55 protein-coding genes, 4 tRNA genes and 1 pseudogene are annotated in these 55,801 nt (G+C 40.8%); 25 read left to right on the top strand and 35 right to left on the bottom strand.

The annotated features are described in order from the left end of the window. Nucleotides 1–135: 135 nt before the first annotated feature. From moaCB to ACFSR6_RS19010, 11 genes are all read right to left on the bottom strand, one after another. A complete protein-coding gene (gene moaCB, locus ACFSR6_RS19060; RefSeq protein WP_379081827.1) occupies nucleotides 136–1,044 on the bottom strand; it encodes a bifunctional molybdenum cofactor biosynthesis protein MoaC/MoaB in 909 nt (302 codons plus the stop codon). A gap of 2 nt (nucleotides 1,045–1,046) precedes the next feature. After that, nucleotides 1,047–1,490 carry a molybdenum cofactor biosynthesis protein MoaE gene (locus ACFSR6_RS19055; protein WP_379081825.1) on the bottom strand — a complete coding sequence of 148 codons (444 nt, stop codon included), beginning with the start codon at nucleotides 1,488–1,490 and terminating at the stop codon, nucleotides 1,047–1,049. Between the two features lies 1 nt (nucleotide 1,491). After that, nucleotides 1,492–2,604 carry a ThiF family adenylyltransferase gene (locus ACFSR6_RS19050; protein WP_379081823.1) on the bottom strand — a complete coding sequence of 371 codons (1,113 nt, stop codon included), beginning with the start codon at nucleotides 2,602–2,604 and terminating at the stop codon, nucleotides 1,492–1,494. Nucleotides 2,605–2,611: 7 nt separating this feature from the next. Further along, a complete protein-coding gene (locus ACFSR6_RS19045) occupies nucleotides 2,612–2,845 on the bottom strand; it encodes a MoaD/ThiS family protein (protein ID WP_379081821.1) in 234 nt (77 codons plus the stop codon). A 4-nt stretch (nucleotides 2,846–2,849) separates the two neighbouring features. Continuing rightward, entirely contained in the window at nucleotides 2,850–3,356 is a 507-nt protein-coding gene (locus tag ACFSR6_RS19040; protein WP_379081818.1) for a molybdopterin-binding protein, read from the bottom strand. Beyond that, on the bottom strand, nucleotides 3,349–4,089 hold the full coding sequence (locus tag ACFSR6_RS19035; RefSeq protein WP_379081816.1) for a sulfite exporter TauE/SafE family protein: 741 nt from the start codon (nucleotides 4,087–4,089) through the stop codon (nucleotides 3,349–3,351). The genes ACFSR6_RS19040 and ACFSR6_RS19035 overlap by 8 nt, the downstream gene beginning before the upstream one ends. Before the next feature lie 3 nt (nucleotides 4,090–4,092). Next, nucleotides 4,093–5,271: a molybdopterin molybdotransferase MoeA gene (locus tag ACFSR6_RS19030; RefSeq protein WP_379081814.1), complete on the bottom strand. Its 1,179-nt coding sequence runs from the start codon at nucleotides 5,269–5,271 to the stop codon at nucleotides 4,093–4,095. A 7-nt stretch (nucleotides 5,272–5,278) separates the two neighbouring features. Beyond that, a complete protein-coding gene (gene moaA, locus ACFSR6_RS19025; RefSeq protein ID WP_379081812.1) occupies nucleotides 5,279–6,259 on the bottom strand; it encodes a GTP 3',8-cyclase MoaA in 981 nt (326 codons plus the stop codon). Continuing rightward, nucleotides 6,256–6,846 (bottom strand): nucleotidyltransferase family protein, encoded by a 591-nt coding sequence (locus ACFSR6_RS19020; RefSeq protein ID WP_379081810.1) that lies wholly within the window; start codon nucleotides 6,844–6,846, stop codon nucleotides 6,256–6,258. The genes moaA and ACFSR6_RS19020 overlap by 4 nt, the downstream gene beginning before the upstream one ends. A gap of 3 nt (nucleotides 6,847–6,849) precedes the next feature. After that, entirely contained in the window at nucleotides 6,850–7,965 is a 1,116-nt protein-coding gene (locus ACFSR6_RS19015) for an XdhC family protein (protein ID WP_379081808.1), read from the bottom strand. Between the two features lie 132 nt (nucleotides 7,966–8,097). After that, nucleotides 8,098–8,328 (bottom strand): hypothetical protein, encoded by a 231-nt coding sequence (locus tag ACFSR6_RS19010; protein ID WP_343522160.1) that lies wholly within the window; start codon nucleotides 8,326–8,328, stop codon nucleotides 8,098–8,100. A 134-nt stretch (nucleotides 8,329–8,462) separates the two neighbouring features. On the opposite strand from ACFSR6_RS19010, the pseudogene ACFSR6_RS19005 reads away from it, so the two are divergent. Beyond that, nucleotides 8,463–8,601: pseudogene (locus tag ACFSR6_RS19005) on the top strand (twin-arginine translocase TatA/TatE family subunit). An 18-nt stretch (nucleotides 8,602–8,619) separates the two neighbouring features. Here the strand turns inward: ACFSR6_RS19005 and ACFSR6_RS19000 are convergent. The 3 genes from ACFSR6_RS19000 to ACFSR6_RS18990 are packed head-to-tail and all read right to left on the bottom strand — an operon-like array spanning nucleotide 8,620 to nucleotide 10,941. Beyond that, nucleotides 8,620–9,411: a molybdopterin-dependent oxidoreductase gene (locus ACFSR6_RS19000; RefSeq protein WP_379081806.1), complete on the bottom strand. Its 792-nt coding sequence runs from the start codon at nucleotides 9,409–9,411 to the stop codon at nucleotides 8,620–8,622. Further along, nucleotides 9,395–10,114 (bottom strand): cytochrome b/b6 domain-containing protein, encoded by a 720-nt coding sequence (locus tag ACFSR6_RS18995; protein ID WP_379081804.1) that lies wholly within the window; start codon nucleotides 10,112–10,114, stop codon nucleotides 9,395–9,397. The genes ACFSR6_RS19000 and ACFSR6_RS18995 overlap by 17 nt, the downstream gene beginning before the upstream one ends. A 32-nt stretch (nucleotides 10,115–10,146) precedes the next feature. Beyond that, nucleotides 10,147–10,941: a DUF1223 domain-containing protein gene (locus ACFSR6_RS18990; protein ID WP_379081802.1), complete on the bottom strand. Its 795-nt coding sequence runs from the start codon at nucleotides 10,939–10,941 to the stop codon at nucleotides 10,147–10,149. 129 nt (nucleotides 10,942–11,070) lie between these two features. Here ACFSR6_RS18990 and ACFSR6_RS18985 point away from each other — a divergent pair, with 129 nt between their 5' ends. From ACFSR6_RS18985 to ACFSR6_RS18960, 6 genes are all read left to right on the top strand, one after another. Continuing rightward, nucleotides 11,071–11,661 carry a sigma-70 family RNA polymerase sigma factor gene (locus ACFSR6_RS18985; RefSeq protein WP_379081800.1) on the top strand — a complete coding sequence of 197 codons (591 nt, stop codon included), beginning with the start codon at nucleotides 11,071–11,073 and terminating at the stop codon, nucleotides 11,659–11,661. Between the two features lies 1 nt (nucleotide 11,662). After that, nucleotides 11,663–11,929, top strand: coding sequence for a zf-HC2 domain-containing protein (locus ACFSR6_RS18980; protein ID WP_379081798.1), 267 nt, complete (start codon nucleotides 11,663–11,665; stop codon nucleotides 11,927–11,929). Between the two features lie 60 nt (nucleotides 11,930–11,989). Next, nucleotides 11,990–12,229, top strand: coding sequence for a hypothetical protein (locus ACFSR6_RS18975; protein ID WP_379081795.1), 240 nt, complete (start codon nucleotides 11,990–11,992; stop codon nucleotides 12,227–12,229). 54 nt (nucleotides 12,230–12,283) lie between these two features. After that, nucleotides 12,284–12,865, top strand: a complete 582-nt coding sequence (locus ACFSR6_RS18970; protein ID WP_379081793.1) for a peroxiredoxin family protein — start codon at nucleotides 12,284–12,286, stop codon at nucleotides 12,863–12,865. A 158-nt stretch (nucleotides 12,866–13,023) separates the two neighbouring features. Continuing rightward, nucleotides 13,024–13,605: a Crp/Fnr family transcriptional regulator gene (locus ACFSR6_RS18965; RefSeq protein WP_379081791.1), complete on the top strand. Its 582-nt coding sequence runs from the start codon at nucleotides 13,024–13,026 to the stop codon at nucleotides 13,603–13,605. 61 nt (nucleotides 13,606–13,666) lie between these two features. Next, on the top strand, nucleotides 13,667–14,638 hold the full coding sequence (locus tag ACFSR6_RS18960; protein WP_379081789.1) for a quinone oxidoreductase family protein: 972 nt from the start codon (nucleotides 13,667–13,669) through the stop codon (nucleotides 14,636–14,638). 57 nt (nucleotides 14,639–14,695) lie between these two features. On the opposite strand, the gene ACFSR6_RS18955 is transcribed toward ACFSR6_RS18960, so the two are convergent. Then, the gene (locus tag ACFSR6_RS18955) at nucleotides 14,696–15,670 is read right to left on the bottom strand and encodes a Gfo/Idh/MocA family protein (protein ID WP_379081786.1); all 975 of its coding nucleotides are present in this window, start codon (nucleotides 15,668–15,670) and stop codon (nucleotides 14,696–14,698) included. Between the two features lie 395 nt (nucleotides 15,671–16,065). Here ACFSR6_RS18955 and ACFSR6_RS18950 point away from each other — a divergent pair, with 395 nt between their 5' ends. Then, nucleotides 16,066–16,263 carry a hypothetical protein gene (locus ACFSR6_RS18950; RefSeq protein ID WP_379081784.1) on the top strand — a complete coding sequence of 66 codons (198 nt, stop codon included), beginning with the start codon at nucleotides 16,066–16,068 and terminating at the stop codon, nucleotides 16,261–16,263. Between the two features lie 128 nt (nucleotides 16,264–16,391). Here ACFSR6_RS18950 and ACFSR6_RS18945 read toward each other — a convergent pair whose 3' ends face one another. The 3 genes from ACFSR6_RS18945 to ACFSR6_RS18935 all read right to left on the bottom strand — a co-directional run bounded on the left by ACFSR6_RS18945 (nucleotide 16,392) and on the right by ACFSR6_RS18935 (nucleotide 19,683). Continuing rightward, entirely contained in the window at nucleotides 16,392–17,342 is a 951-nt protein-coding gene (locus ACFSR6_RS18945) for an alpha/beta hydrolase (RefSeq protein ID WP_379081781.1), read from the bottom strand. Between the two features lie 127 nt (nucleotides 17,343–17,469). Further along, nucleotides 17,470–18,999, bottom strand: coding sequence for an ArnT family glycosyltransferase (locus tag ACFSR6_RS18940; protein ID WP_379081779.1), 1,530 nt, complete (start codon nucleotides 18,997–18,999; stop codon nucleotides 17,470–17,472). After that, nucleotides 19,000–19,683, bottom strand: a complete 684-nt coding sequence (locus ACFSR6_RS18935) for a phosphatase PAP2 family protein (protein WP_379081777.1) — start codon at nucleotides 19,681–19,683, stop codon at nucleotides 19,000–19,002. A gap of 248 nt (nucleotides 19,684–19,931) precedes the next feature. On the opposite strand from ACFSR6_RS18935, the gene ACFSR6_RS18930 reads away from it, so the two are divergent. Then, complete coding sequence (locus tag ACFSR6_RS18930; protein ID WP_183759705.1) at nucleotides 19,932–20,162, top strand: hypothetical protein; 231 nt, start codon at nucleotides 19,932–19,934, stop codon at nucleotides 20,160–20,162. Between the two features lie 168 nt (nucleotides 20,163–20,330). Here the strand turns inward: ACFSR6_RS18930 and ACFSR6_RS18925 are convergent, their stop codons facing one another. The 5 genes from ACFSR6_RS18925 to ACFSR6_RS18905 all read right to left on the bottom strand — a co-directional run bounded on the left by ACFSR6_RS18925 (nucleotide 20,331) and on the right by ACFSR6_RS18905 (nucleotide 25,160). Further along, nucleotides 20,331–22,154: a M60 family metallopeptidase gene (locus ACFSR6_RS18925; RefSeq protein ID WP_379081775.1), complete on the bottom strand. Its 1,824-nt coding sequence runs from the start codon at nucleotides 22,152–22,154 to the stop codon at nucleotides 20,331–20,333. Between the two features lie 488 nt (nucleotides 22,155–22,642). Then, the gene (locus ACFSR6_RS18920) at nucleotides 22,643–23,713 is read right to left on the bottom strand and encodes a sensor histidine kinase (RefSeq protein ID WP_379081773.1); all 1,071 of its coding nucleotides are present in this window, start codon (nucleotides 23,711–23,713) and stop codon (nucleotides 22,643–22,645) included. Nucleotides 23,714–23,960: 247 nt separating this feature from the next. Further along, nucleotides 23,961–24,707, bottom strand: coding sequence for a LytR/AlgR family response regulator transcription factor (locus tag ACFSR6_RS18915; RefSeq protein WP_379081771.1), 747 nt, complete (start codon nucleotides 24,705–24,707; stop codon nucleotides 23,961–23,963). A gap of 228 nt (nucleotides 24,708–24,935) precedes the next feature. Beyond that, nucleotides 24,936–25,020 (bottom strand) — tRNA-Leu (locus ACFSR6_RS18910). Between the two features lie 64 nt (nucleotides 25,021–25,084). Then, a tRNA-Gly gene (locus tag ACFSR6_RS18905) sits at nucleotides 25,085–25,160 on the bottom strand. 449 nt (nucleotides 25,161–25,609) lie between these two features. On the opposite strand from ACFSR6_RS18905, the gene ACFSR6_RS18900 reads away from it, so the two are divergent. Beyond that, nucleotides 25,610–26,581 carry an ROK family protein gene (locus tag ACFSR6_RS18900; protein ID WP_379081769.1) on the top strand — a complete coding sequence of 324 codons (972 nt, stop codon included), beginning with the start codon at nucleotides 25,610–25,612 and terminating at the stop codon, nucleotides 26,579–26,581. Nucleotides 26,582–26,749: 168 nt separating this feature from the next. Here the strand turns inward: ACFSR6_RS18900 and ACFSR6_RS18895 are convergent. From ACFSR6_RS18895 to ACFSR6_RS18885, 3 genes are all read right to left on the bottom strand, one after another. Further along, a tRNA-Leu gene (locus ACFSR6_RS18895) sits at nucleotides 26,750–26,834 on the bottom strand. A 48-nt stretch (nucleotides 26,835–26,882) separates the two neighbouring features. Continuing rightward, nucleotides 26,883–26,955, bottom strand: a tRNA-Gly gene (locus ACFSR6_RS18890). A gap of 94 nt (nucleotides 26,956–27,049) precedes the next feature. Beyond that, a complete protein-coding gene (locus tag ACFSR6_RS18885; RefSeq protein WP_379081767.1) occupies nucleotides 27,050–27,538 on the bottom strand; it encodes a regulatory protein RecX in 489 nt (162 codons plus the stop codon). Between the two features lie 61 nt (nucleotides 27,539–27,599). On the opposite strand from ACFSR6_RS18885, the gene ACFSR6_RS18880 reads away from it, so the two are divergent. From ACFSR6_RS18880 to arsC, 3 genes are all read left to right on the top strand, one after another. After that, on the top strand, nucleotides 27,600–30,059 hold the full coding sequence (locus ACFSR6_RS18880; RefSeq protein WP_379081765.1) for a bifunctional UDP-N-acetylmuramoyl-tripeptide:D-alanyl-D-alanine ligase/alanine racemase: 2,460 nt from the start codon (nucleotides 27,600–27,602) through the stop codon (nucleotides 30,057–30,059). A 626-nt stretch (nucleotides 30,060–30,685) separates the two neighbouring features. Beyond that, nucleotides 30,686–31,276, top strand: a complete 591-nt coding sequence (locus tag ACFSR6_RS18875) for a DUF502 domain-containing protein (RefSeq protein WP_379081764.1) — start codon at nucleotides 30,686–30,688, stop codon at nucleotides 31,274–31,276. Nucleotides 31,277–31,289: 13 nt separating this feature from the next. Beyond that, nucleotides 31,290–31,634 (top strand): arsenate reductase (glutaredoxin), encoded by a 345-nt coding sequence (arsC, locus tag ACFSR6_RS18870; RefSeq protein ID WP_379081762.1) that lies wholly within the window; start codon nucleotides 31,290–31,292, stop codon nucleotides 31,632–31,634. A gap of 88 nt (nucleotides 31,635–31,722) precedes the next feature. Here the strand turns inward: arsC and ACFSR6_RS18865 are convergent, their stop codons facing one another. The 4 genes from ACFSR6_RS18865 to ACFSR6_RS18850 form a co-directional block, all read right to left on the bottom strand. Further along, nucleotides 31,723–32,217 (bottom strand): hypothetical protein, encoded by a 495-nt coding sequence (locus ACFSR6_RS18865; RefSeq protein ID WP_379081760.1) that lies wholly within the window; start codon nucleotides 32,215–32,217, stop codon nucleotides 31,723–31,725. 24 nt (nucleotides 32,218–32,241) lie between these two features. After that, nucleotides 32,242–32,742, bottom strand: coding sequence for a hypothetical protein (locus tag ACFSR6_RS18860; protein WP_379081758.1), 501 nt, complete (start codon nucleotides 32,740–32,742; stop codon nucleotides 32,242–32,244). A 206-nt stretch (nucleotides 32,743–32,948) separates the two neighbouring features. After that, nucleotides 32,949–33,656 carry an LOG family protein gene (locus ACFSR6_RS18855; protein ID WP_183764056.1) on the bottom strand — a complete coding sequence of 236 codons (708 nt, stop codon included), beginning with the start codon at nucleotides 33,654–33,656 and terminating at the stop codon, nucleotides 32,949–32,951. A 17-nt stretch (nucleotides 33,657–33,673) separates the two neighbouring features. Further along, entirely contained in the window at nucleotides 33,674–35,182 is a 1,509-nt protein-coding gene (locus ACFSR6_RS18850; protein ID WP_379081756.1) for a sodium:solute symporter, read from the bottom strand. A 375-nt stretch (nucleotides 35,183–35,557) separates the two neighbouring features. Here ACFSR6_RS18850 and recR point away from each other — a divergent pair, with 375 nt between their 5' ends. From recR to ACFSR6_RS18835, 3 genes are all read left to right on the top strand, one after another. Continuing rightward, nucleotides 35,558–36,175 carry a recombination mediator RecR gene (recR, locus tag ACFSR6_RS18845; protein WP_379081754.1) on the top strand — a complete coding sequence of 206 codons (618 nt, stop codon included), beginning with the start codon at nucleotides 35,558–35,560 and terminating at the stop codon, nucleotides 36,173–36,175. Between the two features lie 121 nt (nucleotides 36,176–36,296). Further along, a complete protein-coding gene (locus ACFSR6_RS18840) occupies nucleotides 36,297–37,115 on the top strand; it encodes an SDR family oxidoreductase (protein WP_379081752.1) in 819 nt (272 codons plus the stop codon). A gap of 184 nt (nucleotides 37,116–37,299) precedes the next feature. Further along, entirely contained in the window at nucleotides 37,300–38,139 is an 840-nt protein-coding gene (locus ACFSR6_RS18835; RefSeq protein ID WP_379081750.1) for an alpha/beta hydrolase, read from the top strand. 644 nt (nucleotides 38,140–38,783) lie between these two features. On the opposite strand, the gene ACFSR6_RS18830 is transcribed toward ACFSR6_RS18835, so the two are convergent. Next, nucleotides 38,784–39,725, bottom strand: coding sequence for an ion channel (locus ACFSR6_RS18830; protein WP_379081749.1), 942 nt, complete (start codon nucleotides 39,723–39,725; stop codon nucleotides 38,784–38,786). A gap of 376 nt (nucleotides 39,726–40,101) precedes the next feature. Between ACFSR6_RS18830 and trpD the strand changes: the two genes are divergently transcribed. From trpD to ACFSR6_RS18805, 5 genes are all read left to right on the top strand, one after another. Beyond that, nucleotides 40,102–41,091, top strand: coding sequence for an anthranilate phosphoribosyltransferase (trpD, locus tag ACFSR6_RS18825; RefSeq protein ID WP_379081747.1), 990 nt, complete (start codon nucleotides 40,102–40,104; stop codon nucleotides 41,089–41,091). Next, nucleotides 41,085–41,717, top strand: coding sequence for a phosphoribosylanthranilate isomerase (locus ACFSR6_RS18820; protein WP_379081745.1), 633 nt, complete (start codon nucleotides 41,085–41,087; stop codon nucleotides 41,715–41,717). Before trpD ends, ACFSR6_RS18820 begins: the two co-directional genes overlap by 7 nt. Before the next feature lie 73 nt (nucleotides 41,718–41,790). Next, nucleotides 41,791–42,972: a tryptophan synthase subunit beta gene (trpB, locus tag ACFSR6_RS18815; RefSeq protein ID WP_379081743.1), complete on the top strand. Its 1,182-nt coding sequence runs from the start codon at nucleotides 41,791–41,793 to the stop codon at nucleotides 42,970–42,972. A gap of 80 nt (nucleotides 42,973–43,052) precedes the next feature. Beyond that, entirely contained in the window at nucleotides 43,053–43,820 is a 768-nt protein-coding gene (gene trpA, locus ACFSR6_RS18810; protein ID WP_379081741.1) for a tryptophan synthase subunit alpha, read from the top strand. Nucleotides 43,821–44,231: 411 nt separating this feature from the next. Beyond that, nucleotides 44,232–44,873 (top strand): NAD(P)-dependent oxidoreductase, encoded by a 642-nt coding sequence (locus ACFSR6_RS18805; protein ID WP_379081739.1) that lies wholly within the window; start codon nucleotides 44,232–44,234, stop codon nucleotides 44,871–44,873. 222 nt (nucleotides 44,874–45,095) lie between these two features. Here the strand turns inward: ACFSR6_RS18805 and ACFSR6_RS18800 are convergent, their stop codons facing one another. From ACFSR6_RS18800 to ACFSR6_RS18790, 3 genes are all read right to left on the bottom strand, one after another. Further along, nucleotides 45,096–46,565, bottom strand: coding sequence for a rhomboid family intramembrane serine protease (locus ACFSR6_RS18800; RefSeq protein WP_379081737.1), 1,470 nt, complete (start codon nucleotides 46,563–46,565; stop codon nucleotides 45,096–45,098). 174 nt (nucleotides 46,566–46,739) lie between these two features. Beyond that, nucleotides 46,740–47,183: a GNAT family N-acetyltransferase gene (locus ACFSR6_RS18795; RefSeq protein WP_379081735.1), complete on the bottom strand. Its 444-nt coding sequence runs from the start codon at nucleotides 47,181–47,183 to the stop codon at nucleotides 46,740–46,742. Nucleotides 47,184–47,288: 105 nt separating this feature from the next. Then, nucleotides 47,289–47,447 carry a hypothetical protein gene (locus ACFSR6_RS18790; protein WP_379081733.1) on the bottom strand — a complete coding sequence of 53 codons (159 nt, stop codon included), beginning with the start codon at nucleotides 47,445–47,447 and terminating at the stop codon, nucleotides 47,289–47,291. Nucleotides 47,448–47,599: 152 nt separating this feature from the next. Between ACFSR6_RS18790 and ACFSR6_RS18785 the strand changes: the two genes are divergently transcribed. The 4 genes from ACFSR6_RS18785 (at nucleotide 47,600) to ACFSR6_RS18770 (ending at nucleotide 54,091) form a co-directional block, all read left to right on the top strand. Continuing rightward, nucleotides 47,600–48,205 (top strand): TetR/AcrR family transcriptional regulator, encoded by a 606-nt coding sequence (locus ACFSR6_RS18785; RefSeq protein WP_379081731.1) that lies wholly within the window; start codon nucleotides 47,600–47,602, stop codon nucleotides 48,203–48,205. A 71-nt stretch (nucleotides 48,206–48,276) separates the two neighbouring features. Next, on the top strand, nucleotides 48,277–49,479 hold the full coding sequence (locus ACFSR6_RS18780; RefSeq protein WP_379081729.1) for an efflux RND transporter periplasmic adaptor subunit: 1,203 nt from the start codon (nucleotides 48,277–48,279) through the stop codon (nucleotides 49,477–49,479). A gap of 21 nt (nucleotides 49,480–49,500) precedes the next feature. Further along, nucleotides 49,501–52,698, top strand: a complete 3,198-nt coding sequence (locus ACFSR6_RS18775; RefSeq protein WP_379081727.1) for an efflux RND transporter permease subunit — start codon at nucleotides 49,501–49,503, stop codon at nucleotides 52,696–52,698. Then, nucleotides 52,685–54,091: a TolC family protein gene (locus tag ACFSR6_RS18770; RefSeq protein WP_379081725.1), complete on the top strand. Its 1,407-nt coding sequence runs from the start codon at nucleotides 52,685–52,687 to the stop codon at nucleotides 54,089–54,091. Before ACFSR6_RS18775 ends, ACFSR6_RS18770 begins: the two co-directional genes overlap by 14 nt. A gap of 905 nt (nucleotides 54,092–54,996) precedes the next feature. Here ACFSR6_RS18770 and ACFSR6_RS18765 read toward each other — a convergent pair. Then, on the bottom strand, nucleotides 54,997–55,263 hold the full coding sequence (locus ACFSR6_RS18765; RefSeq protein ID WP_379081723.1) for a hypothetical protein: 267 nt from the start codon (nucleotides 55,261–55,263) through the stop codon (nucleotides 54,997–54,999). Nucleotides 55,264–55,801: the final 538 nt, after the last annotated feature.

Genomic DNA, 55,801 nt, shown 5'->3' with positions numbered 1-55,801 from the left:
TTAGGCATAAAAACCTTGACGATATATTAATGTGCCGCTACCGTTTTAGGTAATCTGATTTATAATTTAAGAAAAGTAATCGTTCTTTGCCTTAAATAAAATATCAAAACAAATCTAAAGGACGATTTATCTAAACTAATGTCTCTCCCCTTTTACCACCTTAAACAAGTGCAAAACTTGCGGAAAAAGCGCATCCAGACTTTCTTCTACACCACCTTTTGATCCCGGGAAGGTAAATACCAATGTTTCTCCGATAAAACCTGCTACACCGCGCGAAAGCATGGCATAAGGCATGCGCTCCTGGCCGTAACGACGGGCCGTTTCCATCAGCCCTTCAATCTTTCGGTCAATTAAGGGTGTAATGGCCTCAGGAGTTACATCGCGGGGTGAAAGTCCTGTACCTCCGGTAAAAATAAGTAATTGAAAACTAGCTTTATTTAATTCTATGGCCTTATTTCTAATCGTATCCACTTCATCAGGAACGATTTCATATTTCGCTGTATTAATTCCCCATTGCTCCAAACGCGAAATAATAGTCTTACCAGAAGTATCATGGGCTTTATTTTCATAGACAGAGTCTGAACAGACTACCACAGCCGCTTTTATTTCGGGAAATTTATCATTTTTGAGGTCAGATTTTCCTCCTGATTTTTTTAATAACCTGATATTTTCAATTTCAACTCCTTTGTCAATTGGTTTTAACATATCATACATGGTTAAAGCAGTAACAGATGCACCATGCATCGCTTCAACTTCAACCCCCGTTTTGTAAATGGTATGTACTTCAACATTAATGACGATGGTTAAACCCACAATTTGATAAGTAATAGCTGTATATTCAATCGGAAGCGGGTGGCAATCCGGAATTACATCACTTGTTTTTTTTACGCCAAATAAGCCTGCTGCACGGGCAAATTCGAACACATCGCCTTTCGGTATTTTGCGCTGTTCTATAGCATCAATGGTTTCCTGCTTCGATACCTTCACTGTAGCGGTAGCTATGGCAACCCTTAAAGTGTTGGATTTTTTTGTGATGTTTACCATATTTAACTATTTTCTTTCCACTGATGGGTGTTGTCTTCGAATATTTCTTTGCCCCAGATCGGTAATTCTGCCTTTAACCGGTTTACCACTTCGTTGCAGGCGGCTATTGCCGGTTTACGGTGTGCTGACGAGGTAAAAACAAAAAGGCAGATTTCACCGGTTTTAACTGTTCCTAAGCTGTGATAAATGTGCATACAATGGAGTGGGTATTTTTCAAAAATATCTTCCCTGATCTGATGCATTTTTTCGAGGGCAATTTCTTCATACGCCGTATATTCAATTGCAGCGACAAATTTGCTGTCAATTTCATCTTTCCTCACCTGGCCCATAAAAATACTATGTCCTCCAATGGCAGTTTTGCTGCTGTGCTTTGCAATGCTGTCGGCTATAAAAGCAGGCTCAATCGGCCCTTTAACGAATATGTTTTTTATCTTTTTTTCGCTCATGTTAGGATTTTAGAAAATGATCTCTCCATTTTACGATGCCACCCTTTAAGCTGTAGATCTTTTTGGCATCGCCGTATTTTTCCTGCATGGCTTCTGCTGCGGCTACACTTCTAATGCCATGCTGGCAGATTAAAACCACCTGTTTTTGATAAAAATCTTTGTTTAGGAATGCGGCAAACTCCGACATGGGTACCTGGGTATAAATCTGCTTATCCAGTACCGGAACCTCATGCCTTTCGCGTACATCGATTAAAATTGTCGACTCCAGTTGCTGGAGTTTTACCAGTTCACTGGCATCAATTTCTATGTATCCCTGTGGTGCTTCGCTGGTATCCTGATAGTCCATATTTAAAAATTCATCAATCGTTTTAGGCAGGGTATAACCTTTTCCGTGGCTAATGTTGATGATATACTGCTCTTGTGTAAGTAGGTTATAATTTAATATTTTATTGGTGAGCGGCTGCCCAATTTTAGCAATTAGTTTAATGGTTTCTGCCGCTGCCATCGTACCTAAAATGCCTGGTAGTACGCCTATAACACCATTTTCTGCGCAATTTGGAATCTCACCTTTATCCGGTGCCTCGGGAAAAAGGTCGCGGTAATTGGTGCCGGGCCTTAAAGTCGAATGATCAGGAGCGTTAAATACAGCTAACTGACCCTCAAAACCCGATACTGCAGCAAATATAAGTGGTTTATTCAGTAGCGCACAGGCATCGTTAATCAGGTACCTGGATTCGAAATTGTCTGTACCATCCAATATGTAATCATACCTGGATAAAATATCGAGGATATTATTTTTTTGCAAACGAATGGGGTGACGAATGATCCCGATCTGGGGATTCATCTCCTGCAGGCGTTTTCCGGCTACCTCTGCTTTCAGCTTCCCTATATCAGCTGTTGTAAAAAGAATTTGTCTGTGTAAATTGGATAATGAAATGGTATCATCATCAACAATACCAATGTGGCCAATGCCAGCGGCAGCCAGGTATTGCAACGCCGGACAGCCCAAGCCTCCGGCACCAATTACCAGTACTTTTGCCCTTAAAAGCTTTTGCTGTGCTTCCTCTCCAAATCCTTTAAGGATAATCTGCCTGTTGTATCGCTCTGCACTCATGAGTTGTTTAGCCGCCAGAAAACGGTGGCATGATGGCTATAGTTGCCTGGTTTGTAATTTCGGTATTCTGTTGCACAATATTTTTATTCAGGGCAAGTTTGTATTTTATGCTTTTTAAGGCCGGAAACCGGCCCTCGAGGTATTGTTTAAAGGCATCGGTATCAGCAATGCCATCAACTTCAATTTTTTGATTGTTGATGAATTCGGTAATTTGACCAAAACTGATGATTTCAATTTCCATGCTGCTAATTTACCTGTAAGATGCTGATTTTACTCAATCCTTTTACAAATCTTCTTCCAGTGGCAAAATCGCTGGGTGTAATAATGGCAATATTCCCTTTTTCGGCCTTTGCTGGCTCAGTATCATAACTGCTTAAAACCATTAGCTGGTTTCCGGTTGGAGAATTAAAAATTTCATTCCACGAGTACACCACTTTATAATTATCTGTTGCCGTAAAAATAAGGTAATATTCGCTCAGTGTTTTTGGCGAAGCGGCCTCTATTTCTACATTGGCTAAAATATCTTTTAAAAGTACACCTTTAATGTTTTTGATTGTGCTTTTACGTTGCATCAAATGGTTGAAAATCGTCACACTATCCAGATTAACGGATTTATAAGCACTTAAATTGTTTAAAGTGATGGTTAATGGCCTTTTAACTTTCCCTTCGATGGTAAATTGCCTGCTTTCCTGGGCATTTGCCATAACAGTAAAAAATAATAATAGAATAACCAGGTATTTAATATTATGCATGGGTAAATAGGAGTTTATAAGCAGCCAGTGCCAGTACACAGGCCAGCACGTTTTTTAAAACGGTTTGAGGAAACTTTAAGGCACCAAAATAAGCACCACAAATACCACCAACAAAAGCTACGCCAACATAGGCAAGCATATGGCTGTTAAATTCGAAGCCTTTAATCAGCTGACCACCTAAACCGGCAACTGAATTCACAAAAATAAATGCTGCGCTGATGGCTGCGGTCTGCTTTTGATCTGTCCACTTTAACAGTAACAGGACAGGGGAAAGGATGATTCCGCCTCCGATGCCAATCATACCCGAAAGCAGGCCGATAATGCCACCAATAGTAAGCGATAAAGGAACATTTGAGGGTTTGAGATCTTTAGGATCGGTATTTTTAAAGAAGAAAAAACGGATAACCGGGATCAGCAAAAGCAGGCCCAGAATTTTTTTATAAATGGAATTTTCGATTACCATCATACCGCCAACAAAAGAAAGCGGGATAGAGGCAAGTGCAAAAGGCCAAAAGGTTTTCCACTTAAAATGACCACCCCTGTAAAACTGGATAAAGGATGTGGAAGAAACAAACAGATTAAGCAATAACGCCGTAGGTTTCATAATGGCAGGTGAAACAGCAAAGATAGCCATGAGTGCAAGGTAACCACTTGCGCCGCCATGCCCCACTGAAGCATATAAAAAAGCAACGATAAAAAGTAAACAATAAAAGAGGATAAAGCTTTCTTGCATGGTTTAGTTGGGTAAAATCATTACGGTTAGGATGTCGTTTTTGTTAAAGTGTTCCTGTGTTTCATCGAGGCAGATCAGACAATTGGCCTGTGCAAAGGAGCTTAACCGGTAAGATTCCTGAGCACTGAGCGGGGTAACCAGTCCATTTTCATATTTGCCTTTCAGGAAATGCGTTAAACCCGAAGGCTTGGAATAGGGGTGGGTAAGCCTTGCCTGAGCCTCCATTACACTACTGTTTTTATGAGATAAGGTTTTAATAGCAGGTAATACATAATTATAGTAGCAGCTGAGTACGGAAGAAGGATTACCCGGAAGACCAAATATTAGTTTTTGATCTTTTGTTCCAAAAAACAAAGGTTTGCCGGGCTTCTGTTTTACCTTGTGGAAAATCTGTTTGACGCCACAATGTGAGGCTGCTTCTATTACGAAATCGTAGTCGCCCACACTTACACCCCCTGTTAGCAGAACAACATCGCTGCTTACCATTGCCGTTTGTAGTACGTTTTTAAGAATTCCGAGATCATCATCGGCTCCGTAAATGGCAACCTGTTCAATCCCTTCATGTTTTAAAGCAGCAGAGAGGGAATAGGAATTCGATTCGTAAACCTGTCCAAATTCAAGAGACTTTCCTGGTTGTTGTAATTCTTTTCCTGTTACAATAATCGCAATTTTTGGCATGGGGTAAACGCTAACCTCACTGATCCCGATACCTGCCAGAAAGCCAATAGCAGCAGGACTCAGAAAATCGCCCTTTTCCATTGCCAATGCCCCGGCCATAATCTCAGAACCCCTATCCCGTACATTTAAGCCAGGTTTTAAATTAGGGTCCTGTAAAGTAATTTTTCCATCAGCCTTCGTAATTTTTTCCTGCATCACTACGGTATCGGCACCTTTGGGCAGGGGAGCTCCTGTAAATATTCTACTCGTTTCCCCGCTTTGGATCGTGATGCTGGTTGCCGTTCCGGCAGCCATTTCGCCAATTAAATGGAGCGCTTTCTCACGATCATCAAATTTTAGTGCGTAGCCATCCATAGCAGATTGGCTAAATGCCGGGATATCGTATTGGGCATGAACATCGGCTGCAAGAATGTGGCCTGATGCCTTTGCCAGGTCGATTGAAATCGGATTTAGTGCTTTTATGTGTTCAGAAATGAGGTGTTTCGCTTCTTTAATGCTAATCATGAAAATTTTATCCTCCAATGGTAATCATACTTCTGTTTTGAATGGTCGTAGCATCAATTTTTTCGAAATCGCTTACCAACTGCCCGCCCAATGCCTTCTTTTTGCTCCAAATGGCTGATTGAATTAAAGGAAGCACATCTTCATTTTTCCGTAATGCGGTAAGCAGATCGGTTTCACTATCCGAAAACAGGCAGTTTTTTAATTTTCCATCGGCAGTCAGGCGCATGCGGTTACAGGTATCGCAAAAAGGATGAGTCATAGTGCTGATAATGGCAAATGCACCTTCGTGACCAGGAATCATAAAACTTTTCGCCGTATCGTTAGGTTCTCCTTTAACGGGTAATACCGTGAAATCTTTTTCTATCACAGCCAGTATTTCATCCAGAGAAAACATTTTATTGCTCGTCCATTTGTTCCCACTAAAAGGCATAAACTCAATAAACCTGATCTGGATGGGATTGTGTTTGGTCCAACTGATGAAATCGTTGATCTCGTTGTCGTTAAGCCCTTTCATCACCACCATATTTACTTTTACCTTTATTTTATGCTGCAATAGCAGTTCGACATTACTTCGTACCTGATGGAAGACATCCCTGCGGGTAATCATAAAAAATTTCTCTGGTTGTAATGTATCCAGGCTGATATTAACGGTTCTAATACCTGCTTCTTTTAATACCGGCAACATTTCGGCAATGCGGGTACCATTTGTGGTAATTACCAGCTCAACCGGAAGTTTGCCCAGGGCGGTAATAATCTGGGCTGCATCTTTCCTCACCAATGGTTCGCCACCCGTGAGCCTGATTTTTTTTACACCATTGGCCACAAAAATTTCTGCCAGCTTAATAATTTCGTCAGTTTGCATTAAGCGGGAAGCAGGTGCAAAGTCGTATTCCTCTTCGGGCATGCAATAAAAGCATCGAAAATTACAGTTATCGGTAAGTGATATCCGCAGGTAATCGTGTATTCTTCCAAAAGAATCTGCTATCATTGCTGGCTAATTAAATTATTATAATCAGTTTCTGTATCAATATCAGTTCCTCCGCGTTCAAAAACTACTGTTTCGAGGTCTTGAGGATACTGCTTTAATATTTTTTTTGCTCCTTCTGCTCCTTTGAGCGCTAAAAGTGCCTCAAAATAATCTTTTTTGAAGAGAACAGGAGTTCCTATCGTTTCGTCATAGGTACTGGCAATGATATTTTTGCCTGTTTCTTTATGCTTTTCGATTAAGTTATTAAAGTTACTCATTTTTATGAAAGCCTGGTCAGCTACAGCGATAATGATACTATTAATTTCACTATTAGCTTTGATCATGGTTGAGAGTCCGGCAACAATACTCGAGGCCATTCCGGTTTCCCAGCCATCATTAATTACAATGCTGATCTGATCATTTTGGTGCTTATTAGCTATTTCATCAGCATTTGCACCTAAAACTACCATAACAGGTTTGCAATTTGTATTTAAAGCTTCATTGATTACCGTTTGCAGGAGTGTTTTTCCTTTGTAATCCAAAAGCTGTTTTGGTCTTCCTAAGCGCGAAGAAGCACCCGCTGCCAATATGATGATGCCCGTGTTCAATGTTTAATTACTTTTTGATTCGTAAACATGTATCGGCTTTTTCTTCTCTTTTAAGAACATGGCCGAAGCGCCCGTAAAAACGGATTTAATCTCTGCCAGGATAGAAATGGCAATTTCCTCGGCAGTTTCAGCCCCGATATCCAATCCAATTGGTCCGTGCACCCGTGTTTCGTTTAAGGGTGTTGCCAAATCCAGCTCACCTAACATCCTGAGCAACTTCTTCTTTGGCCCCAGGGTACCAATATAGGGTGCGTTCGTATCGAGCAGATACTTAAGGAGTTCGAGGTCATAATTGTAATTATGTGTCATTAGAACAAAAGCTGTTTGCTCATCTATCTGAATTTGAGCCAAAACACTTTCCGGTTTGCTTATCAAAATCCTCGTTGCATTTGCAAAGCGTAGAGGTGTCGCATGCGTAGGCCTTCCATCTATCACGGTTACTTCCCAACCTAAAAGATAAGCCATTTCGGCCAGGGGCTGTGCATCATTGCCTGCACCAACAATAATTAGCGAAATTGGGGGACGGATAAATTCTATAAAGGCATCTATCTGCTGACTGTTGACCTCGTAACTTTTAAAAGTTGAAATTTTATTTTCGGAAACTTTTTGGATATCGCTAATTACACCATCATGGATTGATTTTGGGATTTTAGAAAAAACAGGTTTATTTCTAAACAGCATGCCTGTACCCAATTGTTGCTTGTCCGTTAGCGAAAAAAGCGTTACCAATACCGCACTTTCCCTTTTGCTTTGTAAAGCCGTTAAAATAGCGATGGGATTTAATTCATCTGCTTCTATAATGGGTTCGAACAGGATATGCACAATACCATTACAGCCTAGCTGAACACCAAATTTGGCGTCATCCTCGTCGGTTGTATCGTAAGTAATGAGCTTGTTTTCCTGTTGTACTATTGCCGAAAGTGCTTTTCGCAAGGCATCGCCTTCTAGGCAACCGCCGCTTATGGCACCCGTTAACTGACCGTCATCCGTAATCAGCATCCTCGCACCAGGCCTGCGGTAAGAGGAACCCTCTACTTTAATTACCGTTGCAAGGGCCATTTTTTTTCTTTCTTTTGTAGCCTTTTGATATGCCTTTATGATATCGGTAATTTCTTTCATTAGGGATTATTGATGCAATAGATGGATGCAATTTAGCGATAATCCATTACAAAATGGTGAAAAGAAAGCCATAAGATATCCTTCGCTAGGATATAACATTAACAATAATTACCGGAAATTTCAATATTGGGCTTAAAAAGGCTCCGAATGAAAAATTTCGAGGTTGATACAGCGCAAGCCAATACTGTTAAATAGCTCGGTAATTTCTTTAGTCCAATCTCTTTGCGAATCTACCCGAAGGATTTTATCAGAATCCCATAGATCGATATTCCATTTAATTTCTTTGAAACGGCTGTTCAGCAATGGGCTGATTACGTTTAATTCGTTATCTGTGGATACATTTGTTTTGAAAACGGCTATCATAATAAAATGTTTTTAGGTTTGTTATGAAGGGTAGACGTACAACTTTAGAAATTACTTTAAATCAGGGTGATTTTTTTTAATTATTTTTAAGGTTGGGTCAAAAGAATCTCGCTACCTTGCTTGGGAACCCTGAAATGATTCTTGTTGGAGTTGCCTTCTTATTATTGTTTGGTGACAAAAATCCCTGAATTAATGAAAGGATTAGGTAAAGGCATAAAAGAATTTAAGGCCCGGCAGGAAGAAGAAAAAAACAAAGTACCAAAAGAAGCTTAATTCTTGTGCTTTGGGTTGCTATAAGCCTGAATAGTAGTCGTAACCTTGTTCTGCCCAGTAATCTCTGGGTCTCTTATCGCTAAAAGCCATGGTTCCGATTCTTTTCAGATTTTTAATGCCGTACTTAGCGGGTACAATCAGTCTTAAGGGAGCGCCGTGCTCTATACTAATCGGTTTACCATTCATTTCATAAGCCAGTAAGGTTTGTGGATGCAGGATGCTTTCTCTTTCTAATCCTACATAATATGCTCCATTTGGCGTTTCTAAACCCATATATTGTTTTTGAGCTTCTTCCTCGAGTTTAAAATGTGCTAAAAAGTCGCTTAGTTTTACGCCTGCCCAATATTGGATTTCATCCCAGCCCTCTACACATTTAAAATCGTAAACAATCTCTGTTTTGGGCAATGCCTTTAACGCTTCAATACTGATGTGCCGGTCTTTTTGGTTTCTAAGCTTTACGGTGAGTTTCCAATTGCTAACATCAAAATCCTCATCATCTTCAATACCAATCAGGCCGTTTACCCTCGGTGTTTTAACCGCTTCGGCTATTGGATAAGTTTTAGCCAGGTGTTTGTTGCTGAAGAAATTGCGAAAAAAGAGTTCTGTTTTATTCAGCGCCCTGCGTAACGGAGCGCGGGTACCACCTGTAATGCCAGGCGTTTCTTCTTTAGCATCTAAAAGCCAATTCCAGCCTGCAATTGCACTTGTTCCAAGGGCTGCAAATACCCCAAATGAAATAAAGGTGCGTCGCCTGATCTTCTGCTCAACAGTTAAAGGAGCCTTAATCTTCTTATTATGGTTTGCTTTCATCTTTATCTTCGGTTTTTTCAGTTGTTAGGGGGGCTTCTTTAAGTTGAGGCTCCTTTTCTTCCACTTCAAATCCTGCCACTACCGCTCTGAAATTATTCCATCCGGCAAGCAATACCTGGACAATGTGGATCAAAAAGAAAAATACATAGCCAATGGTTAAAGTAAAGTGCAGAATCCTGGCGAAATGATAACCGCCACATAACCAGCAGAGCCAGTAAAATTGTACCGGTTTGTAAATGGCCAGGCCTGTTGCCATGGAGCCAATGCCCATCAATATAATGGCCGTATAGGCTATGCGCTGCGCCGCATTGTATTTCTTTTGTGGCGGAACAGCTTTACGGATATGAAGATCGTGAAGAAGTACCAGCCAGGCTTCTTTAAAAGAGTGTTTATTTGGTAACAGCTCCCGCCAGGCGCCTGAAATAACAGTATAAACGATGTACAGCAAGCCATTAATAAAAAAGAACCACATAAAAAGAAAGTGAAATGCCATTCCTTCTGCCAGCCGTGCCGAAATGTGGAAATAATCGTAAAACCATTCAGGAAAAAATTTGATCAGGCTGAAGCCAAATATTGAAATGCCATAAGCATCATTTGCCCAGTAAATCAAAAGTCCGCTCCAGATCATTACCGTCAGAACCGGAAAATTAACCCAATGCGTCCACCGCATTAAGAGCGAATGTTTTTCTTTAATTACTTTCATGCTGAGATTGTTTATAGTACAAACGCAAGAGGTTATCGCCCGGATTTATGACTTAACTCATGATCTAACAGGTTATTCATCCTTGTTGCTGCAGTTATCGTACCCGTTTTATTGTTTTGCAAAAAGGCAATCAGTTCCGTAGGCTGCTCCCCATTCACCTGGTTTATTGGTACATTTACTGTACCATTGTTTTTTCCTCCCAGCGCTACAGTTTCAAACTGACTTACAATCTGCACATGGCTTAAAATTTTGCCTTTATTTTCACCCTTTAAAACCTGGTTGCTTGCTTTTGCAATGACCAAAGCTACTGCCAGCGAATAGCCATCGGTTGGTTGATCAGTATTATAATTAAGTACGAGGTTACTCTTGTCTGTTTTGCTGGTTGAAACAGTTAAATTTCCCGGTGATGGTTTGGCAAGTGCTGTTTTAATGCTATTGCGAAAGATATTTTCTTCTGAACCTATAAATTCTCTGCTTCCATTTACCACAACCTGTGGTGTGTAAACGGTTTTAAGGTTAAGCCAATTGGCATATTGGTTCTGCCTGGAAGAAAATGTTGCACTGCTAAAACGATCTTTCCAACCCAGCCTGTCCCAATAATCTACATGAAAGGCCAATAGGTATACAGGCTTGTTTTGGCTTTCTTTTTCGATCTGAGCCAATAATACATCGGCAGGAGGGCAGCTAGAACAGCCTTCTGAAGTAAAAAGTTCTACCACTGCAAAACCTGTTTTGGCCTGAGGTTTTGATACAGTTTTATTATCTGCAATAAAGGCAACACTGAGGAGGCTTATTACCAAAAGAGGTAATGCTATTTTTGTGATCATGGTCATCTTTTTAGGCTTAGTCGTTTTAGATGCACAACCCTTACAGAAAAAAATAAAAAAATATGTAAGGATGTTTCTTTTCTCACGACTAATCAATTAAGCACTATATTTATATAAGATACATAAAAAATGCAAAACGAAACAGACAAAGGCCTCACGGCCAAAAGTCTTCACTCAGACCCGCTTAGCTGGGTTGAAAAATATGCCGATTACCTCTATGGATTTGCCATGTCGAGATTACGGGATGAAGATGTGGCCAAAGATCTGGTACAGGATACCTTTTTGGCCGGATTGCAGCGTTTAGACCGTTTTGAGGGGAATAGTGAGGAAAAAACGTGGTTAACAGCTATCCTTAAAAACAAGATTACCGATTTTTACCGGAAACGATCTGCCGTTAACTTAAAGGTAATGAACGCAGAAAATGAACAGCAGGATTTTTTTGATGCAGAATCAGGGCATTGGACTGAAAAACATTACCCGAGAGCATTTGATTTGGAGGCAGACAATCCATTGATGATGAAAGAGCTGGGCAGCATATTAAATGAATGTTTAGCCAAACTTCCCGGATTATGGTTCTCGGTATTCTCGATGAAACACATGGACGATCTGGCCTCCGAGCTGATTTGTACCGAACTTAAACTCACTGCAGCTAATTTCTGGGTAATTATGCACCGCACAAAACTTAACCTGAGGGCCTGCCTTCAAAAAAACTGGAACTGATATGACGAGCGCGCTAAAAAATATAATCTATAACTGTAAACAGGCTACTTTTTTGATCGAAAAAAGAATTGCCGGAAAAATTACCGCTGCCGAAACACTACAGTTGCATATACACCTGGCAGGCTGTTCGGTATGCAAAGTTTATCAGCAACAGAGTATATTAATTAACAGGGTATTTGTAGGGTTTAAAAACACTGATTTTAAACTGGATGAAGCCTTTAAAAAAACATTAACGGAGAAGATTGAAAAAGAAATCAATAAAAATTAATTTTTCTTGTAAGGTTTTACTTATTGCTTCGACTAAAGGATAAACAAAACGCATAAAAACATGAAAAATCAAATTTTAAAATCAGCAGGAAAATTGATTATGGCCGCTTTAGTTGTGGCTAGCCTTTCGTTACCAGGCTTTGCTTCGGTAAACAGTCCTTTACAAGAAAAGATGTCTAAAATGAAACAAGACAAAATGGAAAAGAAAAAAATGGACAAAATGAAAACCGATTCGACGAAAAAAGCCAAAATGGAAAAATCTAAAATGGCTAAAGGAAAAATGTCGAAAAGTAAAATGTAAAAAAAACAGGCAGGGAAATTCACTTTTCCCTGCCTGCTGTTAAATAAATATAAAATGAAAAAAATTATACTATTTGTTGGCTTAATTGTTGCATTATCCTTTCAGGTAAAGGCACAACAAGGTTTAAAAGAAGGAGATAAAGCGCCCCTGTTTAATGGAGTAGATCAAAACGGTAAAACGGTGAGCCTGAAAAATGCGCTCAAAACGCACCGCTCGGTGGTACTGTTTTTTTATCGCGGACAATGGTGCCCATATTGTAACAAACACATTAAAGAGCTTCAGGATTCTTTGAGCCTGTTAACCGGTAAAGATGCTTATGTTATCGGTGTTACACCTGAAACGAAAGAAAACATCGATAAAACCATCAAAAAAACAAATGCTGGCTTTTCTATCGTTCAGGATAAAGACGATGAAATTATGAAAGCCTATAATGTTAATTTCGTTATGGACGAAGCTACCTTTACCAAATATAAGGGTTATGGGATAAATTTAGAAGATAACAATGGGAATACCCGGCATACCTTACCTGTGCCTGCAACTTATATTATAGATCGTTCAGGTAAAATCAAATATGTTCATTTCGATCCCAACTATCAAAAAAGAGCCTCGGTAAAAATCTTGCTTTCCAAACTTTAGGCCGATTTAATAAACATTCTTTAATACACCCGGCGCTCTTAATGGCGGTGGGTGTTTTTGTTTGGAATAAGCAGTATGAAACCGAAGTGCAGGTAAGAATGGCTTCAGGATTCTTTTTCTATCCGGAATAAATTAAATTTGTAAGAATACACTAACAGATGCTTTTCCATTTTAAAGATAAATTTCCTCAATTAAATCCTTATTGGGATAAATATCTGGAATTTCAGCAACGGATAGAGGTTCCGGCGAAAACCATTTTATTGGAAGAGGGTAATGTATCACAACATTATTATTACGTTGAAAAAGGTTGTGTTCGTGCGGCCTTAAATAAACAAGGTGATGATAAAACCGTGCAGTTTTTCTTTGAAAAAGAAGGTTTAACATCTTTAGAAAGTTTTCTGAAGAATACTCCTAGTTTATTTACCATCGAAACAATAACACCTTCGGTTATTTATCTGTTGCATAAAACCAAAGTGAATGCTTTAATGACCGAATTGCGTGAGGTGCCGGGATTTGCGGATGTAATCTTAAATGTTCTTGCCGAGCGGCAGGTGCATTATATGAATGAGTTTGTTTCCTTTATCAGGGATACACCCGAAGAACGTTATCAAAAACTCTTACAGGAAAGGCCGCACATTGTACAGCGTGTACCACAACATTATATAGCCTCTTATTTGGGGGTAACCCGGGTGCACCTAAGCCGTATAAAAAGTGCGCTGCTTAAAAAAGTTAATCGGTAACATATGTTATCGTTCTGCATTTCAGCCAAATCTAACTTTGTATCAACAAAATACAAAAAAGATGAAAGCAGCAGTAATATATCAAAAAGGGGAATTACCTCAATACGTAGATTTTAACGAGCCGGTAGCGCAAAACGACCATGAAATATTGGTGCGTGTAAAGGCGGTTGCCATTAAACATTTCGATAAGGGCACAGCGACAGGTACGCATTATTCGAGCGATGCACCAAAAGCAGCGGGCCGTGTAATTGGTGGTGATGGCGTATGTATGCTCGAAGATGGTACACGCGTTTATGGGATAGGTGTAAGTGGAATGTTGGCGGAAAAAGCAATTATAGAAAAGCGCAGGATGGTGAAATTGCCTGATGGGTTAAGCGATACAACAGCTGCTGCATTGGCCAATGCAGTTATTGGCTCTGCCATGGCCTTAAGGTTTAAAGCCGCTATCCAGCCTGGAGATGTGGTATTGGTTAACGGTGCAACTGGCTTTACCGGAATGGTGGCCGTACAAATTGCAAAATATTATGGTGCAGCAAAAGTAATTGCAACAGGTAGAAATGTACAGACACTTCAAAATCTGTTGGCACTTGGGGCAGACGAAATTATTGAGATTACGCCCGATAACGCTGCATTTTTATTACAGGTAAAACAACAACATCAGGAAAAGCCAATAGACGTGATTATCGATTACCTCTGGGGCACTACCGCTGAACTTTTGTTATCCAGCTTAATGGGGCAGGGGGCGTTTACGAATAAGGTAAGGTTTGTTTCTGTAGGCAGTATGTCTGGCGATCTGATTCAGCTATCGGCTGCTAATTTAAGAAGCGTTGATCTGCAACTCACCGGTTCAGGGCTGGGTAGCTGGAGCAAAGAACAGGTTGGATTGTTATTTACCGAAATATTACCGCAAATGTTTCAGTTGGCAGCGGCTGGCAAATTAAAAATAGAAACCATTGATGTTAAGTTAGCTGACATTTCCAGCCTTTGGGGGCTTGAAGTTAAAGATGGCAAACGTTTAGTGGTAACCATCTAAATTCTTCCGAGTATTTATTAATTTAAATACCCGTTAGCAGAAATAGGTATCGATAATTCACTTCCGTGTAAAATCATCCATTAATTTCATGGTAATCCATGCATCTTCACCACTGCATGGATTTGGCCCTTTACCCAAAAAGTAATCAACTACCTTTTCGATCATCGGTTGTTGCACATGCTGTAAAGGTTCAAATGCATGTTCTTCAGTGGATTGATCAGTTGTGACCTTAATTTTATGGCCAAACATCGGGAAACTGATATGGCCTTTTGAACCATATACTACGCAACTATCATTCTGATCTTGCGGCGCTACGGAGAAACACCAGGTGCCAGCGAAAACAACTCCGTTTTTGAAAAGGATATTTCCTGAAACCAGGTCATCTACCCCGGTGTTTTCCTGCTGTCTGGTGGCAATACCCATGGCATTTTTCACAGCACCGAAATAATAAGTCATCAGGTCTAATTGATGTGGAGCCAGGTCATGGAATAAACCACCCCCAGAAATGGCCGGGTTAATCCGCCAATTATCGGCTGTTTTTGCAATAAGCATGGGGTTTTGCGATTGGAGCATTTTTAACCGGACTAAACGGACGTCTCCAATAACCCGCGCAGCCAGTAGTTCTTTAACTTTTAAAAACATGGGTTGAGCCCGGCGGTAATGGGCTACGCAAAGCTTCACATTTAATTTGTTTGCTGCATTAGTCATGCGTTGAGCAGCTTCAGCATCTAAAGTCATGGGTTTTTCTACATACACCGGCTTGCCGGCTTTTAGAGCCTCAATTGCGTAAGCTTCGTGCTGTAGGGGTGGCGTAGCAATATAAATGGCATTCACTTTAGGGTCGTTAATCAGTTGAGTAGCATTATCATACCATTTAGGTACCTGGTGCCGCCTCGCATAATCAGCAGCTTTAGCACTATCGCGGCGCATTACCGCAACAAGTTTGGAGTAGTTTACCTTATTAAAAGCAGGTCCGCTTTTTACTTCTGTTACATCTCCACAGCCTATAATTCCCCATCTTATTTCGTTCATTATGCCATTCGTTTAAAAGTTTGAATTTAGAAAATATTGTCAGGAAAAGCATTGTATTGTAGAAAATTGGTGCCCTAGATGGACAAAAAATAAAAGACATGGTTTATAACCTTGAAAATCTTTTTAGCAGTGAAAAAAAGTAATCTGTTAGCTGTTGTATGATGTAAACTGCTGGAAAGCGTAGCCAAAATTAAATGTAAAAGAAAAGGGATCCACTTGGGGAGTGATCCCTAATCAACTAACCAAACAAATATTCCGGAAACCACGCCGGAATCGAATATATAAACGAAATAATTAAGAGATTGTTTTAATGGGTTTGTTTATTTACGATATTTTTTAAAAAGAAAATAAAATCCTGACCAAAAAATATGGCCTTCCTTTTTTAACTTTGCAGCATGCAAAATCTTTCCAAGAAGCTCCAGGTTGATCTTATTGAACTTAAGGCAAAATATGCTTTTCTTATCGATGAACTTGAAGTAACATTTGCAGATGCTTACCTGTCGAAGATTGAAACTAAACAACGTTTAGCTGAGCAGATGATGATGGAAATGGAAAGGATACTGAGCGAGGGCAGCGGACCTCAGGAAAACTGATCCATCAAGAAAACAGCACAAGAAGTACCATTTATCATTAATTTGAAGCAATGATCCGGTAATTGAACCGATTTTGACTATAGTCGTGTTCGAACAGAAAAAATAACAGGATCTAAATGCTTTTTGGGCTACCTCTTTTTTAAAGCCGGCGGTATACTAAAAGTGGGTTTTTTATCGGCATCTTTAAAGTCTACTTCCATAAAGTAACGCTTTTTTTTGATGATGTAGTTTTCTATAAACCACAAAATATCTGGCAGATTTTCAACCATTGGAGAACCAGCTATTTCGTGCCCCATATTTTGCACATACTGAAAGTAATAAGGATATCCGTTTTTTTTGAAAGTGCGTGCAAGGTACTTGGAACCAAAAAAGCCCCTGTTCAGTAACCTCACTTTATTATAGGGCACAAGCTTGTCGGCCGTGCCATGGAAAAGCATGGTAGGTGCTGGCGGTATGGTATATTTTGGCGCTCCATGATAACTTAATATTGCCCCTGCAAAAGAAATTACCCCTTTGTACTGAAAAAGCTGTGGAAGCTTAGCCGATAAGGCTGTTGCATTACGCTTGTTGTAATCGGCATGTAGTGCTGTAATAGCGCCCGCACTTGATCCCGACAGGATGACCATAGCTGTATCTATACCGATTTCTTTCGCATTTTTGATCAGGTAGCCTGTTGCACTGAAAACATCACTGGTAGCGGTATCTATTGCTGCTTTTAAGTTAGAAGTGTTAAACGGACTGGGGAATTTTTTTCCCTTAAGCCCTAATCTGTAATCAACAGAGACCACTTTATAATTGTGTGCTATTAAGGTGTTAAAGTATTGATCAAATAACTTGCTGTCTCTGCGGCCCATTACAAAACCGCCACCAAATACAAAAAGCACTGTGGGCTTAATGTCTGTTATTTTACCACTATAATAAATATCTAATTTCAGGGCACCTGAATCTGTTTGCGAAAATATTCTGGTTTCTACATGATATTTTTTATCCTGGAGTACAATTTGCCCCATTGAAGATAAAGAGCATAATAAAATTGCCAGGAACAGCATGCTAAGCGGATATACTTTGTTATTTGGCATTATTTATTCTTATAAAGGCTTTTACTACCTGTTATTGCATCAGTTTATTTTTAAGCTAATTTATTGCATTTTTAACTCAAGTGCAATTACGTATTATACAATATCTAATTGCGTATAACTGCGATTTCTACTGTTTATAACCATTTAACTTAAACAACAAAATGTTTTTGCAAACAACATCATTTCTGAAAATAGGCACAATAATAGGTGGTTCACAATTTTTAAATTGAGATTTGATAAAATTTATACTGTTTTCATCGTAAAGATTAGAAGGCACAATATAATAGGCATTGTCGCCAATAGTTAACTTCTGCTTGTATTGGTTAGACCAATAATATTGGTGAAGATCGAATATTTCTCCAAGGCCATAGGTTTGCAGACCGGTTCTGTTACAAACATAGAAATCTAAATGGGCTGCCGGAAACCAATTTGTAATCACAATAGTTTTGGCTGTTTTGTTTTTTTCTGATGATTTATCCATACGGTAAACAGAGTCGACCATTCTTCCGGTCTCTTTCCAGCCATACAGATCTAAGGTAGGATCGCCCTTACCCAAATGCATGGGTTCCTTTTGCGGTGAAAATGTTCCAGGGTAAAAATTAATTACGATCAGGCCGGTACCTGCAACAAATAGGTAAAACAGTAGACTAACATTAAGAATTACTTTTGCCCTTAACGGTGTAAAAGATTCCAGTTTCAATGCAGAAAGGAATATTAAACAGCTGTATGCCGGACCAGACCAATGCGGCAATGTATCTCTAAAAATTGAAAGAAAAATCAGGGTGCTGATAAGTGGAAGCGCACAACATAATAGCAGTTGTATTTCTCTTTTAAGAAGAGGTTTTTTGGCTTTAATGAAACTAAAAACTGCCATCCACGACAGAAAAAAAATAACAGGGTTGTTGTAAAATATTTGCCCGCTAATTTCTCTGGCAAAAGCCAAGGGGTTTATACCGGCATGAAACAGGCTGACCCGGTTACTATGGTAGGTATAAGTAATGAAATGATGTTTGATATTCCAGATAAGAAATGGAGATATAATTATCAAACTAATTAACATGGAAACATACATGCCTTTCTGTGCCAATAATCTTCTATTGCTAAACAGGGCGAAAATGATAATGCCGGCCCATAAGTAGATGCCATGTATCTTACACATCATACAAAGACCTGCCGCTACTCCAAACCAGCACCAAAGACTTAGCGAAGGTAAACCCTTATGAATGGACCTGGCGATTTTAAGTAGCAAAAAGATGCTCCACAGCCAAAAAAACATCTGAGGGCTATCAGGTAAAATAAATGTCCCGGCAATGATGCTGCAATAAAAAGATGAAGAATAAAGTAAAACGGCAAACCAGCCCACGCGTGCATTAAGTAGCAATTTACCTATTTTATATACGATTATTGTACCGATTGCAGATGATACGATGGCGCCGATCCGGACTGCTAATTCGTTGTGTATATACAGATCGGCCGTTGTTATTCTGATTAACCACGCCACAAATGGAGGATGATCAAAATAATTCCATTGCAGATTTAAAGCATATGTCCAATAATATACCTCATCGTTTCCAAGTGATGTTGTTGAGGCTATGATCAGTTTAATCACCGTCATCGCCATTACAAAAAGCCAAAGTTTAACCGGAACTTCTTTCACTTAAATGGGATTGGCCTGACCAGTGATTTTAAGCTGTTTGTATCTTCTGTTAAGCTTTGCTGATCTGAAAAGTTTAAGATCGTATACCTGATGATAGCTTAAAATTGCACAGCTTATACCGGCCGCTGCTCCAAAAATTACATCAATAAGAAAATGTTGTGCCAGGTATATACGTGAATAGCCGATTAAAAAAGCAAAGAATAAACAATAAAAGGAGATTTCTTTTTTCTTGAAAACCAAAACTACTACTGTGGCCAGGGCAAAGGCCGATGCGGTATGACCTGAAGGGAAAGAATTCTGACCATGCACATTAACCCCTTCAACAAAATGATTATATTGAAATAAAGTCTGCTCAAAAAAATATTTTGGCCGTGGCATGTGAAATATTCTTTTAGCAACCTGAACAAGTACTCCTGAATAAATATAAGCTAGGGCCACTGTAAGGGCTTTTTTCTTTTTGCGTATGGTAAGTAAGATTATTGCGACCAGGATACTAATTAAACCATCGCCAAGATTAGTGATATACTTAAAAAAAATATCCAGCCACCGGGTATGAAAGCGATTAAAGATGAGAAAGCCCTCTGTTTTTGAAAAACTAAAATTAAAAATGATTGCCAGCAGCAGTATTACCAGCGCAGTAAAAAAATAACAATTTAGCTTAGTCAGTCTTTTTAGCGTATGCATATATACTCTTTAGAAAGCAAAATTATACAGGTTATGTCATCAGAAAGTTAAGCGAATATCATGTTTATGTCATGTAGGATAATTGAGTTATTCATTACCCGATCGATTGGAACAATATCAATTATTGGCCTTGGCAATTACAGGCAGAAGAAAGTCTTTTGTTAACATTTCTTAATAAGTTAATATGAAACCACTCATAATTTAAAACGCTATATGTTGCTTTGCAACCAAAGAATTAATAATTAATTATGCAAAACAGCCAGATAAAAGTTAGCAAAGATCTACAGCAGTTTATTGATAAGTTTGAACCCAGCAAATTTAAACTCATGCCGGGTGGGATCGAAATAAGAGGAATAAACGATATACATAGAAATATTGCCCAGGCCAGAGAAATTATTGCCAGATTAAAACTTCGCTTAACGGTTTCACATAATGCCGAGATGCTTAGTTACCGCGGTTTTGAGGTAAACAACCTATAAGTCAAAACTGATTTATCTGGTTTATTATTAGCCTGTTTATCAGGGCCATTATTATAACACGGTTTCCGTTAATAGCATTTTTTCGATTGTGAATATCAATCAAAAAGATAATGTGTACGGCTGTAAATAAAAAGAGGACCAAATATTGGCCCTCTTTTTATCAAATCGTTAGTTGTATAATCCGAGTTCTGCCAGCGATGCAAACTGTAACCCATCCTGTGCGGTATTCATAATAACCTTTAAGTACCTTAATGTTTTGGTGCTGCCAAACGCAAAATATTGTACTCCTTCAGCATTTTGAGCTACATAATTGTTTACTGATACGAAATTTATATTATCGGTACTTATTAAAACCTCAAAGTTTTTAATCGCGCGGCTTAAACCGCTTCTCTGCACTAAACTTAGTCCGTTTGCCGATTTCGAAGATCCCAAATCAATCACAACCTGATGCGGATAACTTGTTGCGGAAGTAGTCCAGCGTGAGTGCCAGAACGTACTGTAGCTACCATCAATTAAAGTAGCAGCCCTGCCATTGACAGCACCCTCGCCGCTGGTTTCTTCAGAGCTGAAAGCGTTTATGCTCCAGCCAGTTTTACTTAATTCGGTTAAAGGGGCTACATTGTCTTGTAAGGTAGAGGGATCAGTGCTTGGTGCTGGTAAACCTAATGCTGCCATGTCTGCATATATTTGAGTTGTAGCTGCTGAAGTAGATAAATTCAATCCCCATTTTTGAAAGAAAGTACTTAAGTTTTTACCCGATATACTACAAGCTTTCAGCATGAAATAACGCATTCTGGCATCATCATTGGCCAAGGTTGGATTTTCAACACGCATATCCTTTGCCAGGGTTCTATAAAAATTATCACCGTAGGCTAGGGTTAATTGTTGAAACATGCAGAGCCTGATAAACAGATCGGTTAAAGGATTGGCATAACTTGTTGATCCGTTGTAATCTTTGGTGCCTGCAGGTTTTCCTAAATAGGTAAAAGCTTTTGGCCACACACCATCGTTTACCAACCTGTTGATAGAAGGGGTAAGGGTACGCTGCACATATAAACTGTAAAGATTTACCGAAACCTCACCCAGAGCACCCCAGCGCCACATCATTTGGTGTTGGTGGCCCAGTTCGTGCCATAAGCCCCAGCCATTGGTACCCACTGCGCTTAATGTTAAAATTGCATTAACATCTGAGGTGATATAAGCCGTGCGGTAATCGTAAGCAAAAAAGTAATAGGCCGGATCTTCGTGTTGCGTTAAAAGATAAGTATGCACATTTTTTGCATGTGCAGGCAAGGAGTTATCTAAGCCGTTCAAATCATCCTCCAGCGCAATAACCTGTGTAATTTTGTTTAATATAGCATGCTGATCTTCTGCCTGGTATTGTATCGCCTTAGTTCTCGATACCACAATAAAGCAATTTGTACCCTCTAAAACAACATCAGGAGTAGTGTATGTTTGTAATTGATTAATCCAGTCTGAATTGGTGGTTACACCAAGTTTGTAATATGGAGCGTATTGATAACCGCTATTAAAAGTTACTTTAGCGGTAGAGCCGGTTGTAGAATTGGTGTACCTGATCCATAATAAGCCGCCAACAGCATTGGTAATGGTATTGGTACCCGCTGTTAACTGTACGGATGTGGGCTGGGTGTTCCAGGTGCCATATCTAGAATAAGTACCAATTAATAATTTTGGCAGGCGGGTTCCTGTGGTTTGTTCTACGGTGATATCTAAAGTAGCACCTGGAGCCATGTATAAACCAGTTGCAGTAAAATCGGTTAAATAGTATCCATTTTTTAAGCGATCTCTCTCAATTGATGCACTAATTTTTTCTGTAACATTAAAAACATTGGTTTGAGTGAGAGATTGTATGCTGGAAGCACTCATGTTTTTTTTGCTGTTTACAATTTCTTCTTTTAATACAGCCGTTTTTTTACAGGCTGAAAGACCTACAATCGCCGAAGCGGTTAAGAGTAATAATTTTTTTTTCATTTTTTAGGTTTTAGTCAATATTTGTTTACAGTTAGCCGTATTCTATTAATTGATTACGGTAATAATTTGTTGCAGTACTGTTTAGTTAGCCAGTTTAAACCTAACCTAAATGACATAAGTCTGTTTAAAATGTCAATACAATGTATTTATAATTACATTGAAATAAAATTAAAAAGACTGCGCAAACGTTTGATCTGCATATGTTTACGAGGGTAGCCACTCAACGTGTTTCCGCTTTGGGCTAATTGCTTAGATATTAAGAAAACGGTAACTGGGGTATTATAAATAGCCCGCTGCCACTGCAAGCTTTGAATTGTCCGGAAAGATATTAGTATTTAAGAAAACCAAATCAACAAATTGGTCTATCCAATTTACCAATTGATTTTGAAGGTGGGCCTAAGACAAAGAGGTGTAAGCTAATTAATATTAATAAGTTAATTGAAATCCATATAGAGTTCGTGTTTAGGTACTAAAACGTGGTATAAAAATTAACAGGCCTCATGTAAGTTGATGATAATTAATACTTCAAAATACTTGCCTCTTTTGCCAAAAGAGAGTTGTGCTTTTTCTGCATAGGTGTGAAGTAATCTTTGCCGAATGTTTTCAAGGCCAGTATGGAAACCTGTATCATTCAGGCCTGTGTTAATCAGGTTACTTGTCTGAATACTAAAGAGCCTTTCCTGCAATTTTACTATAATTTTTCCGGGATCTTCGGGCTGGCTGAGGTTTCCATGTTTAACCATGTTTTCGGTTAGGGTAAGTAAAAGTAATGGAATTACCTCGGTCGATTCGATTTTCTGATCATAAATAAAATCCATAAATAAATCAGGCTGCTTTATTCTGCAAAGCTGGAGCAGGTTTTCTACCTGTCTGATCTCGGCTTCCAAAGGCATAATTTCCGGACCATGTTCACATTCCAGTGCGTAACGCATCAGTTTTGAGAGGTACCGTACGGCTTCTGCAGCCCGGGGTTCAGTCTTATGTGTACTGTTGTAGATATAGGTTAAAGTGTTAAACAAGAAATGTGGATTGATCTGCGCTTTGAGATAGGCATTTTTGGCATTAGCCAATTCGAGCGTTATTTGCTTTTGTTTTAACATTTCCTCGATTGCTTCTTTTTCAAGTTTTGTTGTTCTGTGTTTCTGTTGGAAATAACTTTTAATAAAGTAATAAGCTGTTGAGAACAACAGGAAATAGATTCCCCGCCAAAGTGTTGAAGACATAAATTTCCAGTCTGTAACCGTAAGCTTGTCAATAGAAACTATTGTGGCTTTTGAAAGAAATCTGTCTGTAAGGTATACGGTGGCAGTATATAAACCTATTTCAAGTATTGTTAATATAATTATACTCAGATAAACAGGTTTTTGTGGTTTTAAACCTTTTCCTAATACCAGTTCAGCGTGGATATAGAATAGCGCTATATTGATAATGTAGTGGATACAATAGTTTAATACAGAGGCATTTATTTTAAGGATTAATGAGATCAGTATATATTCATAAAGAATGAAAGTAGCCCATGCGATAATATGCCAGCGGTAATTTTTTAGCCAGTTTTTCATTTTGTTTTCAGGTTAAAATGCGGTTTCACAACAGTCAATAATTGCTTTACGTAATGTGGTCTTTCAGCGGTTTTGATGCTGCTAATTTTCGTCTATGAAAAGAATTACAGACTTAAAATCGACCCGGAAAACTGCGTTTGTTTTCCGTTCACAAAAAGCAGCAAGCTTGCGCTTTCAAAAAAGTGATCCAACTACAAGTACAATGACCGTTATTACAACACTTACGACTCATTCAGATTTGCAAATGTCAATCCCTTAATCGTTTTGAGATAAGGGTTTGGCTTTCAATATAATTCATAAATGCCTCTTTATATTGTGGGGTCATGAGCACTTCGTACTTTCCAAGGTCGATTTTGTGCCCATTAATTTCCTTTACAAAGGAGGTGTTAATCATGTATGATTTATGAACGCGGTAGAAATGCTCATTTTCCCGGAGTTTTTCCTCCATTTCTTTAATGGTCATATATACCGAATAATCGTTTGTTGGTGTGTAAATGTGCACATGGTTGTTTGAACCCTGGAGATAGATGATATCTTTTTTGAGTACTTTGGTAAGCCTGCCACGTTCGCCATTTGTGCGCAGGAAAAATGCTTCCTCATTTTCTCTTACAAGACTTTGTGCATCGTAATATTCTGAAAGTACCTCATTAACTACTTCTGCAAAATCGCCTATATTGAAAGGTTTTAACAGGTAGTGTTTTGCCCTGACTTTAAAAGCATCCAATGCAAATTCCGGGTAGGAAGTTGTAAAAATAATATTATGTGATTTAGGTTTTAGGATATCGGCGAGTCGTAGGCCTGAAATAGCAGGCATATCGATATCTAAAAAGATCAGCTGTTTATTACTTTCTGCGCTAATTTCGCTTAAGGCCTCTACCGGTTTTGTGAAGGTACGGTGGATTTTTAGCCTTGGCATTTCCGCAATATGATCTTGTAAAATATTAATTGCAGTAGGATCATCATCAATGATGATGCAAGAGATTGAGTGTTTCATTAAGATAGATTTAAATAGATAAAGGCAATTTAATAAATTATTTTTAATAAGGTAATGTAAAAGCTTAATGATGTGGTAATTAATCTTAATGCGATTAATTAATAAGCCGATGTGAATAGATGGTTTATCGGTCTATATCTTAAAATCTATTTCTTAAAATAAGGATGAAGAAAATAATTAGGCAGGGGTATAAAAAAAGAAACGACCAATTCTGGTCGTTTCTTTAAGTACTCAGAGCGGGAATCGAACCCGCACGCCTGTTGAGGGCACAGGATTTTAAGTCCTGCGTGTCTACCAGTTCCACCATCTGAGCCTTAGTTCTTCCCGATTTCCATCGGGTTACCTAATTAAAAATGCCTTCTGGTAGGAAGGCATCGTGGAGCGAAAGACGAGATTCGAACTCGCGACCCCGACCTTGGCAAGGTCGTGCTCTACCAACTGAGCTACTTTCGCAAAATTTACACATTCGCTGTGTTCCTTTGGGGTTGCAAATATAGAAATTAAACTTTTCAATGCAAAAAAATAAAATAAAAAAAATGTGCTAAACTGATTATTGGTTAAAAATGAGGATGATAAACTTAAACGGTTATTCATAATAATGGCGCTGTTGTGTTTTGAAAGGCAATCATTATATAAAAATGAAAGCAGCAGATCCATTCGGTAAGGTGCGACACAAACCGATAGACCGCAGATATTGAATGTTATACTGTAGCCTGTTTTACGGGGATCAATAAGATAATTTTTTACCACAAAGAAAATAAGTAGGAAGTCAGCTAAGGGTGTTTGACCTCAAAGGCTTTTTTCATCGCGTTCAGGTTTGAATCTTTGATATTTGTTAATAATTGTTTTATAATTGTTAAATGGCAGGCAGACCAGAATAACTAAGACCAAAACCTAAACAAATGATAACTTTAAACCATACCAACGTAGATCAATCTTATGCGATTGGAATTGATGTTGGTGGCTCATCGCTCAAATGCGGTGTAGTAAACCAGCAGGGTGAAATTTTATATTCCACATTAATTCCGCTGAAAAAAGCAAAAACGCAGGGTGCAATTATTGCACTGATTGTGGAGGCCATCCAAACCTGCGCTTCGAAGGTTAAACAACCTATTCTGGGTGTTGGAATAGGATTTCCGGGTACGATATACAACAATAAAATTATTGCCGGTGCAGATAATTTGCCAGGATTTAAACAACTGGCCCTTGGGGAAATTTTGCAGGATGTAACCCGTTATAATATTATCATGGACAATGATGCCAATTTAATGGGACTTGGCGAAATGACCTATGGTGCCGCCAAAGACTGTAGCGATGTGGTTTTTCTTACTGTTGGTACAGGGATAGGGGGGGCGATTATGATTGACAATAAGTTGTATGGCGGTTTTAGAAACAGGGGAACAGAATTAGGGCATATTATTATACAGCACAATGGATTAGCCTGTGCGTGTGGTTTAAAAGGATGTTTGGAAGCCTACGCTTCGGTAACAGCATTATTGAAACACTACCAGTTTATTCATCCGGGTATACCCCAAACAGACGAGGTTGATGGCCGGTACATTATAGATAAGTACCTGGCAGGAGAAGAGTATGCAGTAAAAGCAATGGAATTACATTTCGATTACCTGGCTACAGGAATAACCAGTTTTATTAACATTTTTAGTCCCGAAAAAATTGTAATAGGAGGAGGCATCAGTGAAGCCGGAGCTTTTTACACCAGGGAAATAGAGCGAAGAATCAAAACATTGGCCGTACCGGTATCTTCTATACATTCATTAGTTGTTCCGGCCAAATTGGGTAATAAAGCAGGCTTGCTGGGCTGTGCCGCTAATGTTTTTCAAAAATTTAAAGCATTCGATTACGTAACCACTTAAATTTTAGTTTCATGGCCCTCATTGCATAAGAGGGCTATTGAACTGTAGCACAGTTAGGCTTATGTGGCCTTATATTGCTTATATGGTTTTAAGATTGTGTCTTAGAACGGGGGTAAAACAAAAAAAGCCTCGATTTTCATCAAGGCTTTTTGTTCGATTCTTTTGTTGTACTCAGAGCGGGAATCGAACCCGCACGCCTGTTGAGGGCACAGGATTTTAAGTCCTGCGTGTCTACCAGTTCCACCATCTGAGCAGGTGTTCACCTTTTAAATAAAATGCTTTCTGTTAAGAAAGCATTTAGAGCGAAAGACGAGATTCGAACTCGCGACCCCGACCTTGGCAAGGTCGTGCTCTACCAACTGAGCTACTTTCGCATAAACAAAACTGTTGTTGTTGTTTCGTTTTGGTGATGCAAATATAGGCAGATTTATATATCTGTCAAGGAATTTCTTGTTAAAAAATTAATATTTAATTTAAATTGCTGGCTTTCAGCGCAAGTAAAATTAAATCAGTTTCGAAACCTTTTGCCTGAAGGTAGCTCATCAGCTTATTTTTTCTTTTAAACGGATCATTTTCGGAGAGGCTTTCAGCTTTTTTTAGTGCTAATCTCTCTATCTTCAGTAAATAATCATCCTCGTCAATACTGTAAATTGCCTTTTGTAAAATTTTATCAGGCACGCCTTTCAGTTTTAAACCCTGTTTAATTTTAACCCTTCCCCAATGTTTGATGTTAAATTTGCCAGATACATAACTTTTGGCAAAACGCTCTTCATTTAAAAAATTGTTTACAATCAGTTCGGTGATGATTTCTTCCAGCTCCTCACCACGCATACCCCATTCTACCAGTTTATAACGTACTTCCTGTTGCGACCGCTCCTGGTAAACACAAAAATTTTCGGCTTTGGCCAAAGCTTGTTTTTTATCCAATAATACTGCGTCTTGTTTACTGCTTTTCATAATTAATTACTGAAATTCGTAAAAATAAAAGCGATTACCGTATTTTTCTGAATATAATACCATGCAAAACCCAATATATACCATTGCCAAAATAGCCGAAATTTTAAATGCTGATTCAAAATTAATTGACAGAGAGGTTGTTATTCAATACCTGGTAATTGATAGCCGTTCAGTTTTGGTACCAGAAAATTCTTTGTTTTTTGCTTTGTCTTCACACCGCAATGGGCATGAATTTATAAAAGATGCTTATGCCAGGGATATCCGCAATTTTGTGATCAGCGAAGCTAAGTACGTAAATCAATATCCCGATTGTAATTTTTTACTGGTTAATGATGTTTTGGCAGCCTTACAGCAACTGGGCATTTACCATAGGAATCAGTTTCATTTTAAAACCATAGGCATTACAGGAAGTAATGGGAAAACAATTGTAAAGGAATGGCTTTATCAGCTTTTGGCTGCCGATTTTAACATTGTTAAAAGTCCTAAAAGTTACAACTCGCAAATTGGTGTACCGCTTTCGGTGTGGCAGATTGAGGCCGATCATACCCTGGGGATTTTTGAAGCTGGTATTTCTGCCGTGAACGAAATGCAGCGCCTGGCAGATATTATTCAGCCTGAAATAGGGATCTTAACCAATATCGGCGAAGCGCATGCCGAAGGATTCAGTTCTAAAAAAGAAAAGCTTACCGAAAAGTTGAAACTTTTTAAAAATGCTGATTTATTCATTTATTCACCCGAATATGTAACAGAGGTAAGTGCAAAAGATTTGCCCGGTAAGAAAAAATTTAGTTGGAGCAGTAAGCAGTTTGCAGACTTGCAGATCACGACTGTCGAACCCATCGAAGGCAACTGCTACCTAAGGGCTATCTATCAAAATACCGAAATAGCGTGCATGCTGCCTTTTAAAGATAAAGCCTCAATAGAAAACGGCATGATCTGCTGGGCAACTTTGTTGGCTTTGGGTTATACCCCCGAACAGGCCGATGCACGTTTGGAAAAACTAAGCCATGTAAGTATGCGACTCGAACTGAAAAATGGGATCAACCAGTGTTCCATTATCGACGATTCATACAGTGCCGATATCTCTTCTCTGGCCATTGCGCTCGATTTTTTAAATCAGCAGAACCAGCATCCTAAAAAAACCGTTATCCTATCTGAATTATTTGAAACCGGAAGGGATGATCTTGATTTATATACCGAAATTGCGGAGTTACTTACCCAAAAAAAGGTAAACCGTTTAATCGGTATCGGAACGCATATTTCGCGGTATGCTGATCTTTTCAGGTTCGAAACCCAATTTTTTGATGATACCAATGCATTTGTAGAAGCTTTTCCGGGTTTACAGTTTAGTCACGAAACCATATTGGTAAAAGGGGCGAGGCGCTTCGGGTTTGGCCGGATCAGTAAACTGCTTACCCAAAAAATACACGATACGGTTTTGGAAATTGACCTGAATGCGATGGTGGGCAACCTGCAGTTTTACCGTTCTAAAATTAAGCCGGGTGTTAAGATCATGGCCATGGTTAAAGCTTTTTCATATGGAAGTGGCAGTTTCGAAATTGCTAATTTATTGCAGTTCCATAAGGTAGATTATCTTGCAGTAGCTTATGCCGATGAGGGTATTGCATTACGCAAAGCTGGCATTACACTGCCCATTATGGTGATGAGTCCGGAGGAATCGGCTTTCGAAGCCATTATCAGGCACAGGCTCGAACCCGAAATTTACAGTTTAGAAATTCTGAACAGTTTTTTAAATGCGCTATCGGATTACGACTTCGATTACCCGATCCACATTAAAATCGACAGTGGCATGCACCGTTTAGGTTTCGATCAATCTGAAATTGATGCCTTATTGGACTTGTTAAAAGATTCGGCAAGGGTAAAAGTACAGAGTATTTTTTCTCACCTGGTGGCAAGCGATGCAGCAGCGCACGATGGATTTACCCGGCAACAGATCGATAAATTTAAAATCATTGCCCATCAATTAGTTAACAATTTAGGCTATAAACCATTACTGCATATTTCTAACACTTCAGGCATCTCACGATGGCCCGAAGCCCAGATGGATATGGTACGTTTGGGAATTGGCCTGTATGGCTTCGATGCTGCTTTGGCCAATAACCGCGGACTGCAAACCGTTATGGTACTTAAAACAACCGTTACCCAGGTAAAAAACCTGCAACCCGGCGAAACCGTAGGCTATAGCAGAAAAGGCATCATGCCAAACGGAGGAAAAATAGCCACTGTAAAAATTGGCTATGCCGATGGTTATACGAGGTACTTTGGTAATGGAGTAGGTAAAATGCTTGTAAATGGGCATTTAGTGCCGGTAATAGGCTCCATCTGTATGGATATGACCATGCTGGATGTGACAGGAATCGACGTAAAACCGGGCGACGAGGCTATTGTTTTTAATCAGGAGCATACCATTATGCAGCTCGCCAAAGATATTGATACTATCCCTTATGAAATCCTGACTAATATTTCGCAAAGGGTTAAAAGGGTTTATTTCTATGAATAAGTTCAATAGTCATTAGTTCACTGGTTCATTGGTCATGAGTATGGTAAATCGTCTAATGGTTCACTGGTTCATTGGTCATTAGTATGGCAGATTGCCTAATGGTTCACTGGTTATTCGTTCATTGGTCATTAGTATGGCAGATTGCCTAATGGTTCACTGGTCATTCGTTTATTAGTCATTAGTATGGCAGATTGCCTATTGGTTCACTGGTCATTCGTTTATGGGTCATTAGTATGGCAGATTGCCTATTGGTTCACTGGTCATTCGTTTATTGGTCATTAGTATGGCAGATTGCCTATTGGTTCACTGGTCATTAGTTCATTGGTCATTAGTATGGCAGATTGCCTAATGGTTCACTTGCCATTCGTTCATTGGTCATTAGTATGGCAGATTGCCTATTGGTTCACTGGTCATTCGTTTATTGGTCATTAGTATAGTAAATCGCCTATTGACTTGTTGCTCAGTGGTTCATTGAGTTATGGTGCGGCAGATTGTTTACAGCAGTTTTTATATAAACAATTGGTAATGAGCTGGTCATGGTACGGGCGGTTGCACCGTATACGCCCTGCGCCAATGAACTAATGGACCAATGGCTAATGAACTAAAAAAAATGCTAAATTTGCAACATGAATAAAGTTGGGAAAGCTATTTTAAACTATCTGATTAAAGGTTTATTAATTGTTGTACCCATAGCCGTAAGTGTTTTTATTGTGGTTTGGGCAGTTACAACCGTTGATAGCTGGTTAAACGTAAAGAATATATTTGGTGTTAATCCGCTTACCGGCGAAAGCAGGAACATACCCGGCCTGGGTTTGCTTACCGTTGTGACCATTATTTTACTGGCAGGTATTTTTGTAACCAATTTGGTTACCGAACCCATGTACAACTGGTTTCAGCGGATGATGCACAGGTTACCTTTGCTTAATTTCATCTATTCTTCTATAAAAGATTTAACCGAAGCCTTTGTGGGCGACGAAAAAAAATTTAACCATCCCGTATTGGTTGAGGTAGAAGGCGGTTTAAAGAAGATTGGTTTTTTAACGCAGAACGATTTAAACAAACTGGATTTACCCGATGAAGTAGCGGTTTATTTTCCGCTTTCCTACTCATTTGCAGGCCAGCTGTGTATTGTACAGCGCAATAAGGTTACTGATTTAAAAATGACCGCTGCCGATGCCATGAAACTGGTGGTGAGCGGTGGAGTAAGCGGATTATAAACAAATATCGAAAATGATCACCATTTATCACAATAACAGGTGCAGCAAAAGCCGTAGTGCTTTAACCGAATTAGAAAATAGTGGGAAGGCCTTTGAGGTCGTTTATTATTTAGAAAGTCCGCCTAATAAGGGCGAACTGAAAGAAATTATTCGCAAGCTGGGCATTAAACCATCAGATTTGATCCGCAAAGGCGAAAAGGTTTTTGTTGAACATTACAAAGGCAAAACCCTGACTGATGAAGAATGGATTGAAGCCATGGTTAAATATCCTATATTGATTGAGCGACCGATTGTAATTGCTGGCGATCATGCAGTTATTGCCCGTCCAACCGAGAAAATACAAGAGATTTTAGGTTAAACTTTGTATGCAAGGGTTGTCCAGTGTCATTAAGGTAAACTCTTGGCACAAGCAGGCGTAATTTAACTTAATAACATTAGGGTGTTGCCTAAAAAATATTTCTGCAGCTAAAGAGGATAATCACTAAAATGATCAGTCCAAACAATAACCTCGAATAATACTCGCGGATAAAAAGTCCGGTAAATATGAGCATGTCATCATCTGTATTGCTGTGGATATTGCCGTTTCCGGCCGATGAGCTGAATAGGATCTGTTTATCTTTAAGGTTATTAAGCGACCAGCGGCTTAGCCAGCTGTTCTGGTAACGCCAGTCGAAAGTTTCGCCTGATGCAAAAACAACCCTGGCCTTAAATCCCAGCCAATCGTAGGTAATAGTAGCCAGCGTTTCGTTCTGGTTATTTAAAATGCGGGTCTCAGGTTTTGAAAAGCCTTCACTTTTTAAAAGGTAGATCCCTGATTGTGTAGTGGCAATAGCTGAATTTTTCCATGAGCCAAAATTCAACGAAAACTTTAAATAGCCATTACCGATTACCTGATAGTTACTATCAAATAAACCTTTTCTCCAATTTAATACCTGTTCCATCTCACAAAAGGATTTAATCTGCAATTAATGATGTAGTGTTGATGTCGTAATAATCGGAACGATGCAGGCAATAATTATAGCTGCACGGTTGTTGTATATCTGTTTAATAAACAAACCGGCAATAATTAATAGTTCATTATCTGTATCAGAAGATATAGACCCGCTATTGCTGCCTGAGCTGTACATGATGTGCGCATCTTTATCATTGCTTATTGTAAACTGCCTCTTCCACATGCCTGTCGATTTCCATTCATACTGCTCGCCGTTATTTAAACTGATAACCGCTTTCGACTTCCAACTATCGTAAGTAATAATGGCAGCCACCTCATTGGTTTTCCGGTCGATAACTTTCGTTCTCGATTGCCAAAAATTTTCATTTACAAACTGGTAGTTTTTATCTTCGAACATGCTTTCAGCATTGCTTCTCCAGGCACTAAAAGTGATCATGCCTTTTTGGGCACCATCTACAAAGAGCTGAAAGTTCCTGCTGAACCAATCGTTCTTCCAGTTGATAAATTTCGACATCTTAATTGCGTTTTTACTTTAGATAACATTTTCTTCCTGTTGTTACATAAAAAAAGTGCTTATTGTTTATAAGCACTTTTTTGTTGGCAGTTAGCAGTAACATCCTGGAATATTAATGACCAATGAACCAAATACCAATAAACCATTGACTAATGACCAATGAGTAATTACCAATTACCAATGAACCAATGAACCAATGAAATAACCTAGAAATTCGGTTTCAGCACATACTTATCATAGAAACGGAAGATATGTTCTGCGGCTTCTTCGGCGGTATCTACCAGTCTGAAAAGGTTTAAGTCTTCTTCGTGGATATTATGCTCTTTTTGCAGCATCGTATTTTTAATCCAGTCAATTAGCCCGCTCCAGTAATCAACCCCCAGCAATACAATCGGGAAACGGGCAATTTTACCTGTTTGAATCAGCGTTAAGGCTTCGAAAAGCTCGTCCATGGTACCAAAACCACCTGGTAAAACCACAAAACCCTGGCTGTATTTCATGAACATCACTTTGCGCACAAAAAAGTAATCGAATTCCAATAGTTTATTATGGTCGATATATTTATTGTGGAACTGCTCAAAAGGCAGCTCGATGTTTAAACCTACCGATTTACCGCCGTTGGTATGCGCCCCTTTGTTACCGGCTTCCATAATACCTGGTCCGCCACCGGTAATCACTCCGTAACCACGATCGGTTAATAATTTGCCGCACTGCTCTGCCAGTTGGTAATAGCGGTGTGTTTGGGCGGTGCGTGCCGACCCGTAAATGGTAACACATGGACCAATTTTAGCCAGCTTTTCAAAGCCATCTACAAATTCGGCCATAATTTTAAAAATTTGCCAGGAATCAGTTACTTTAATTTCCTGCCAGTCTTTGTTCTCAAAAGCACTTCTAATTTTTTCTTCACTCGTCATATACTGTTATTCTAAAATTAAAATTTTGTCTGCGCATCAGTTTTTTTGCTGATGAACAACAAACCTATAAATGTGATTAAACCGTTAATTAAAATCAGTTCAACACTAAAAACATATCCGCCCAATATTGCGGTCGAATTGCTTGCAAGCAAGTAACATAAAAAAGGCGATAATATGCAAACTATCGGTACTAATTTATCGCGAAGTCCGCGTTTTTTTACAAACAATCCAAAACTGTACAAGCCTAAAAGCGGCCCGTAGGTGTAAGAAGCAATGGTGAAAATTAAACTCACTACCGATGAACTGTTCAATGCATTAATCACAATAATCACCAGGAACATTAACACCGAAAAGGCTATATGCACCGTATGGCGCTTTTTAACGGCTGTTTTTTCGTCAATGTTTTTGGCCTTATCCATGCCTAAAAAGTCGACACAGAAAGAAGTGGTGAGGGCTGTTAAGGCCGAATCGGTTGTGGCAAACGTAGCCGCCGTTAAACCCAGCATAAAAATAATGGCCGGAACAGCCCCCAGGTTATTCAATGCAATCTCAGGGAACAATAAATCGGTGCGTGGTTTACCTGTTACATGATCTAAGGGAATATCGATACCGTTTTTGCTGGCGTAGATGTATAATAATGCACCTACACTTAAAAAGAAAACATTTAAAATTACAAATACACCGGTAAAGGTAAACATGTTTTTCTGTGCTTCTTTGATGGTACTCATGCTCAGGTTTTTCTGCATCAGGTCCTGGTCGAGCCCGGTCATGGCGATGGTTACGAAAATACCACCGATAAACTGTTTGCTGAAATAGAACTTGTTGGTAAGGAAATCATCCAGAAAGAATATTTTAGAGTAACTGCTGTTTTTTACGGTTTCAAAGGCCTGTGGAATGCTGAAATTGAGGCGATTGCAGATGAAATAAATGGTTAAAAAAACCGATAAAACTAAAAAGAATGTTTGCAGGGTATCGGTAATAATAATGGTTTTTAACCCGCCTTTAAAAGTATACGACCAGATTAAGGCTAAAGAAATTAAAACCGTTAACCAAAACGGAATGCCATAATTATCGAATATAAAGCGCTGTAGTACAATTACAACGAGATACAAACGTGTAGCCGATCCGAGTGTTCTGCTTAATAAAAATATAGAAGCAGCGGTTTTGTAACTGTAATGGCCCAGCCGTTTTTCAATGTAGCTGTAAATGGAAGTTAAATTCATCCGGTAGTACAACGGTAATAAAACGGTGGCAATAACGATAAAGCCAACCGCATTGCCCAATACAAACTGAAAATATTGGAACTGGTTTCCGGCCGGAGCACCAACCTCGCCCGGTACCGATATAAAAGTTACCCCCGAAAGTGCTGTCCCAATCATTCCGAAGGCCACCAGGTACCATTTAGAGTTCCTGTTGGCAACAAAAAAAGTATTATTATCTGACGATTTTTGAGAGGTTACAAACGAAATAATAATCAGTAACAGGAAGTAGCCAATTAGAAAACACAAGAGGATGGTTGGTGACATAGTTTTGTTTTAAGCTGATAAATGTAAAGAAAACTATTAAATGAAGCAATATATTCAGTCCAAAGTCCGCAGTCGGAAGTCCCGAGTCTGAAGTTTGCACACCCAATAAATTATTTGCAGTTTTCAGCTGACCATTTGCAGTTACCAATGAACTGATGACCGATAACCAGTTAACAGTTTACAGTTATTGATGGGCCAATGACCAATTAACAACTGAGCCAATAACCAATAAACTATCGGATAGCCATACCATCAACCATTGAACCAATGAACTGATGACTATTGAACCAATAACCAATTAGCAGTCTACAGTTACCAATGACCAATGAACCAATGACTATTGAACCAATGAACCATTTTACCTATTTTTGTACTATGAATTTTTCATCCAAACTACTCGAAGATGCAGTAAACGAGTTTTCGAAACTGCCCGGTGTAGGACAAAAAACTGCTTTACGCCTGGTGCTGCATCTCTTAAACAAAGAGCAGGAGGAGGTAAACCAGTTTGGCAATACATTTATTAAACTTAAACAACATATTAAACACTGCACAACCTGCCACAATATTTCTGATTATGCAGTCTGCGAAATCTGTACTTCGCATAAACGTGATAAAGAAACCATTTGTGTGGTGGAAGATACACGTGATGTAATGGCGATCGAAAATACCGGACAGTATTTTGGCGTTTACCATGTTTTGGGTGGTTTAATTTCGCCGATGGATGGAATAGGCCCTTCTGATTTGTTTATTGATGGTTTGGTAACCCGTGTTGCAGCAGGCGGTATTAAAGAAATTATTTTAGCTTTAAGTCCCAATATGGAAGGCGATACCACTTTATTCTACCTCTATAAAAGGCTGAAAGAATTTAATGTGCCGGTTACCACTATTGCACGTGGAATTGCTTTTGGTGGCGAACTCGAATATGCCGATGAAATTACCCTTGGCCGCTCAATTGTAACCCGTGTACCTTATGAAACTGCGATGATGAAATAAACGGGTATTGAGTGGCAAGTATCAGGGCATAAATTAACCGCATACATCTAGATACTCGATACTCATTACTGTAAACTTACCACCTGCTACCCATACTTACTACTCAATATGATAATACTAAATGAACTTAAAAGATAAAGTAATCATCATTACAGGCGCATCAAGCGGAATCGGAAAAGCCTGTGCCGAAGAATTTGCCAGGCGTGGTGCCAATCTGGTTCTGGCAGCCCGTCAATACGTTACCCTTTGCGAAATTACTGCCGATTTAGAAAAGAAATATGGCATCAGGGCGGTTGCCGTACAGGCCGATGTGAGTAAAGAAGCTGATTGCGAATTAATTATTAAACAAACGCTTGTTTCCTTTCAAAGAATCGATATCCTGGTTAATAATGCCGGTTTATCGATGCGGGCCCTGTTTAACGAGCTGGATTTATCAGTGCTGAAAAACCTGATGGATGTGAATTTCTGGGGAACAGTATATTGCACCAAATATGCGCTGCCCGAAATTTTAAAAACCAAAGGAACCGTGGTAGGTGTATCATCAATCGCAGGTTACCGTGGTTTACCGGGCCGTACAGGTTATTCGGCTTCTAAGTTTGCCATGAACGGTTTTATGGAGTCGTTGCGTACCGAGTTGCTTAAAACCGGGGTGCATGTCATGGTAGCCTGCCCGGGCTTTACCGCTTCCAATATACGTGTAACGGCCCTATCAAAAGATGGTGCAGCCCACGGCGAAACCAGCATGGATGAAGGTAAAATGATGTCGTCAGAAGAAGTGGCCAGTATTATTGCCGATGGTATTGAAGAGCGTAAACGCACTTTGGTCATGACCAGGCAAGGCAAACTGGCGGTATGGATGAATAAACTCTTCCCGGCTTTTGTAGATAAAAAGGTTTTTGATTTGTTTGCGAAGGAGAAAAATCCGTTGATTAAAGGGTAGAAAGGCTTCAGGTATAGGGTTTAGGGCTTAAGGTGTAGGGTTTAAGGTTATGTGTGAGCGCTTATGATACAGTTTAATCTGTTTTGATACTTGATACTTGATACTTCTCTCTTCTCGGTACTGTACTAAAAATCCACGCTTTTAACAATTTCGTTTATTTACTATTTCGATAATTAACTGCTGTATGCCTAAATCCCTGCTTTTATTTATGCTCCTGTTTCAAACCCTATTGACTTCGGCTCAGGTTAAAAAAGTAAAAAACATTAACTACGCAGGTAACCACGAAGAAGCCAATACATTGAATGTATTTTACCGCGATGATAGTTTAAACAATAAACCGGTACTGGTTTTCATCCATGGGGGTTCCTGGAGCAGCGGTAAGAAAGAAACCTATTGGTGGCTGGGCCGTAATTTTGCACGGAAAGGTGTGGTTACCGTTATTATTAATTATCCTTTGGCTCCCAACGTGCAGTACGAAAAAATGGCCAATGATTGCGCTTTGGCAATAAAATGGGTGCACGAAAATATAAGCAGTTACCAGGCAAGTCCCGGTAAGATCTTTGTAATGGGCCATTCGGCGGGTGGGCACCTGGCCGAGCTGATTAATGCCGACCCCAAATATTTTAAGCAGGCAGGCATAGCGAACCCGATTAAAGGCGTTATCCTAAACGATCCTTTCGGGCTGGATATGTATGAGTATTTAACCACTGCGGAAAAGGATCACTATTATTTCGATTTCATCAGAACCTTTACCCAACAGGCTAACGTTTGGAAAACTGCTTCACCGATGGGATATGTAAACCAGATTAAAAATCCGCACCTGCTTTTTTATGGGGCTAAAACTTATGGTGCCATTAAATTACAAACGCCCAAGCTATACGAAAAACTCAAAGCCAATGGCGTTCCGGTTGAGCTGAAAGAAATTAAGGGGAAAAGCCATATCCCGATGATCAGTCAGATGATTTTTGGAGGCAACCGGTTGTATCAGGATATCCTGGATTTTATTCAAAACACATCGCTATAGCGTGGCAATCTTAATGCCCTAATGCGGTAGCCGGGCTTTTTTTGCAGAAGCTTTAACCATTAAACCCGGTAGCAGCGGAAATCCTTTTTGTTGCAGTAACTTTCAATAGACCGTCATGCTGAGGTACGAAGCAGCTGTTTCATAGCTTGCAGCTCCTTCGTGCCTCAGGATGACAGCAAACAAAAAGATTGCAGCGGATGACGGGACTGTCGCGACCGATGAGCACGACCATTGCTTTCCAAAAAACTAAGATCTGTTCAAAAACAAAAGACCCCTATACCGTTTTTGTGATCTCGTCGAGTTTACTGTAATCCATCACCTTCTCGAAACGGGCATCCATTTCAATTTCTTCGTCCTGGTAGCTGGTGCGCGTGTGGATGCTTTGTGCAAAAGTATAGCGCGGTAGCGGGGCTTTTTTGCAGAAGTTTTAACCACTAAACCCGGTAGCAGCGGAAATCCTTTTTATTGCAGTAACTTTCAATAGACCGTCATGCTGAGGTACGAAGCACCTGTTTCATAGCTTGCAGCTCCTTCGTGTCTCTGGAATAACAGTAAACAAAAAGATTGCAGCGGATGACGGGACTGCAGTGACCGATGAGTATGACCATTGCTTTCCAAAAAAACTGTTCAAAAGCAAAAAGCCCCTATACCATTTTTGTAATCTCATCAAGTTTACTGTAATCCATCACCGTTTTACCGGCTTCGTTATGGTAATACATTTTCTCGAAACGGGCATCCATTTCAATTTCTTCGTCCTGGTAACTGGTTCGCGTGTGGATGGTCTGTGCAAAGGTATCATCAAAAGCCTTTAACATCACAAACACCTCAACTTCTGCCAGCTGCAATTCGATGAGCGATTTTTCGAACAGCGGACTGTCTTCGGTAATGGGATGCACCAGCGTCCAGTTTAAGGAGAGGATGCTGATTTTATCGCGCTCCAGCTGAAGCGGGTAAAAACGCCTTACCTGTTTATCATCAACAATTTCGTTGTACGACATCACCATCTGCACTTCCACTTCAATAAGCTGGTTGCGCCGTAAATTAACCAATCTGCACATTAAGCCATGGCCATTCTGATAAGGTGCAATGACCATTTTCTTGCTGAAACTCACTTTCGAAGTGGGGCGGCTAAAACGGCCGTACAATAAACCGGTGGCAAGGGCAAAAGCCAATAGGCCAAGCATGCTTTCGAAAGCGGCCAGCACACTGGTAATAAAGCCTTGCGGCGAAATGTGACCGTAACCTACGGTAGATATGGTTTGCGCCGAAAAGAAAAAAGCATCGAAAAACTGATCGCGCAGGGTAATACCATTTGCCCCGACTAAATTTTCGATCCCGATGAGGTTATAGAGAATGGCAAAAAAAGTGTTCACCAGGAGGTAGGCCACCAGGATAACGAGAAAGAAACGGGGCCAGCTCATGGTAACCAGGCGGGTATAGGTATCGTCGAACTTAAACCAGGGCAGGCCCGTACGCTCGATATTGGCCGAACCATCGGGATTAATCATCCGCTGGTTTTTGGTTACCGGATTTGATGCAAAACCCAGATCATCGTTAAACTGTACTTTTCTTTTAAAAAAGACCATATATTTTCAGAAAGATTTTGGAATATTAAAAAAGTATATCAATATTTGCTTTATACAAACATGATAATTAAAAACTTAAATAACAATTGGTGGTGGCATAACGAAATTCGTTAGGCATTTCTGTTGTTATATATTTTAAAATATTTTATACACAATAAAGAGGATTGCCTAAAAAGCAATCCTCTTTTTTTGTGATATTTTTTTAACAACGCCCCGTTTCGCGTCCTCACTAAACGGAGTTTAAATAAATGGTTCGTGCAGACACGAACCTTGTTACAGATAAATTTTTTGAGGAATCGTGATGCTGAATTGAGTTCAGCATCTGCGGGAAAGATGCTGAACCCGGTTCAGTATGACGGTAAGATGTATGCAAAACATGAAAAAGATATTAAACCATTTATTCGAGAACAAAAGTTTTAGCAGGGAAGAAGCCAAAAACATCCTGATTTCCATTTCGGAAGGTGCTTTTAATTCCTCGCAAATTGCCGCTTTTATCACTGCCTATGCCATGCGCAACATTACCGTACAGGAATTACAGGGCTTTAGAGATGCCATGCTGGATATGTGCGTAAAGGTAGACCTTTCTGCTTATGAACTGATCGACCTTTGCGGTACCGGCGGCGATGGCAAAGATACCTTCAACATTTCTACCTTATCCTCATTTGTGGTAGCAGGTGCAGGGCACCATGTAGCCAAACATGGTAACTACGGTGTTTCTTCGGGCTGCGGATCATCAAACGTGATGGAATACCTGGGCTATCGTTTTACCAATGATGAAGCCACTTTAAAACGCAACCTGGATGCGGCAGGCATTTGCTTTTTGCACGCGCCGCTTTTTAACCCGGCCATGAAAATTGTAGCCCCGATCAGGAAAGAACTGGGCGTTAAAACCTTTTTCAATATGCTGGGGCCAATGGTTAACCCCGGACAGCCCAAACACCAGATGGTAGGCGTGTTTAGCCTGGAGCTGGCCCGCCTGTATGCGTATTTATATCAGGAAACGGATAAAAACTATACCATTGTGCATGCACTGGAAGGTTACGACGAAATTTCGCTTACCTGCGATGTGAAAACCTTCAGCAATAAAGGCGAGCAGATTTTAACCCTTGGTGATATGGGCTTCGAAAAAGTATCGACCGATGCGATAAAAGGTGGCGATACGGTAGAATCGTCGGCTAAAATATTTATGGATGTATTAAATGGCGAGGCAACCGATGTACAAAACAACGTGGTACTTTGTAATTCGGCATTGGCCATCCGGACCATCAAACCGGAACGCTCATTTGCCGATTGCTATTACGAAGCAGAAGAATCGCTGATGAGTAAAAAGGCCTTACACAGTTTTAAACAATTACTGGCATGCTAAAATTAAAGGTTTGTGGTATGCGTTTAGCCGCCAATATTGCTGCGGTTGCTGAGCTTCAGCCCGATTACCTGGGCTTTATCTTTTATGAAAAATCCCCACGTTTAATCAGCGAGGTTTCTGCAGAATTGATTAAATACATTCCTGCCGAAATTAAAACAACAGGTGTATTTGTGAACGAAGACCTGGAAAAGGTAAAAGAAAAAATAAGCAGCTTAAAGTTAAAAGCCGTTCAATTGCATGGAAGCGAGTTGCCAGAATATGGAGCAGCGTTAAAATCGAGTTTCCCCGGCATTGAAGTGATTAAGGCTTTTGGGATAGACGAAGATTTTGATTTTTCGGCTTTGGAAGCTTATTTAGGAACGACAGATTATTTTCTTTTCGATACCAAAACCAAGGCGCATGGAGGATCGGGTAAAACCTTCAACTGGTCTGTTTTAGACCGGTATACCTACAATAAGCCTTATTTTTTAAGCGGTGGAATTGATTTGGAACATAGCGCTGCCATTAAAAACATAAACGACAGTCGTTTATATGCACTTGATATTAATAGCCGGTTCGAAACGGAACCTGGCCTTAAGGATGCAGCAAAAATTAAAGAATTTATTAAAGAAATGACTACAAAATAATGTCATCCTGAGCTTGCCGAAGGACTTTCGAGGGCATTTCGACAGGCTCAATGTGACAACTGGTTGAAAACATATGAAATACAAAGTAAACGAAAAAGGATATTACGGAGATTTTGGAGGCGCGTACATTCCGGAGATGCTTTATCCGAATGTAGAAGAACTGCGTCAGAATTATTTAAAGATTATTGCTGACCCTGATTTCCAGAAAGAGTTTCATCAGCTGTTGAAAGACTATGTTGGCCGCCCTTCGCCGCTATACCTGGCCAAAAGGTATTCTGAAAAGTATGGCGCCAATATTTTCCTGAAAAGGGAAGACCTAAACCATACCGGCGCGCATAAAATCAACAATACCATCGGGCAGATTTTACTGGCTGAGAAGCTCGGCAAAAAACGGATCATTGCCGAAACCGGTGCGGGCCAGCATGGTGTGGCTACGGCTACAGTTTGTGCTTTGCGTAACCTGGAGTGTGTAATTTACATGGGCGAGGTCGATATTGAACGCCAGGCACCCAACGTGGCCCGTATGAAAATGCTGGGGGCAAAGGTGGTTCCGGCAAGTTCGGGCAGTAAAACATTAAAGGATGCCACCAACGAGGCCATGCGCGATTGGATTAACAACCCGGTTGATACGCATTATATCATTGGTTCAGTAGTGGGGCCGCACCCTTATCCCGATATGGTAGCCATTTTCCAGTCTATCATTTCAGAAGAAACTAAAAAACAATTACTGGAGCAAACTGGCAGCGACCAGCCCGATTACGTATTGGCTTGTGTGGGGGGAGGCAGCAATGCTATGGGGATGTTCTACCACTTTATGGACGATGAAAAGGTAAAACTGATTGCTGTAGAAGCTGCAGGTAAAGGGGTTTCAAGCGGATTCTCGGCCGCAACCACGTACCTGGGTAAAGAGGGCGTTTTACACGGTAGCCGGAGCATCTTAATGCAAACAGAAGATGGCCAGGTGGTGGAGCCGCATTCGGTTTCTGCCGGACTGGATTACCCTGGCATTGGTCCGCAACATGCCCATCTGTTTAAAACTGGCAGGGGACAGTACGTTTCCATTACCGATGATGAAAGCCTGGAAGCCGGTCTATTGTGCACCAAACTGGAAGGCATTATTCCGGCGATTGAAAGTGCACATGCATTGGCGTACCTGGAAAAAATGGTGTTTAAAGGCGGAGAAAATGTAGTGGTTTGCCTTTCGGGCCGCGGCGATAAGGACCTGGATACGTACATTAAATATTTTAACTTATAGATAGGAGACAATAGAGATGAGCTATTAGACTTCCTGTCTGGTTCTCAAATCTCCAATCTCCAATTTCACATCTCAAAAACATGAACAGAATCAAAAAACTCTTCCAGGAGAAGAAAAATATATTATCAATTTATTATACCGCTGGTTACCCTAATTTGGGCGATACCATCCAGATTGCTGAAGCACTGCAAAAATCGGGTGCTGATCTGCTGGAAATCGGCTTTCCGTATTCAGATCCTGTTGCCGACGGACCGGTGATCCAGGCCAGCAGCAAGCAAGCTTTAGATCAGGGCATGACACTTAAGGTGCTTTTCGAACAGTTGAAAGATTTGCGTAAACACGTAAGCATCCCGGTTTTGTTAATGGGTTACGTAAACCCGGTTTTGCAGTTTGGCGTAGAAAACTTTTGTAAAGCCTGTGCCGAAGTAGGGGTAGATGGTTGTATTGTACCCGATTTGCCAATAGCAGAGTACGAAGAATTTTACCAGGATTATTTTGAAAAACACAACCTGAGCAATGTATTCCTGATTACACCACAAACGGCTGAAGAACGCATCCATAAAATTGACGGGCTAACCAACAGCTTTATTTACCTGCTTTCATCATCAGCCACTACCGGTAAAAATTTAGAAGTGGGTAATACCACCGAAGCTTATTTTAGCCGCATTAAAGCCATGAACCTGAAAAACCCAACCATGATCGGTTTCGGGATCAGCGATAAACAAACTTTCGATAAAGCCTGTAGTTATGCCAATGGGGCTATTATCGGTACCGCTTTTGTTAAGGCCCTTGCCGATGGAAACCTGGAAGAAAGCATAAGCAACTTCATGAAGAAGTTTAGGGATTAAATCTAAACCCCTTTGAGTAACCGTCATTGCGAGGAGGAACGACGAAGCTTTCTCGCAATTAACGATCACGCTTGCGGTTCGTCACCCTGAGGGATAATTTATTGTATAAAAATCAATATACGTGACATCCTCTTCCGGGGTCGTCATTTCGAGCGAAGTGCAACGCAGTCGTCGAGAAATCTATATTGGGATGATTTTGAATTTAGATCTCTCCACTCCGCTATGCTCAGGTCGAGATGACGGAATACTGTACTGGATTACTACTCAATCGAAATGACGATTTTTTCGTATATTAGTCTCATTAAAATCTCTTTATAAAATATTTCCCTTAACAGAACCTGGTTCTGTATTCCCCTTATCATCCGATACAGGGTTAAAAGATTATTTTCTAAATTTTATAAAGAGAACATCATGCAAGATTTAAAAATTGCGTTAATCGGTGCTACAGGTAAAGCTGGTACTTATATTTTAAAAGCGCTGCTGGCGCAAAACTTCCGGGTAAAGGCCCTGGTCAGGAATCCGGAAAAAATCAAGGTCAATCATCCGGCTTTAACCATTACAACAGGCGATGTTGGTGACAGCAGGGCGGTATATGATTTTATAAAAGGTTGCGATATCGTAATCAGTGCCTTGGGTTTAGGTCATCCTGCCAGTGAGAAAACCATATTTACCCGGTCGACGGTAAACATCATTACCGCTATGGAAACGATGGGCTTAAAGCGTTATATCGTTATTACTGGTTTGAATGTAAACACTCCTTTAGATCATAAGGACGAAAAGACCCGCTTAGCTACCCAATGGATGTACGATCATTTTCCCGTTTCAACTGCCAATAAACAAGAAGAATATGACATCTTGGCTCAAAGTGATCTGGAATGGACTTTAATCCGCCTGCCCCTTATTATACAAACTGATGAGCAAACACCAATTGGTATGAGTTTAATCAATTGCACTGGCGATCAGATTAATGCGGCCAATCTTGCACAGTTTGTTATAGAGCAGTTAGCAGAGGAGGCGTTTATAAAGCAGGCCCCGTTTATCTGGAATAATTAGATTGTTTTACCACTAAGGCACGAAGACACCACTTTGTACTTTGGCAATCGAGTTAATTTACCATATAAGGCATTTAAGCACATAGTAAGAATCGAGCTTATGCAACTTATCTGTCTTATATGGTTTTAGGGCTACCCCCGAGTTGACCACGCTTTTATTGGCATCGGTTATGATCAGATCCACATGCCGATTTAAAAATGGCAGGCGATAAATCGAATTACATTATTCAAAAGATTTAAGTACGGATTCGATCTGCTTGTTTATTTTTGCAATATCAGCATCGTATTTGTGCGTATTTTCATCAACTGCTTTATACATCAACTCGTAGGCCTTAATACGTAAATTACAATATTCTTTTAAAACCTTATCACGCTCCCTAACCATTGTTGGAAGGTTCAATTGCTCTAAACTGTCCAGTAAACTGATGTTTTCATTCCAGTAATAAATTCCGCGGTCGCGGATCTCATATAGCGCATCTTCCTTTTTTGTATCAGCCTTAAGCGAATAAACGTCAAGTGCCATTGTTTCCAAAACTCTGAAACGTTTAAATCTTGTATCGTATTCAGTTAAACTTTCCTTATTCGGGATCGACTTTATCACAACAAAAGATGAAAAAAGCATGACTACGCACAATGTAGCAATAGATATAATACCAAGTGATGGCCTTTCGGGTTGCGTTAAACTTGGCGTAAAAGCATAGCCCATCACTAAGCCCGAAACCAATCCGCCGATATGGGCAGCGTTATCTATACCGCCTTTCATGCCGTAAGCAAGGTTATAAACCACAAAAATACCAATACTCGTTAATAATTCCTTTCTGGTTTCCTTTTCAATCAGGTCGGTGGTCAGTAAGGCGAGGAAAACGCCGTATAGGCCAAAAATGGCACCCGATGCACCTGCACTAATGGTTTGCTCGTGCCACCAGGTGCTGGCTAAGCTGGCTCCGATACCGGTTAACAGATAGGCAGCAATAAACTTGCTCTTGCCCAGCATGGGTTCTAGCAATACACCAACATATAGTAATGCATACATGTTAAAAAGAAGGTGTAATATGCCGATGTGTAAAAAGCAGTTGGTTATTAAACGCCAATATTGGCCGATAGAGATCAGCGGGCGGAAGTTGGCTCCCCAGTTAATCAGAATTTCTGAACTTGGCGAAATGAAATCTGCACCGCAGATGACCATGATTATAAAAATCAGGATGTTGAGGTCGACCAGTATTGGGGTAAAAAAGAAATCCTTCTTCGGAATAAACAGTGAGAAGAAGTTTTTAACTTTTTGCCCGGCAGATTCGGCAGGTATTTTTAGCAGATCGGCAGCCGTTAAATCAAAGGAATCGTAGAGCTCCTGTGATTTAATCGATAATTCTTCCGGAGATATTTCCGACTGCGCAATAGCAAAAGCATCTAAAAAAGCTCGAACATTCTTTTTATTCTTGTTAAAATCGATCATTTCACCACCTGTTGATTCACTCGAAATCGTTGCGGTTTGCCCGTCAATAACCAATTTAATTTCACTGCCTGAGTTGATCACAGAAGTAGTGCTTTGGGCGATAAAACCGCTCGCACTCTGATAATGGATTGTCCAGTTGAGCCGTGTAGCCGCATGGCTTGCTATGGTTAAAAATTGTAACGGAGTTAATTCATGGAGTGGAATTTCTTCCCGGTGCTTAGGTGTAATGCCTATTGCCATAATAAAAGAGTGTTAATGTTCAGCAGGCAAATATAAAATATTGAGCCATATTATAATTGTTTTATGTAGTGATAGGCACTTATTTAGAAAAATGTATTTCAGCTCGTTTGAATAAGCATTAATTATACTAAAGGATAAAAAATGCTCCTTTGTGTCTTGGTATCTTTATGGGCATTATTCAGGCCGTTTCACCCAATCCTCATAAGCCATTTCAAATTTCACTTCGCCTTTATTTACCATGCCAGCTTTTTTCCAGCCCTGCCTGCTGTAGAATTCTTCAGCACGGGTGCCTGGCGCTGTGCCCAACCAAACGGGTTCCCTGGTCTGCGCAAAATACCAATCCATCATGAGCCGGTGCAATTCCCTGCCAATGCCTTTGCCTTCGTATTCGGGCCTTAAAAACAATGCCCAGATGTTGTGCGCTTTTAAATCAACAATGGCAAAGCCGATTACTTCACCATTTATTTCGTATACCCAGCCTTTGCCACGGCGCGTAATGAAGTCTTCGCAATCTGCATCAGTAACCAGGGCAGGGTTAGAGAGCGTATTTTCTTTAACAGTATGCCTTACGATCTGGATTTGCGGAATATCGGTTATCAGTGCTTCGCGGTATATCATGGAACTAAGATAAGGATTGATTAAAGAAATGATTAAATTTACCACATTAAGCCGGTAAGTAAATCCGGGCTGGAAATGAAAGATGTGCTAAGCTGTTTTAGGTGGTTAAATAAACATTTCCTGCTGCCGCTGCCCTGTTCCCGTTCCGGATGATGACAGGAAAAGAAGATCCGGCATGACAAAGCCCGCATAAATGACATGCCCGGAATGTAAAATGGCAGGCCTGTCAGGTCGGGAAAATAAAGTCAAAATATTCTTCCGCATTATATGATGGTTTAAAAACTGCATTTAAACCCAAAAGAAGCCGGTTTTAAACCTGCGAAATTCTATTTGACAATTGCATGATGGTGAATTCTGGAATTGGTTCTACATTTGCTTAACGGTGTTAGATTATTTTACACCTTATATTCCAGGTCATGGGAAGCAAAGAAAGAATACTACGTTTAAAAGATGAAACCAGAACAAAAATTCTGGATGCTGCCTTGAACATCGTTCAAACCGAGGGCTGGCAGGCATTGAGTATGCGTAAAATTGCCGATCAGATCGAATATACTGCACCGATTATCTACGAATATTTTTCGAACAAAGAGGGGATCCTGCTGGAGTTAACCCGAAGGGGATACCAGATGCTGGCCAAAGACATTCGCGAAGCCCGCGACAGGCATGAAACACCGGCCGAGCAGATGGAATCCATGTGGATAGCCTACTGGAACTTCGCCTTTGCAAACAAAGAATTTTACCAGCTCATGTACGGTGTGGATATGGTTTGTTGCACCGTTAAAAACTCGCTGCCCGAAGCAGAACATGTAGGCGGTATGCTTGGCGATGTAATTGAATCCTTATTCGAGAAAAAACCTGTATCAGAAGAAGATATCTGTAGAAAGTACTACACCTATTGGTCGATTATACACGGTTTGATATCCATCAACCTGGTACGCCCTGACGGGAGAACAACCAACGAGCTGAACCAGCAAATTTTAAAAGACGCTATTAAGGGAATTACCTTATCTATTAATAGCTAAAATTTTTTACCCTGCTATTTAACACTGTTAAATAGTTTATACATCTTAAATCCATTATAATTTAAAATCATATGAAATCTCTACATCGTCTGTTTTTATTATTTAACACTGTTAAACGATTTACATTTGTTAAATACAGTTTCGCTCTCGCTTTCGCCGCCATTGTGCTGATCAGCTGCAAATCGGCGCCCCAGCAGGGCGCAGCCGCACCACCGCCCCCGGTTTTACCGGTAAGTTCGGTTAGCGGAGGTGCCGAAACTACTTTTGTTGAATACCCTGCTTCTATCCAGGGCGCTGTTGATATTGATGTACGCCCGCAGGTAAGCGGTTATTTACAAAGCGTACTGGTTAACGAAGGTGCCTATGTTACTGCCGGACAAACCCTCTTTAAAATTAACGAAAACCCTTACCGCGAGGCCTTAAACAATGCCAAAGCCAGTTTACATGCTGCTGAAGCGGCTATTTTAAATGCCCAGCTGGAGGTTGATAAGTTAACGCCCCTGGTACAAAACAAGGTCGTTTCCGATATCCAGTTAAAAACGGCCAAAACGGCTTACAAGATTGCACAGGCCAACGCCGAGCAGGCTAAAGCCAACGTGGCTTCGGCACAGATTAACCTGGGTTATACCAACGTGAAGGCTACGGTTAGCGGTTATATTGGCCGCATCCCCAAAAAACAGGGAAGTCTGGTATCTCCGGCCGATCAGACCGCTTTAACGCAGTTATCGGATATCCACGAAGTGCATGTGTATTTCTCGCTTGCCGAAAACGACTTCAACAGCTTTAACACCAATTACCCGGGCAAAACCCCGGCCGACAGGATTAAACACCTGCCTGCCGTAGAACTGGTATTGGCCGATAATTCTACTTACCCTGTTAAAGGCAAAATCGACATGATTGATGGCCAGTTTGATAAAAATACAGGTGCTATTACGTTAAGGGCCACTTTCCCGAATGCCAATGGCGCGCTACGCTCGGGTAATACCGGTAAAATCCGTTTGGGTTTATTGCATAACGATGCCATCCTGGTACCTCAATCAGCAACGGTAGAAATGCAGGATAAGGTATTTGTATTTACCCTTGGCGACAGCAGTAAGGTTAAAAAACAAGCCATTACCATTGTAGGTAAAGCCGGCGAAAACTACCTGATCAAAGACGGCGTAAAAGTTGGCGACCAGATTGTGCTAAGCGGCATTGATAAATTACAGGAGGGCATGGTGATCCAACCTCAGAAAGCAGCAGATAAAGTAGCTGTTACAAGTACAAAAAAATAAGAACCATAAACACTAAAAGTCATGTTTCAGAAATTTATAAACAGGCCGGTACTGTCAACCGTGATTTCCATCTTATTGGTAATCGTTGGCATACTGGGCTTAACAAAGTTACCCTTAGAGCGGTTTCCGAATATCGCGCCTCCATCGGTATTGGTAACTGCTGTATACCCTGGGGCCAATGCCGAAACGATATTGCGTTCGGTAACCCCATCGCTGGAGGAAGCAATTAATGGTGTGGAAAACATGACCTACATGACCTCCACTGCCAGTAACGATGGTACATTGGGTATTACGGTTTACTTTCAGCAAGGTACCAATCCCGACCAGGCTGCCGTTAACGTGCAGAACCGGGTTTCGCAGGCCACCAGCCAGTTACCTGCAGAGGTAGTACAATATGGTATTACCACTACCAAACAGCAGAACAGCTTTATCGGAGCGATAGGGGTTTACTCTGAAGATCCTAAAAAGTACGATGCCGTTTTTGTGAATAACTATGCACAGATCAATATCATTCCTGAGATTAAACGTATCCCGGGAGTAGGTTCGGCCAGTGTATTCGGCGGGATTAAAGATTATTCGATGCGGATCTGGTTAAACCCAAGTCAGCTGGCTGCTCACCAGATTACCCCTAACGAAGTAATGCGTGCCATACAGGATAAAAACCTCGAAGCGGCACCGGGCCGTTTGGGCGAACGCAGTAACGAAGCTTTCGAGTACGTAATTAAATATAAAGGTAAGCTCACCAAACCGGAGGAGTACGAAAATATTGCCATCCGCTCTAACGCAGATGGTTCGATCTTGCGTTTAAAAGATGTGGCCCGTGTTGAACTGGGGGCTTACAGCTACAGCAGTGTAAACCGCCTGAACGGACACGATGGAATTACCATTGGAGTGATCCAGTTATCGGGATCGAATGCCAACGAAATCCAGATTGCCATTGATAAACTGATGGAAAAACTATCGAAAGATTTTCCTGCGGGCATTAAATACAACCAGTTTTACCGTACTAAAACCGATCTTGACGAATCCATTAACCAGGTAGAGCATACACTGATCGAAGCCTTTTTACTGGTATTTATCGTGGTATTTATCTTCCTACAGGATTTCAGGTCAACCTTAATTCCGGCTATTGCGGTACCGGTTGCCATTATCGGTACGTTCTTTTTTATGCAATTGTTCGGTTTCTCGGTCAACCTGTTAACGCTGTTTGCCCTTGTACTGGCCATTGGTATCGTGGTAGATGATGCGATTGTGGTGGTAGAGGCGGTGCATGCCAAAATGGAAGAAAACCCTAAGCTGAGCCCGAAAGCGGCTACTACGCAGGCCATGAACGAAATTACCGGGGCCATTATATCGATTACCCTGGTTATGGCGGCGGTATTTTTACCGGTGGGTTTCATGACCGGTTCTACCGGTATATTTTACAAACAGTTTGCTTTAACCATGGCTATCGCCATCATTATATCGGCGGTTAACGCTTTAACCTTAAGTCCGGCGCTGGCTGCCTTATTTTTAAAGAATAAACATGCCGGGGGCGAGCACCATGAACCTAAAAAAGGCTTTGTAGAGAAATTTTATGCCGGCTTTAACGGTGGCTTTAATTACATGACCAACCGCTACATCGGTGGATTAAAAGTGCTGATCCGTCATAAATGGATCAGCATGGCCGGCCTGGCCCTGCTGGTTGCGGTTACAGTTTTACTGGTAGGCAGAACCAAAACCGGTTTTATCCCTACAGAAGACCAGGGCTTTGTGGCCATTGCGGTTTCGAGCCCTTCAGGAACTTCGTTAGCCAATACCAATAAAATATTGCAACAGGCCGAAAAAGAATTGCGCGCCATGCCATCGGCCAGGTTCGTGATGTCGTTGGCCGGTTATAACTTCTTAACGGCCTCGAACAGCCCTTCGGCCGGACAGATCTTCTTATTGTTAAAACCGAATGAAGAGCGTGGAGCCGTAAAAAATATCGATGAGATCCAGAATATCGTGAGGGCTAAAATGGCAGCCATATCTGCCGGTACCTTCTTTGTATTCAGTTTCCCAACCGTGCCGGGCTTCAGCAATGTGGAAGCGATGAACGTGATGTTGCAGGATAAAACAAATGGCAGGCTGGATAAATTCAGCGGGGTAGCCAATAACTTTATTGCCAAATTAATGGCTAAACCGGCCATTGCCTTTGCCTTTACCTCTTACAAAGCCGATTATCCGCAGTTACAGCTCGATGTGAATAATGAAAAAGCCGATCAGCTGGGCGTAAGTGTGAAAGATATTTTGCAAACCATGCAAACGTATTTTGGTACGGCGCAGGCTTCAGATTTTAACCGCTTTGGTAAATACTACAGGGTAGTGGTACAGGCTGATGTTGCCGACCGGACCGACCCGGCCAGTATTGACCGCGTGTTTGTGAAAAACAAAGACGGCGAAAGTGTGCCGATCAGCACCCTGGTTAAATTAACCCGTGTGTATGGTTCTGAAACGGCTTCGCGTTATAACCTGTTCAACTCTATCGAGGTAAATGCCATCCCTAAACCGGGTTTCAGCTCGGGCGATGCCATTAAAGCGATAGAAGAAACAGCTAAAGAACAATTGCCAACCGGTTATGCGTATGAATTCTCCGGACAAACCCGCGAGGAAATTTCTTCGGGCGGACAATCGACCGTGATCTTCCTGCTTTGCCTGGTATTTGTATACTTCTTGTTATCAGCACAGTACGAAAGTTACATCCTGCCATTGGCGGTAATCCTTTCTATCCCTACCGGTGTATTTGGTGTGTTTGTGGTATTGGGCTTAACCGGTATCGAGAATAACATTTATGTGCAGGTAGCGCTGATCATGCTTATCGGGTTGCTGGCTAAAAACGCCATCCTGATCGTAGAGTTTGCGGTGCAGCGACGAAGGGCAGGACTGAGCCTGTTCGATTCGGCGATAGAAGCCGCGCGCTTAAGGATCAGGCCGATCATCATGACCTCACTGGCCTTTGTGTTTGGTTTGTTCCCAATGAGTATTGCAACGGGTCCGTCGGCACAGGGTAACCACTCCATCAGTATCGGTGCTGCCGGAGGGATGGTATCGGGTGTGGTATTAGGTCTATTTATCATTCCTGTACTTTTTGTGATCTTCCAGGCTTTACAGGAAAAACTATCTAAAAAATCAAACGAGGTTGTTCATCACAATGAAGAACCTGTAAATAATAATCATGCAGTTTATGAAACGGTTTAATATATATGCCATCCTGCTCCTGGTTTTGGTGTGGAGCGGATGTTCGGTTTCTAAAGATACCCTGCTGCCAAATGTAGCACCGGGCCTATTCAGAAACAGCTCGCCACAAGACTCTTCGAGTATTGGCACCATGCCTTTGAAAAGTTTTATTAACGACCTTACGGTACAAAATTTAATTGATACAGCTTTGGCCAAAAATTACGATATGCAGATTGCATTGAAAAATATCGATGCGGCCGAAGTGTTGTTTAAACAATCGAAACTGGGCAATATACCCGAACTGAAATTGCAGGTAACGGCCAGTTCGAGCCGCCCGTCTGATAACAGTTTAAACGGCTTGAGCTTAAACCAGTTTACCGGCTCTACCCATATTGAAGATTACAGTGCCAACCTGGGCCTGTACTGGGAAGCCGATATCTGGGGGAAAATCCGCAACCAGAAAGCTGGCGCTTTGGCCAGTTTTTTGCAAACTGCCGAAGCACGCAAAGCCATACAAACCCGCCTGGTGGCCAATGTGGCCCAGGGTTATTATAATTTGCTGATGCTGGATGCCCAACTGGAAATTGCCCGCAAAAACTTAAAACTGAACGACAGCACCCTGCGGATCATTAACCTGCAGTTTGATGCCGGCCAGGTAACCTCGCTGGCCATACAGCAGGCACAGGCACAACAATTGGTGGCGGCACAGCTGGTACCCCGTTTGGAGCAGAATGTGGCTTTACAGGAAAATGCCTTGAGTGTGCTGATCGGTACCTTGCCTAAAGCCATTAACCGCGCCAGCCGTTTAGATCAAATGAGTATCCCTGCCAATTTAAATGCGGGTTTCCCCTCATCGATGTTAAGCCGCAGGCCCGATATTAAAAGTGCCGAACTGGCACTGAATGTAGCCAATGCCAAAGTAGGGGTGGCGAAAGCCAGTTTGTACCCTTCGCTGGTAATTACCGCCAGTGGTGGCGTTAACTCTTTTAAAGCAAGTAACTGGTTTAATGTACCGGCTTCGCTGTTCGGCCTGGTATCGGGCGGCATTACGCAGCCTATTTTTCAACACGGACAGCTGAAAGCCAATTTAGAACTGGCTAAAATAGACCGCGAGAAAACGGTGATCCAGTTCCGCCAATCGGTTTTAAATGCCGTAGGCGAAGTGTCTGACGAGCTGACCAGGGTAGAGAAACTGAAAAGCCAGTACAGCATTGCCGAAAAAAGGACCCAAACCTTACAGGAGGCCTCGCGCAATGCCAATTTGTTGTTTAAAAGTGGTATGGCCAACTATTTAGAGGTGATTACTGCACAGGGCAACTTATTGCAAAGCGAGCTGGAACTGGCTACGCTTAAAGCCGAGCAATTAAATGCCGTGGTAGGTTTGTACCGCTCTTTGGGTGGAGGATGGAATTAAACCATTTTTAACCGAAGGCATAAAAGCATAAAGAAACCTATAAGGTCGTGATGATCTTATAGGTTTTTTGTTTTCTACGATCCGTCATTCCCGCGCAGGCGGGAGCCATGAAGTGCTCAGCGAAGCTAATCTTGAAGTTTTCGCTCGCTCTTGCTCATTATTTTCTGTTATCCTGAGGTACGAAGGATCTTTTAGTTACCATTATTACAATCCATCCGTCATTTCGACCGTAGTGGAGAAATCTATAAGCATTATCTTTTTATACATTATTTTCTTCCACATGCACGTGCTTTCTTCCGCTCACCGCCGCCGAGGGGCTCTTACCTTTTTCTTGATAAAAAGGTAACCAAAAATCAAGGCTTGGATCTGACGTCGGATAAATTCGTCAAAGCTTTGAGATCGTCAGCACAAGCCCCGATGAAGGATCGGGGAGGGCGCGCTGCCTCTGGGCAGTGGTAGTTCGAAAGGATGTGCAAAAGCTTTAACGTTTTTTCCTTCCATCATATCCTATGCCGGCCAGCATAGTGCTTATAGCATGATGCAGAGGCATATAAAAGTTCTTCTAATAATCGATCGTCATTTCGACTGAAGCACAGCGAAACGGAGAAATCTGTTTCATAAAAGTCAGCACGCAGTTTTCCGTGCTTTTTCCGGCGGAAATCTGCGAGGCCGGCCAGCAGGGTGCATATGGCATGATGCAGAGGCATATAAAAGTTCTTCTACTAACTGATCGTCATTTCGACTGAAGCGCAGTGAAACGGAGAAATCTGTTTCATAAAAGTCAGCCGGCAATTTTTATGTTTTTTCCTGCAAAAATCTGCGAGGCCGGCCAGCAGGGTGCAAACAGCATGTCGTAAAAGGAATTCTTCTTCGCTGTCATCCTGAGGTACGAAGGATCTTTTGATCTAAAGATTCTTCACTGCGTTCAGAATGACAATGTAGGTTTTACCCTTCGCGCTGCCTTGCCTCGGCTCACCGCCGCCGAGGGGCTCTTTCTTTTGGCTTGGCCCAAAAGAAACAAAAACCCAAGGCTTGCATCCTTCCTTGTAAAAAGCTACGGAAATCTTTATTGCGGCAGCATCGAGGCTCTTTGCCCTTGCTTTGTCCCGCCGCTCTCGCTTTGATCCTGCCTTGGCCTGTAGGGTATAAGGAGGGAGTGCAAAGATTTCCATGCTTTTTCCTGCGGAAATCTGCGAGGCCGGCCAGCAGGGTGCAAACAGCATGGCGTAAAGGAAATTCTTCTTCGCTGTTCTTCTATTAACTGATCGTCATTTCGACTGAAGCACAGCGAAACGGAGAAATCTGTTTCATACAAGTCAGCACGTAGTTTTCCGTGCTTTTTCCGGCGGAAATCTGCGAGGCCGATCATCAGGGTGCAGATGGCATGGAGTAGAGGGAATTCTTCTTCGCTGTTCTTCTACTAACTGATCGTCATTTCGACTGAAGCACAGCGAAACGGAGAAATCTATTTCATAAAAGTCAGCGCACAGTTTTTCGTGCTTTTTCCTGCAAAAATCTGCGAGGTCGGCCAGCAGGGTGCTTATAGCATGATGCAGAGGCATATAAAAGTTCTTCTAATAATCGATCGTCCTTTAGATTTGTTTTGATATTTTATTTAAGGCAAAGAACGATTACTTTTCTTAAATTATAAATCAGATTACCTAAAACGGTAGCGGCACATTAATATATCGTCAAGGTTTTTATGCCTAA

The sequence above is a fragment of the Pedobacter vanadiisoli genome, assembly GCF_042684385.1.
Classification (GTDB): domain Bacteria; phylum Bacteroidota; class Bacteroidia; order Sphingobacteriales; family Sphingobacteriaceae; genus Pedobacter; species Pedobacter vanadiisoli.
This window is presented reverse-complemented; position numbering and strand designations above follow the sequence as displayed.

Excerpts from the sequence above, each read along its gene's own strand:
- moaCB (WP_379081827.1), bottom strand. The coding sequence starts at position 1,044 with ATGGTAAACATCACAAAAAAATCCAACACTTTAAGGGTTGCCATAGCT.
- ACFSR6_RS18915 (WP_379081771.1), bottom strand. The coding sequence starts at position 24,707 with ATGAAACACTCAATCTCTTGCATCATCATTGATGATGATCCTACTGCA.
- ACFSR6_RS18875 (WP_379081764.1), top strand. The coding sequence starts at position 30,686 with ATGAATAAAGTTGGGAAAGCTATTTTAAACTATCTGATTAAAGGTTTA.
- ACFSR6_RS18950 (WP_379081784.1), top strand. The coding sequence starts at position 16,066 with ATGCAAAATCTTTCCAAGAAGCTCCAGGTTGATCTTATTGAACTTAAG.
- ACFSR6_RS19030 (WP_379081814.1), bottom strand. The coding sequence starts at position 5,271 with ATGATTAGCATTAAAGAAGCGAAACACCTCATTTCTGAACACATAAAA.
- ACFSR6_RS18855 (WP_183764056.1), bottom strand. The coding sequence starts at position 33,656 with ATGACGAGTGAAGAAAAAATTAGAAGTGCTTTTGAGAACAAAGACTGG.
- recR (WP_379081754.1), top strand. The coding sequence starts at position 35,558 with ATGAATTTTTCATCCAAACTACTCGAAGATGCAGTAAACGAGTTTTCG.
- ACFSR6_RS18930 (WP_183759705.1), top strand. The coding sequence starts at position 19,932 with ATGCAAAACAGCCAGATAAAAGTTAGCAAAGATCTACAGCAGTTTATT.
- ACFSR6_RS18840 (WP_379081752.1), top strand. The coding sequence starts at position 36,297 with ATGAACTTAAAAGATAAAGTAATCATCATTACAGGCGCATCAAGCGGA.
- ACFSR6_RS18935 (WP_379081777.1), bottom strand. The coding sequence starts at position 19,683 with ATGCATACGCTAAAAAGACTGACTAAGCTAAATTGTTATTTTTTTACT.
- ACFSR6_RS18835 (WP_379081750.1), top strand. The coding sequence starts at position 37,300 with ATGCCTAAATCCCTGCTTTTATTTATGCTCCTGTTTCAAACCCTATTG.
- ACFSR6_RS18985 (WP_379081800.1), top strand. The coding sequence starts at position 11,071 with ATGCAAAACGAAACAGACAAAGGCCTCACGGCCAAAAGTCTTCACTCA.
- ACFSR6_RS19050 (WP_379081823.1), bottom strand. The coding sequence starts at position 2,604 with ATGAGTGCAGAGCGATACAACAGGCAGATTATCCTTAAAGGATTTGGA.
- ACFSR6_RS18850 (WP_379081756.1), bottom strand. The coding sequence starts at position 35,182 with ATGTCACCAACCATCCTCTTGTGTTTTCTAATTGGCTACTTCCTGTTA.
- ACFSR6_RS18860 (WP_379081758.1), bottom strand. The coding sequence starts at position 32,742 with ATGTCGAAATTTATCAACTGGAAGAACGATTGGTTCAGCAGGAACTTT.
- ACFSR6_RS19015 (WP_379081808.1), bottom strand. The coding sequence starts at position 7,965 with ATGAAAGAAATTACCGATATCATAAAGGCATATCAAAAGGCTACAAAA.
- ACFSR6_RS19000 (WP_379081806.1), bottom strand. The coding sequence starts at position 9,411 with ATGAAAGCAAACCATAATAAGAAGATTAAGGCTCCTTTAACTGTTGAG.
- ACFSR6_RS19045 (WP_379081821.1), bottom strand. The coding sequence starts at position 2,845 with ATGGAAATTGAAATCATCAGTTTTGGTCAAATTACCGAATTCATCAAC.
- arsC (WP_379081762.1), top strand. The coding sequence starts at position 31,290 with ATGATCACCATTTATCACAATAACAGGTGCAGCAAAAGCCGTAGTGCT.
- moaA (WP_379081812.1), bottom strand. The coding sequence starts at position 6,259 with ATGATAGCAGATTCTTTTGGAAGAATACACGATTACCTGCGGATATCA.
- ACFSR6_RS18780 (WP_379081729.1), top strand. The coding sequence starts at position 48,277 with ATGAAATCTCTACATCGTCTGTTTTTATTATTTAACACTGTTAAACGA.
- ACFSR6_RS19035 (WP_379081816.1), bottom strand. The coding sequence starts at position 4,089 with ATGCAAGAAAGCTTTATCCTCTTTTATTGTTTACTTTTTATCGTTGCT.
- ACFSR6_RS18980 (WP_379081798.1), top strand. The coding sequence starts at position 11,663 with ATGACGAGCGCGCTAAAAAATATAATCTATAACTGTAAACAGGCTACT.
- ACFSR6_RS18775 (WP_379081727.1), top strand. The coding sequence starts at position 49,501 with ATGTTTCAGAAATTTATAAACAGGCCGGTACTGTCAACCGTGATTTCC.
- ACFSR6_RS18955 (WP_379081786.1), bottom strand. The coding sequence starts at position 15,670 with ATGAACGAAATAAGATGGGGAATTATAGGCTGTGGAGATGTAACAGAA.
- ACFSR6_RS19055 (WP_379081825.1), bottom strand. The coding sequence starts at position 1,490 with ATGAGCGAAAAAAAGATAAAAAACATATTCGTTAAAGGGCCGATTGAG.
- ACFSR6_RS18785 (WP_379081731.1), top strand. The coding sequence starts at position 47,600 with ATGGGAAGCAAAGAAAGAATACTACGTTTAAAAGATGAAACCAGAACA.
- trpD (WP_379081747.1), top strand. The coding sequence starts at position 40,102 with ATGAAAAAGATATTAAACCATTTATTCGAGAACAAAAGTTTTAGCAGG.
- ACFSR6_RS18880 (WP_379081765.1), top strand. The coding sequence starts at position 27,600 with ATGCAAAACCCAATATATACCATTGCCAAAATAGCCGAAATTTTAAAT.
- ACFSR6_RS18865 (WP_379081760.1), bottom strand. The coding sequence starts at position 32,217 with ATGGAACAGGTATTAAATTGGAGAAAAGGTTTATTTGATAGTAACTAT.
- ACFSR6_RS18885 (WP_379081767.1), bottom strand. The coding sequence starts at position 27,538 with ATGAAAAGCAGTAAACAAGACGCAGTATTATTGGATAAAAAACAAGCT.
- ACFSR6_RS18945 (WP_379081781.1), bottom strand. The coding sequence starts at position 17,342 with ATGCCAAATAACAAAGTATATCCGCTTAGCATGCTGTTCCTGGCAATT.
- ACFSR6_RS18800 (WP_379081737.1), bottom strand. The coding sequence starts at position 46,565 with ATGGCAATAGGCATTACACCTAAGCACCGGGAAGAAATTCCACTCCAT.
- ACFSR6_RS18790 (WP_379081733.1), bottom strand. The coding sequence starts at position 47,447 with ATGCGGAAGAATATTTTGACTTTATTTTCCCGACCTGACAGGCCTGCC.
- ACFSR6_RS18990 (WP_379081802.1), bottom strand. The coding sequence starts at position 10,941 with ATGATCACAAAAATAGCATTACCTCTTTTGGTAATAAGCCTCCTCAGT.
- ACFSR6_RS18765 (WP_379081723.1), bottom strand. The coding sequence starts at position 55,263 with ATGGAAATCTTTGCACTCCCTCCTTATACCCTACAGGCCAAGGCAGGA.
- ACFSR6_RS18995 (WP_379081804.1), bottom strand. The coding sequence starts at position 10,114 with ATGAAAGTAATTAAAGAAAAACATTCGCTCTTAATGCGGTGGACGCAT.
- ACFSR6_RS18820 (WP_379081745.1), top strand. The coding sequence starts at position 41,085 with ATGCTAAAATTAAAGGTTTGTGGTATGCGTTTAGCCGCCAATATTGCT.
- trpB (WP_379081743.1), top strand. The coding sequence starts at position 41,791 with ATGAAATACAAAGTAAACGAAAAAGGATATTACGGAGATTTTGGAGGC.
- ACFSR6_RS18830 (WP_379081749.1), bottom strand. The coding sequence starts at position 39,725 with ATGGTCTTTTTTAAAAGAAAAGTACAGTTTAACGATGATCTGGGTTTT.
- ACFSR6_RS19040 (WP_379081818.1), bottom strand. The coding sequence starts at position 3,356 with ATGCATAATATTAAATACCTGGTTATTCTATTATTATTTTTTACTGTT.
- ACFSR6_RS18925 (WP_379081775.1), bottom strand. The coding sequence starts at position 22,154 with ATGAAAAAAAAATTATTACTCTTAACCGCTTCGGCGATTGTAGGTCTT.
- ACFSR6_RS18975 (WP_379081795.1), top strand. The coding sequence starts at position 11,990 with ATGAAAAATCAAATTTTAAAATCAGCAGGAAAATTGATTATGGCCGCT.
- ACFSR6_RS18805 (WP_379081739.1), top strand. The coding sequence starts at position 44,232 with ATGCAAGATTTAAAAATTGCGTTAATCGGTGCTACAGGTAAAGCTGGT.
- ACFSR6_RS18960 (WP_379081789.1), top strand. The coding sequence starts at position 13,667 with ATGAAAGCAGCAGTAATATATCAAAAAGGGGAATTACCTCAATACGTA.
- ACFSR6_RS18970 (WP_379081793.1), top strand. The coding sequence starts at position 12,284 with ATGAAAAAAATTATACTATTTGTTGGCTTAATTGTTGCATTATCCTTT.
- ACFSR6_RS18965 (WP_379081791.1), top strand. The coding sequence starts at position 13,024 with ATGCTTTTCCATTTTAAAGATAAATTTCCTCAATTAAATCCTTATTGG.
- ACFSR6_RS18920 (WP_379081773.1), bottom strand. The coding sequence starts at position 23,713 with ATGAAAAACTGGCTAAAAAATTACCGCTGGCATATTATCGCATGGGCT.
- ACFSR6_RS18900 (WP_379081769.1), top strand. The coding sequence starts at position 25,610 with ATGATAACTTTAAACCATACCAACGTAGATCAATCTTATGCGATTGGA.
- ACFSR6_RS18770 (WP_379081725.1), top strand. The coding sequence starts at position 52,685 with ATGAAACGGTTTAATATATATGCCATCCTGCTCCTGGTTTTGGTGTGG.
- ACFSR6_RS19010 (WP_343522160.1), bottom strand. The coding sequence starts at position 8,328 with ATGATAGCCGTTTTCAAAACAAATGTATCCACAGATAACGAATTAAAC.
- trpA (WP_379081741.1), top strand. The coding sequence starts at position 43,053 with ATGAACAGAATCAAAAAACTCTTCCAGGAGAAGAAAAATATATTATCA.
- ACFSR6_RS18795 (WP_379081735.1), bottom strand. The coding sequence starts at position 47,183 with ATGATATACCGCGAAGCACTGATAACCGATATTCCGCAAATCCAGATC.